This is a genomic window from Lentibacillus kapialis, assembly GCF_014646635.1.
In the GTDB taxonomy this organism is placed as follows: domain Bacteria; phylum Bacillota; class Bacilli; order Bacillales; family Amphibacillaceae; genus Lentibacillus; species Lentibacillus kapialis.
Genome location: NZ_BMNQ01000005.1, coordinates 1 through 57,671, shown reverse-complemented (window position 1 = coordinate 57,671; position 57,671 = coordinate 1). Strand labels below are relative to the sequence as shown.

General features: G+C 43.4%; 51 protein-coding genes. 32 read left to right on the top strand and 19 right to left on the bottom strand.

Translation table 11 applies throughout. The features are described 5' to 3' along the window. Positions 1-68: 68 nt before the first annotated feature. The 5 genes from IEW67_RS03775 (at position 69) to IEW67_RS03755 (ending at position 4,041) form a co-directional block, all read left to right on the top strand. Positions 69-1,058, top strand: coding sequence for a pyridoxal-phosphate dependent enzyme (locus IEW67_RS03775; RefSeq protein ID WP_188631725.1), 990 nt, complete (start codon positions 69-71; stop codon positions 1,056-1,058). Between the two features lie 41 nt (positions 1,059-1,099). Beyond that, positions 1,100-1,957 (top strand): D-amino-acid transaminase, encoded by an 858-nt coding sequence (gene dat / locus IEW67_RS03770; protein WP_188631724.1) that lies wholly within the window; start codon positions 1,100-1,102, stop codon positions 1,955-1,957. A gap of 71 nt (positions 1,958-2,028) precedes the next feature. Then, entirely contained in the window at positions 2,029-3,177 is a 1,149-nt protein-coding gene (gene alr / locus IEW67_RS03765) for an alanine racemase (protein WP_188631723.1), read from the top strand. A 37-nt stretch (positions 3,178-3,214) separates the two neighbouring features. Further along, positions 3,215-3,526 carry a hypothetical protein gene (locus IEW67_RS18095; protein ID WP_229671662.1) on the top strand — a complete coding sequence of 104 codons (312 nt, stop codon included), beginning with the start codon at positions 3,215-3,217 and terminating at the stop codon, positions 3,524-3,526. A gap of 185 nt (positions 3,527-3,711) precedes the next feature. After that, positions 3,712-4,041 (top strand): hypothetical protein, encoded by a 330-nt coding sequence (locus tag IEW67_RS03755; protein WP_188631722.1) that lies wholly within the window; start codon positions 3,712-3,714, stop codon positions 4,039-4,041. A gap of 55 nt (positions 4,042-4,096) precedes the next feature. Here the strand turns inward: IEW67_RS03755 and IEW67_RS03750 are convergent, their stop codons facing one another. Both IEW67_RS03750 and IEW67_RS03745 read right to left on the bottom strand, forming a co-directional pair. After that, complete coding sequence (locus IEW67_RS03750) at positions 4,097-4,597, bottom strand: plasmid pRiA4b ORF-3 family protein (protein WP_188631721.1); 501 nt, start codon at positions 4,595-4,597, stop codon at positions 4,097-4,099. 298 nt (positions 4,598-4,895) lie between these two features. Further along, positions 4,896-5,345 carry a hypothetical protein gene (locus IEW67_RS03745; protein ID WP_188631720.1) on the bottom strand — a complete coding sequence of 150 codons (450 nt, stop codon included), beginning with the start codon at positions 5,343-5,345 and terminating at the stop codon, positions 4,896-4,898. A gap of 295 nt (positions 5,346-5,640) precedes the next feature. Here IEW67_RS03745 and IEW67_RS03740 point away from each other — a divergent pair, with 295 nt between their 5' ends. After that, positions 5,641-6,471 carry an aldo/keto reductase gene (locus IEW67_RS03740; protein ID WP_188631719.1) on the top strand — a complete coding sequence of 277 codons (831 nt, stop codon included), beginning with the start codon at positions 5,641-5,643 and terminating at the stop codon, positions 6,469-6,471. 86 nt (positions 6,472-6,557) lie between these two features. Here IEW67_RS03740 and IEW67_RS03735 read toward each other — a convergent pair whose 3' ends face one another. The 10 genes from IEW67_RS03735 to rfbA all read right to left on the bottom strand — a co-directional run bounded on the left by IEW67_RS03735 (position 6,558) and on the right by rfbA (position 17,332). Continuing rightward, complete coding sequence (locus IEW67_RS03735) at positions 6,558-7,391, bottom strand: YitT family protein (protein ID WP_188631718.1); 834 nt, start codon at positions 7,389-7,391, stop codon at positions 6,558-6,560. 515 nt (positions 7,392-7,906) lie between these two features. Next, on the bottom strand, positions 7,907-8,737 hold the full coding sequence (locus IEW67_RS03730; protein WP_188631717.1) for a phosphosulfolactate synthase: 831 nt from the start codon (positions 8,735-8,737) through the stop codon (positions 7,907-7,909). Next, complete coding sequence (locus IEW67_RS03725; RefSeq protein WP_188631716.1) at positions 8,730-10,124, bottom strand: MmgE/PrpD family protein; 1,395 nt, start codon at positions 10,122-10,124, stop codon at positions 8,730-8,732. Before IEW67_RS03725 ends, IEW67_RS03730 begins: the two co-directional genes overlap by 8 nt. A gap of 523 nt (positions 10,125-10,647) precedes the next feature. After that, positions 10,648-12,327, bottom strand: a complete 1,680-nt coding sequence (locus IEW67_RS03720) for a DUF6044 family protein (RefSeq protein WP_188631715.1) — start codon at positions 12,325-12,327, stop codon at positions 10,648-10,650. Beyond that, positions 12,290-13,402 carry a dTDP-4-amino-4,6-dideoxygalactose transaminase gene (rffA, locus tag IEW67_RS03715; protein WP_188631714.1) on the bottom strand — a complete coding sequence of 371 codons (1,113 nt, stop codon included), beginning with the start codon at positions 13,400-13,402 and terminating at the stop codon, positions 12,290-12,292. Before rffA ends, IEW67_RS03720 begins: the two co-directional genes overlap by 38 nt. Before the next feature lie 14 nt (positions 13,403-13,416). Then, the gene (locus IEW67_RS03710) at positions 13,417-13,785 is read right to left on the bottom strand and encodes an EamA family transporter (protein ID WP_229671661.1); all 369 of its coding nucleotides are present in this window, start codon (positions 13,783-13,785) and stop codon (positions 13,417-13,419) included. Positions 13,786-13,791: 6 nt separating this feature from the next. After that, positions 13,792-14,457 (bottom strand): GNAT family N-acetyltransferase, encoded by a 666-nt coding sequence (locus tag IEW67_RS03705; RefSeq protein ID WP_188631713.1) that lies wholly within the window; start codon positions 14,455-14,457, stop codon positions 13,792-13,794. A 4-nt stretch (positions 14,458-14,461) separates the two neighbouring features. Beyond that, on the bottom strand, positions 14,462-15,412 hold the full coding sequence (locus IEW67_RS03700) for a glycosyltransferase family 2 protein (RefSeq protein WP_188631712.1): 951 nt from the start codon (positions 15,410-15,412) through the stop codon (positions 14,462-14,464). Continuing rightward, positions 15,391-16,407 carry a dTDP-glucose 4,6-dehydratase gene (gene rfbB, locus IEW67_RS03695; protein WP_188631711.1) on the bottom strand — a complete coding sequence of 339 codons (1,017 nt, stop codon included), beginning with the start codon at positions 16,405-16,407 and terminating at the stop codon, positions 15,391-15,393. The genes IEW67_RS03700 and rfbB overlap by 22 nt, the downstream gene beginning before the upstream one ends. Beyond that, positions 16,400-17,332 (bottom strand): glucose-1-phosphate thymidylyltransferase RfbA, encoded by a 933-nt coding sequence (rfbA, locus tag IEW67_RS03690; RefSeq protein ID WP_188631710.1) that lies wholly within the window; start codon positions 17,330-17,332, stop codon positions 16,400-16,402. The genes rfbB and rfbA overlap by 8 nt, the downstream gene beginning before the upstream one ends. 398 nt (positions 17,333-17,730) lie before the next feature. Between rfbA and rpiA the strand changes: the two genes are divergently transcribed. From rpiA to IEW67_RS03670, 4 genes are all read left to right on the top strand, one after another. Further along, the gene (rpiA, locus tag IEW67_RS03685) at positions 17,731-18,411 is read left to right on the top strand and encodes a ribose-5-phosphate isomerase RpiA (protein WP_188631709.1); all 681 of its coding nucleotides are present in this window, start codon (positions 17,731-17,733) and stop codon (positions 18,409-18,411) included. A gap of 94 nt (positions 18,412-18,505) precedes the next feature. Beyond that, positions 18,506-19,492, top strand: coding sequence for a Gfo/Idh/MocA family protein (locus IEW67_RS03680; RefSeq protein ID WP_188631708.1), 987 nt, complete (start codon positions 18,506-18,508; stop codon positions 19,490-19,492). A gap of 118 nt (positions 19,493-19,610) precedes the next feature. Continuing rightward, the gene (locus IEW67_RS03675; protein WP_188631707.1) at positions 19,611-20,762 is read left to right on the top strand and encodes a glycerate kinase; all 1,152 of its coding nucleotides are present in this window, start codon (positions 19,611-19,613) and stop codon (positions 20,760-20,762) included. 185 nt (positions 20,763-20,947) lie between these two features. After that, complete coding sequence (locus IEW67_RS03670) at positions 20,948-21,307, top strand: hypothetical protein (protein WP_188631706.1); 360 nt, start codon at positions 20,948-20,950, stop codon at positions 21,305-21,307. On the opposite strand, the gene IEW67_RS03665 is transcribed toward IEW67_RS03670, so the two are convergent. Then, positions 21,258-22,040 (bottom strand): HAD family hydrolase, encoded by a 783-nt coding sequence (locus tag IEW67_RS03665; protein WP_188631705.1) that lies wholly within the window; start codon positions 22,038-22,040, stop codon positions 21,258-21,260. The two genes, IEW67_RS03670 and IEW67_RS03665, sit on opposite strands and share 50 nt — an antisense overlap. A gap of 240 nt (positions 22,041-22,280) precedes the next feature. Between IEW67_RS03665 and IEW67_RS03660 the strand changes: the two genes are divergently transcribed. From IEW67_RS03660 to IEW67_RS03650, 3 genes are all read left to right on the top strand, one after another. After that, positions 22,281-22,478 carry an alpha/beta-type small acid-soluble spore protein gene (locus IEW67_RS03660; protein WP_188631704.1) on the top strand — a complete coding sequence of 66 codons (198 nt, stop codon included), beginning with the start codon at positions 22,281-22,283 and terminating at the stop codon, positions 22,476-22,478. A gap of 283 nt (positions 22,479-22,761) precedes the next feature. Then, entirely contained in the window at positions 22,762-24,312 is a 1,551-nt protein-coding gene (locus IEW67_RS03655) for a Na+/H+ antiporter NhaC family protein (protein WP_188631703.1), read from the top strand. A 203-nt stretch (positions 24,313-24,515) separates the two neighbouring features. Next, positions 24,516-24,791 carry a hypothetical protein gene (locus tag IEW67_RS03650; protein ID WP_188631702.1) on the top strand — a complete coding sequence of 92 codons (276 nt, stop codon included), beginning with the start codon at positions 24,516-24,518 and terminating at the stop codon, positions 24,789-24,791. Positions 24,792-25,262: 471 nt separating this feature from the next. Here the strand turns inward: IEW67_RS03650 and IEW67_RS03645 are convergent, their stop codons facing one another. After that, positions 25,263-26,099, bottom strand: a complete 837-nt coding sequence (locus IEW67_RS03645; protein WP_188631701.1) for a CvfB family protein — start codon at positions 26,097-26,099, stop codon at positions 25,263-25,265. Between the two features lie 648 nt (positions 26,100-26,747). Here IEW67_RS03645 and IEW67_RS03640 point away from each other — a divergent pair. Continuing rightward, a complete protein-coding gene (locus IEW67_RS03640) occupies positions 26,748-27,644 on the top strand; it encodes an AEC family transporter (protein WP_188631700.1) in 897 nt (298 codons plus the stop codon). 184 nt (positions 27,645-27,828) lie between these two features. Here the strand turns inward: IEW67_RS03640 and ytaF are convergent, their stop codons facing one another. Then, on the bottom strand, positions 27,829-28,458 hold the full coding sequence (gene ytaF / locus IEW67_RS03635) for a sporulation membrane protein YtaF (protein WP_229671659.1): 630 nt from the start codon (positions 28,456-28,458) through the stop codon (positions 27,829-27,831). Positions 28,459-28,619: 161 nt separating this feature from the next. Here ytaF and IEW67_RS03630 point away from each other — a divergent pair, with 161 nt between their 5' ends. The 3 genes from IEW67_RS03630 (at position 28,620) to IEW67_RS03620 (ending at position 33,110) form a co-directional block, all read left to right on the top strand. After that, positions 28,620-30,779 (top strand): DNA topoisomerase III, encoded by a 2,160-nt coding sequence (locus IEW67_RS03630; RefSeq protein WP_188631699.1) that lies wholly within the window; start codon positions 28,620-28,622, stop codon positions 30,777-30,779. Between the two features lie 437 nt (positions 30,780-31,216). After that, a complete protein-coding gene (locus IEW67_RS03625) occupies positions 31,217-32,692 on the top strand; it encodes a Na+/H+ antiporter NhaC family protein (RefSeq protein WP_188631698.1) in 1,476 nt (491 codons plus the stop codon). Positions 32,693-32,798: 106 nt separating this feature from the next. Then, complete coding sequence (locus IEW67_RS03620; RefSeq protein ID WP_188631697.1) at positions 32,799-33,110, top strand: CHY zinc finger protein; 312 nt, start codon at positions 32,799-32,801, stop codon at positions 33,108-33,110. A 172-nt stretch (positions 33,111-33,282) separates the two neighbouring features. Here IEW67_RS03620 and IEW67_RS03615 read toward each other — a convergent pair whose 3' ends face one another. From IEW67_RS03615 to IEW67_RS03605, 3 genes are all read right to left on the bottom strand, one after another. Beyond that, the gene (locus tag IEW67_RS03615) at positions 33,283-33,783 is read right to left on the bottom strand and encodes a hypothetical protein (protein ID WP_188631696.1); all 501 of its coding nucleotides are present in this window, start codon (positions 33,781-33,783) and stop codon (positions 33,283-33,285) included. A gap of 59 nt (positions 33,784-33,842) precedes the next feature. Further along, positions 33,843-33,986: a hypothetical protein gene (locus IEW67_RS03610; protein WP_188631695.1), complete on the bottom strand. Its 144-nt coding sequence runs from the start codon at positions 33,984-33,986 to the stop codon at positions 33,843-33,845. An 83-nt stretch (positions 33,987-34,069) separates the two neighbouring features. After that, positions 34,070-36,118 (bottom strand): thioredoxin domain-containing protein, encoded by a 2,049-nt coding sequence (locus IEW67_RS03605; protein ID WP_188631694.1) that lies wholly within the window; start codon positions 36,116-36,118, stop codon positions 34,070-34,072. 229 nt (positions 36,119-36,347) lie between these two features. On the opposite strand from IEW67_RS03605, the gene IEW67_RS03600 reads away from it, so the two are divergent. The 9 genes from IEW67_RS03600 to IEW67_RS03560 all read left to right on the top strand — a co-directional run bounded on the left by IEW67_RS03600 (position 36,348) and on the right by IEW67_RS03560 (position 47,126). Continuing rightward, positions 36,348-37,925, top strand: coding sequence for a plasmid pRiA4b ORF-3 family protein (locus tag IEW67_RS03600; RefSeq protein WP_188631693.1), 1,578 nt, complete (start codon positions 36,348-36,350; stop codon positions 37,923-37,925). Between the two features lie 164 nt (positions 37,926-38,089). Further along, positions 38,090-38,563: a flavodoxin domain-containing protein gene (locus IEW67_RS03595; protein ID WP_188631692.1), complete on the top strand. Its 474-nt coding sequence runs from the start codon at positions 38,090-38,092 to the stop codon at positions 38,561-38,563. Positions 38,564-38,807: 244 nt separating this feature from the next. Beyond that, complete coding sequence (locus IEW67_RS03590; RefSeq protein ID WP_188631691.1) at positions 38,808-39,773, top strand: N-acetylglucosamine kinase; 966 nt, start codon at positions 38,808-38,810, stop codon at positions 39,771-39,773. Positions 39,774-39,776: 3 nt separating this feature from the next. Then, positions 39,777-40,643, top strand: coding sequence for a MurR/RpiR family transcriptional regulator (locus tag IEW67_RS03585; RefSeq protein WP_505734230.1), 867 nt, complete (start codon positions 39,777-39,779; stop codon positions 40,641-40,643). A 378-nt stretch (positions 40,644-41,021) separates the two neighbouring features. Then, on the top strand, positions 41,022-41,933 hold the full coding sequence (gene murQ, locus IEW67_RS03580; protein WP_188631690.1) for an N-acetylmuramic acid 6-phosphate etherase: 912 nt from the start codon (positions 41,022-41,024) through the stop codon (positions 41,931-41,933). Positions 41,934-42,042: 109 nt separating this feature from the next. Beyond that, positions 42,043-43,359 (top strand): ABC transporter substrate-binding protein, encoded by a 1,317-nt coding sequence (locus IEW67_RS03575; protein WP_188631770.1) that lies wholly within the window; start codon positions 42,043-42,045, stop codon positions 43,357-43,359. A 408-nt stretch (positions 43,360-43,767) separates the two neighbouring features. Beyond that, complete coding sequence (locus IEW67_RS03570) at positions 43,768-44,661, top strand: carbohydrate ABC transporter permease (protein ID WP_188631689.1); 894 nt, start codon at positions 43,768-43,770, stop codon at positions 44,659-44,661. A gap of 18 nt (positions 44,662-44,679) precedes the next feature. Then, on the top strand, positions 44,680-45,522 hold the full coding sequence (locus tag IEW67_RS03565) for a carbohydrate ABC transporter permease (RefSeq protein ID WP_188631688.1): 843 nt from the start codon (positions 44,680-44,682) through the stop codon (positions 45,520-45,522). 662 nt (positions 45,523-46,184) lie between these two features. Further along, the gene (locus tag IEW67_RS03560; protein ID WP_229671657.1) at positions 46,185-47,126 is read left to right on the top strand and encodes a DMT family transporter; all 942 of its coding nucleotides are present in this window, start codon (positions 46,185-46,187) and stop codon (positions 47,124-47,126) included. 157 nt (positions 47,127-47,283) lie between these two features. Here IEW67_RS03560 and IEW67_RS03555 read toward each other — a convergent pair whose 3' ends face one another. Further along, positions 47,284-47,613, bottom strand: a complete 330-nt coding sequence (locus IEW67_RS03555; protein WP_229671656.1) for a YrhK family protein — start codon at positions 47,611-47,613, stop codon at positions 47,284-47,286. A 175-nt stretch (positions 47,614-47,788) separates the two neighbouring features. Between IEW67_RS03555 and IEW67_RS03550 the strand changes: the two genes are divergently transcribed. The 6 genes from IEW67_RS03550 to IEW67_RS18315 all read left to right on the top strand — a co-directional run bounded on the left by IEW67_RS03550 (position 47,789) and on the right by IEW67_RS18315 (position 57,254). Continuing rightward, positions 47,789-49,285 carry a TIGR02677 family protein gene (locus IEW67_RS03550; protein ID WP_188631687.1) on the top strand — a complete coding sequence of 499 codons (1,497 nt, stop codon included), beginning with the start codon at positions 47,789-47,791 and terminating at the stop codon, positions 49,283-49,285. Next, a complete protein-coding gene (locus IEW67_RS03545) occupies positions 49,285-50,448 on the top strand; it encodes a TIGR02678 family protein (protein ID WP_188631686.1) in 1,164 nt (387 codons plus the stop codon). The genes IEW67_RS03550 and IEW67_RS03545 overlap by 1 nt, the downstream gene beginning before the upstream one ends. Continuing rightward, on the top strand, positions 50,441-54,586 hold the full coding sequence (locus IEW67_RS03540; protein ID WP_188631685.1) for a TIGR02680 family protein: 4,146 nt from the start codon (positions 50,441-50,443) through the stop codon (positions 54,584-54,586). The genes IEW67_RS03545 and IEW67_RS03540 overlap by 8 nt, the downstream gene beginning before the upstream one ends. 17 nt (positions 54,587-54,603) lie before the next feature. Continuing rightward, entirely contained in the window at positions 54,604-55,866 is a 1,263-nt protein-coding gene (locus IEW67_RS03535) for a TIGR02679 family protein (protein ID WP_188631684.1), read from the top strand. A 137-nt stretch (positions 55,867-56,003) separates the two neighbouring features. After that, positions 56,004-56,783, top strand: coding sequence for an enoyl-ACP reductase FabI (fabI, locus tag IEW67_RS03530; RefSeq protein ID WP_188631683.1), 780 nt, complete (start codon positions 56,004-56,006; stop codon positions 56,781-56,783). A 381-nt stretch (positions 56,784-57,164) separates the two neighbouring features. Continuing rightward, positions 57,165-57,254 carry a putative holin-like toxin gene (locus IEW67_RS18315; RefSeq protein ID WP_308430705.1) on the top strand — a complete coding sequence of 30 codons (90 nt, stop codon included), beginning with the start codon at positions 57,165-57,167 and terminating at the stop codon, positions 57,252-57,254. Positions 57,255-57,671: the final 417 nt, after the last annotated feature.

The following is a 57,671-nucleotide window of genomic DNA, read 5'->3' as shown; positions in this document are numbered from 1 at the left end:
CGCATCCATAACATAATTTGAATAAAGAGTCCCTGATTATACTGCTCAGATCAATAGGAGGGGATAGCATGCGACAAAAACACGTTACTCAGCACGATGTCTGGACAGCAAAACAGCGCATTTCGACAATTGTATCCAAATCCCCGTTAATCTATTCTGACAAACTGTCGGCATATGCGGGGATTCCAATCCACTTAAAATTGGAGAACCTTAATGTCAGTCATTCATTTAAAATCAGAGGAGCGGCCAACAAGATACTCAGCCTGTCACCTGAAGAACAGGAACGGGGGGTGACAACATTTTCAACAGGTAATTTTGGCATGAGTGTTGCTTACATCGCTAAACAGCTTGGTTTGCAAGCTATCATTTGCATTTCACACCGGGTTCCAAAGGTGAAAGTGGATGCGTTAAAAAGTTCCGGTGCCCAAATAGAAATGTATGGTGAATCACAAGATGAAGCCGAGAAACGCAGTTACCAGCTGGAAAAAGAGCATGGTCTCACGGTAGTTCACCCATTTGATGATCCCCATATTATCGCAGGTCAGGGCACAATCGGGCTGGAATTGCTTGAAGATCTGCCGGATGTCAATACAGTCATCGCAGGTTTATCCGGCGGTGGTCTTCATTCAGGACTTGGTGCCGCTTTAAAATCTGCTGACCCGGCTATTCAGGTTCTTGGTGTCTCAACAGACAGAGGACCTGCCATGTATGAGAGCATTCAACAGGGGAAGCCGGTTACAGTAGAAGAACAGGATACACTGGCTGATAGTCTGCTCGGAGGGATCGGTTTAAACAACCGCTATACATTTGACATGGTGCAGCGATATGTGGATGATATACAACTGCTTGGTGATGATCACATTGCACAAGGGATGGCCTTTATGCTCGATACACATCGAATGATGATAGAAGGTGCGGCGGCTTCCGGCATTGGAGCTATTTTAAATAACCGCTTTCAGTTGGGTTCCCGGACAGTTATTGTCATTAGCGGAGGCAGTGTTGATACATCAACCATGCTGGATGTCATGGGAAAATATTACAATTATATCCCGAAATAGGCAAATCGGGTGAAATCCCACTAACTAAAGGAGGTTTTCATGTGAGTAAGATGCTATATAATGGTCAAATCATGGAACGTGATAACGTTATTGATATTGAAGATCGGGGTTATCAGTTCGGGGATGGCATTTATGAAGTTATGGGTGTCTACAACGGCAAGCCGCTGATGATGGATGAACACATGGAGCGGCTCGAAAGGAGTGCGCGCGAAATCAGGCTGACGTTGCCGGCTTCAACCAAGGTTTTAAAGAACAATCTTGAAAAGTTGGTGGAAGTAAATGAGTTGAAAGAAGGCATTATTTATATGCAGGTATCACGCGGCATTGCCTCCCGTGAACACGGATTTCCGGATTCCAAGACACCGGCGATAACGGTTGCCTATACACGCGAAGAAGAACGTGAGTCGGACGTTGAGGATCAAGGTGCCACTGCTATTCTGGCAGAAGATATCCGTTGGCTTCGGTGTGATATTAAGACGCTGAACCTGCTTCCCAATGTGATGGCTAAGCAGAAAGCAGTTGAGAACAATGCTGTTGAAGCCATTTTGCATCGCGGTGATACGGTAACGGAAGCAAGCGCATCGAACGTGTTTATAGTTAAAGATGGCGAATTGTATACGCACCCGGCTGACAATTATATTTTAAACGGCATCACCAGAAGGAAAATCATTCAAATATGTAATAATGAGCTGAATATAAACGTTCATGAACAAATGTATACAGTCGATGACTTGCTTCATGCGGACGAAGTGTTTATATCCGCTACAAAGTTGGATATTATTCCGATTTTAAAAATTGATGATCAGACAATCGGCCGTGGGAAGCCCGGTGAGATAACAAAACAAATCTTACAGCATTTTCGATCACTTTATGAGAAAGGTGTGAGGAACAAAGCATGATGGGAGGAGCTGGACTCCTACTTGCCAGTCCGGCGATATAGAGCATATTAATAAAAAAGGGGGGGTCTCTTTTGTCACATCCGCCAACCTTAACAGCTTATGGTCCAACTGTAGCTGAAGTGGATTTAAGTGCGTTTCAGGAAAACGTCAGGACATTAAAAAATATTGCAAAAAGCGGCATGTTTATGGCCGTAATCAAAACCAACGCTTACGGGCACGGTGTTGTCCCTGTTGGGGAAGCAGCTGTTCAGGCGGGGGCTGATCGTCTTGGTGTGACAATGGTTGAAGAAGGTGCACAACTTCGCTCGAATGGCATTGGTGTACCCATTCAGATCTTGAGTTCGATCATGACCTGGCAGGCAGCGGATGCTGTTCGATACGATTTGACCGCCTCGGTATCCTCACCGGAACTGGCCAATGCCCTGAGCAAGGAGGCTATGGTACAGAATAAAACTATTTCAGCCCATCTAAAAATCGATACCGGGCTTCATCGATTTGGGATTGAACCAAATCGGGCTTTAGAATTTTGCCGCTCATGTTACGATTTACCCGGCCTGGAATGGGAAGGGATTTACACCCACTTTTCCAGTGCTGACGAGGGCGAGTGGGAGACAACGGAGGATCAGTTCGCTTTGTTTATGGGCACTATAACAAGGCTGAAAAAGCACGGCTATCATTTTCCCATTCGGCATGCTGGGGGCTCAACGATTGCAATTGAGCGAAACGATATGCATCTTGATATGGTCAGACCCGGTATTGCCTTATTTGGCTATCCGCCCGAATATCGTCAGGATAATATGATTGCATTGAAACCGGTCATGTCCCTGAAATCCCGGATTCTGCATGTCCGTGAGCTACCACCGGGTACGCCTGTTGGGTATGGCGGGAGTTATGTAACAAAAGGCTATGAGAAAGTGGCCGTCATACCGATCGGACACGGTGATGGCTATCACCGGGCCCTTTCTAATAATGGTCAAATGCTTGTGCATGGCAAGCGTGTTGAGATTATTGGTGAAGTATCACTGGATCAAACATTGCTTGATGTTACCCATATCACAAATGTGGCTGACGGTGATGAAGTTGTTCTGTTGGGAGGGCAGGGATCTGACGTGATTTCAGCTCGTGAAATAGCCGCCTGGATGGACAGCATTGTTGATGAAGTGCTCGCAGGTCTGAAAGAAAGAGTTGAACGCATATACACGTCATTATATAGTAAATAATATCGGAAATTTAGTTCATGGAAATGGGGGAGGATATATGGACTTCCTATCTGTTATACCACCAATAGTTGCTGTTGCACTGGCTATAGTAACAAAACGCGTCCTCCTGTCGTTGTTTATCAGTATTTGGGTCGGGGGCTTGATTGTGACAAGCGGCAATCCGTTCGCTGCGGTCGGTGTGACCTTTACATGGATCAAAGATGTCATGATCGATCCCTGGAACGCCAGATTTCGGTATTTGTTCAATTCTTCTTGCTGCGTTATTTGGGCAACAGGCATGCGAGAAAATACCAGGATCCTGATAACAGGATGGCATAATTGGGTGTTTCAGTGGAAAATTATAGAATAAGATACAAAAACGAAAAAGTATATAGGTCATCATTGTTATTGTTAACATTTCTTTTTGGTTTTTCGTTTCTGCAGATATGACGGTTTAAAAATGAAATTTCACATGGGTTTAAACCAATTTTTGACTTTTGCGCTCGTCGGTAAAATGGGATAGACTTAAATAAAAACGATAAAGGAGGGACTTGGGTGGAGGAATTGATTAAAAGTCTTGATACACGAATGGGGAACTTGGAAAAATTGGTCGAGAGACAGGGTCAAACATTGGAAAGTCATGGTGAAATACTTAAACATCATGGAAAAATAATCGAACGTCAAGAGAACATGATGCAGCAGCTCATTGACATGGTCGGCAAAAATAATGAACAAATTCATGTGATGTCGGACAGGCTTGTTGGAATAGACCAAAGATTCGACGGACTTGAAAAGAAAGTGGATGACGTAGGCTATAGTATGAGGGCACTTAACAAGCGTGTTTTTCAGGTGGAAGGTGAAGTGGAGCGGTTTACAAATCAATAATGAATATTTCCTTTATTTGAAAAGCAGCCTGACCCTTCGTGAAGGAATGCAGGCTTTATTCATCATCAATAATAAAATTTTGCTCAGGACCATAGCCAACTGCTTCCGCAATATACGGTTCAATTAGGGTTGAAGCAGCTTCTTTCTGAATATCATCCACTGTGATGGTAAACTGCCACTCATCACCATAATCATACAGGTACAAAAAGCGTTGTCCCCGATGCAGCCCGACGGATCCAATTGTTGTTTCAGCAGCGTTTGCACCTTCTGAAATATCGTCCGGTGACGAAATACATGAATGGGACCATTTTATACCATCCATGAAGAACGAATAGAGGTGATCGTCATCAAAATCAAAAGATCTTAAAATAATATGATGCAAATCGTCCATGGTGTGTGTTGCAGACAGCACTACTTTCCGCCATGTTTGATGATTAAAGGCAACAGTAAAAAAATGTGTACCTTCCTGGAATTCATGTTCCGTTCTGGGCAATGACTTGTATAAATCTCTTTTTGGAAACAGAGATGTGAAGGCTTGGTAAAAGAGTTTTGGCATTTTTCCCGCCTTTTTTGATTGTTATCATCCTCGGGTAGCACAGTGCCCGGTATTGGGTTGACCTCCCCATACTCCTGCCGCAATGGAATATTCCAATTAAGCAGGTTTCTGGAATTTATCAAAATGGAAATCATATTTTTGCCGAAATCAGTTAATGTTATCGTTTTTGCGACATAACGGTTTTGGGTGTTATGTTGATTCTTCTTCTCAACATCTTCTTTCAGTTATCCAGAAACCGAACCATTCAAAATACAACAAAAAGTAATTCCAATCAGACATAAGGTTGGCAATCAACATTTCATGATGTAAATCGAGCGCGAATCCGTGTGTGATCCATTAATTTTTCCAGGACATCCGGCAAAATATGGTGTATGTTGATATTGTGCCGGTTTAAAAGCCTTGCCCAACTCACATCAACCCAGAATGTTTCCAGCAGGAAGAAATATTTCTCCGTATCCGTTAAATGCTTAAATGTGTTCCATCTTTCAGTAACCGTTAAATGCAACTTTTTACCTTTTCCGCTCTTCATCATCAATTTCCCGTTTAGAGCAATATGAAAGAAAAGATGGATATATGGATAGTATTGCTGTTGTGAATAGTAACTTGTTGCATTTTTCGCTTTTACCGACATTTGCTCATTAATAATTGGAAGATGTTTTCTGGAAATATATGCATTTTTAGCAGTCAGTTTCATGTTATGTTGTACTACATAATCCATAAATCGTTCAAAATCAGTTACGAAATGCAAAGGAAAATTTTTCCAATTTGTTTTGGTTGTTGTTTCATCAATCTTGATGTTTGCCGTTTCCTAATAGCTCGCTTCCTCCAGTAAGCTATCGAATGACAATTGCTCCATATGATTTTTATTACCTGGAGCCCGCAAATGAAACACATCCTTGGAACTCTAGTTGTATTATATAACAATCGAAGAATGAATACTAGAATTGATGCTGTCTATTTGGGGTTTTGGGTTTTTGTATCGTCATTTGATATTATTGTATAATAAAAGTATGAATCATGTATGAAGAAATGGAGGGAACGACATGATTGAACATCTTCAGGATACGGTAACGTTAAACAACGGTGTCAAAATGCCGGGCTTCGGACTGGGCGTTTACAAAGTGGAAGATGGCGATGTTACCGTTTCATCGGTAAAATCTGCTTTGAAAAACGGATATCGAAGCATTGATACCGCGTCGTTTTATGAAAATGAAAAAGGTGTCGGGCAAGGTATAAAGGAATCCGATGTCCCACGGGATGAGATCTTTGTGACATCAAAAGTATGGAATGATCAGCAAGGATATGAGGACACTCTCAAAGCGTTTGAGGCAAGCCTTGAAAAGCTTGGATTGGATTATCTCGACTTATACCTAATTCATTGGCCTGTTAAAGGAAAGTACAAAGAAACATGGAAGGCGATGGAAAAGTTGTATGCAGAAGGCAAAGTCCGTGCCATTGGTGTCAGCAATTTTCATGTGCAACACCTAAAGGATCTGATGCATGACAGCAACGTAAAGCCTGTTGTCAATCAGGTGGAGTATCATCCGAACCTGACACAGGAAGAATTAAGAGCATTTTGCGAGCAGGAAAATATCCAGCTTGAAGCGTGGTCTCCACTAAAAAGAGGACGACTGATAAATGATCCGGTGATTATGGAACTTGCTGAGAAATACGAAAAGACATCCGCACAAATCATATTGCGTTGGGATGTGCAGAATCATGTCGTTACTATCCCGAAATCTACGCATGAACATCGGATAAAAGAAAATGCGGATATTTTTGATTTTAAATTGACGGATGATGAAATGAAGCGGATCAGTGGTTTGAACGAAGATGACCGCACAGGTATGAATCCGGACGATTTTGATGCATAAATGGAACAAGGTGTCCAGACACCTTGTTCCATAGGGAGTAGAAACACCAGCCTGACATGTCTACTATGAGTAGCAACGTCAGGCAGCTATCTTCCTTTATACCCCTTCCGAAAAATTTCCTGAACGGGATGCACGGTAACGTATGCGTCCGGGTCAATGTCATCGATGATTCTTCGGAATGGAACAATTTCGTATCGACTTATGACAAGGTAGAGCACTTCCCGCTGCGACCTGGTATAGCCGCCTTGGCCTTCCAGAACTGTTATGCCGCGTGCCATTTTATTTGTAACAGCTTCAAGAACCTCATTAGGGTGGCTGGAAATAATAATGACTGCTGTTCGTTCATTTGCTCCCTCAACCACCATATCAATAATTTTTGCTCCGACATAAACCGAAACAAGGGTGTACATGGCGCGCTCTTGCCCGATAATAAATGCTGAACCGACAATAACGGCAATATCGATAACCAGCATGCCTTTTCCGATTGTCCATCCAAATACCTGATTCGCAAGACGCGCAAGAATGGCCGATCCGCCTGATGTTCCGCCGGCACGGAAAATCAGGCCAAGACCTATGCCAACTCCAAGCCCGGCGAACAAGGCTGCCAGCAGCATGTCGTCGTTGACTTCAGCTCCCCAATCAACGGTAACGTGCAAGAAAAGCGATGAAAAGATGATAGCGATAATCGTATAAACGGTCACACGCTTTTGAAAAAACCTATAGCCAAATGCAACCAGTGAGGTGTTCAGCACGAAGTTAACAACCCCGGGGGACCAATCGAACAAGTAATAGGTGACAATGGTTATCCCGATAACCCCACCTTCCGATAACCGGTTTGGGATGGCAAAATAATTGACTCCAATGGCAAATATGAATGATCCAATGATAATCATAAATATATCGCGAATCGTCTGATTCATAAACAATCCTCCTTCGCGGTTATCAATTCCGTATCATAATCAAAATAATACGCTGTCTATTATAACTGACGCCGACGGATTTGAGAATAGAAGAGAGGGTTATAAATAGAAGGAGGTCAAGCCAATCACTCCACCCCAAAGCAAATTTCGCGCGAGCTCCACCGAATTTCGCGCGAGGTCCACCGAATTTCGCGCGAGGTCCACTGAATTTCGCGCGAGCTCCACCGAATTTCGCGCGAGACCCACCAAATTTCGCGCGAGGCCCACTGAATTTCGCGCGAGGCCCACCGAATTTCGCGCGAGGCCCACCGAATTTCGCGCGAGCTCCACTGAATTTCGCGCGAGGTCCACCGAATTTCGCGCGAGCTCCACCAAATTTCGCGCGAGGTCCACTGAATTTCGCGCGAGGTCCACTGAATTTCGCATGACTCTCACAGGATTTCGCGTTGACCTCATTTTTGTAAAAAAACAACCGAGCGTGTGATTAGCCCGGTTGTTATGCATTCCCGAATTATTTATTCATTTTCATTAAACGTGATGACACGTCCCCAGAGATCTTTTGTGCCCCAAATGCCACGGCGCAGTACTTCCAGTTGAACGATCTGGCTGTGGTCGACAAACACGTTGACTTCAGGACCATAGTTTTTGATATACCATTCAAATACATCCGGGTCAGCTGCTTCAAACATAACATTTTCCGTGCCAAGTTCGCGGGCAAATTGAGTAGCAATTTCTGTCCGCCAATCATTGACGCTTTCAGTAATGCCTTCTGATTCAATCATCAGCATATAAGCCCCCGCTTCAAGACAGCGTTTGCCGACTTCGATGGCTTGTGATGGGTCCGTGATGCCTTCTGCTTCATTTTGTTCAACCGTATTTGTCCCGCCGGCTCCGAATTGGACACCGATTTCCGGTTTAGCAAGTAGACCTTTATTCTGTACCTTCTTAACAAGACGGACGATATCATCCGTCGGCATGGTAATGAACCCGGTTGAAATTTCGATGATATCAAAGCCGAGACGCTTGCACTCATCAAGGTAATGGTCGACGGCTTCAGGTCCCTGTGTCAGAACGGTTTCCATAAATCCGCCTGTTGATACTTTTACGTTATATTCATGAGCTAAATTCAACAGTTCACGCAGTTTGTCTTCCGGATACAGGGTGAATGATCCGCCGGAAAACTTGAGAATATCCACATAGTCGCCCATTGTTTCCATGATATCCCGCAAATAACGGGTCCCCATGACGTCATAGTATGGACCTCTGATTTCAGTAAGGCCTTTGTTGCGCGGTTTTTCCTGACGGCTGTTCATCCTGATTTTTTGGAAAGCTCTTTCGTTACGCATATGATTCATCCTCCCCAAATTTGATTTGACCAAGCAGTTCCGTTAACGCGCTAATGTTCACATTTTCCAGATTTTTAACCGTATCCGCGATCTTACTGGCAAGACTACTATCGATGCCCGGGGTCAGTCCATTATATTTCTCCATCAGAACATCCCAGCTCGCGGGCTGCGTTTTAAAGCCCTGGTAATCGCGCTTTTCAACATCAAATATCTGTCCGCCGTTTGTTTCAAGTTCAATCCGGCACGCCATTTCATCCGGGAAGCGGCTGCTGTAACTTTCATCAGGTTTAACAGTCACTTTTTGTAGCAGTTCCTGGATATCCTCACGCTTAATGCGATCAGGTTCATACTGCTCCGGCATAACTTGACCATCAAGATAGGCAGCGGCCAGCATATAAGGCAGTGAATGATCCGCTTCTTCTTTGTAACGGATCAGTTTTTTGCCGCCTTCTTCGCCACCACCGATAATGTTATAAGCAACATCAAATGTTGCAAGCCGAACCTCTTTAATATTTTCCGGCTTAATATTTTCACGGTCCCGAATTTCAAGCAGTCCCTCAATGGCTGATTGTGAATGGATTTCGGCATTGAAGCGTTTGATGATTGTATCAGTGACCTTTTCAAGATCTTCTTTTTCCCAGTCGATTGCAAAGTCGCCTGCGATCGAATCCATCAATCCTTTATTGCCTTCAAAAACTTCTCTTGGGCCGGTAATGCCGTACTTGGCAAGCATGCTTGCATGAACAGCTCCCATCGCTGTGTTCGGATACGCAAGCCCTTTCCAGTTAGACAATTCACCGGTTCTGGTCACCCGAAGCGAGTTATAACCTGTCCCGGCAATTGCAACAGCATTGGCAATTTCGCTGCTGCTGAGTCCCATGGCACGAGCCGCTCCAGCTGCTGCCCCGTATGCGCCCTGTACAGTATGATCAAACCCGTGTTTTCTCACAGGCGCCACATCTGACAGACGGCATTGTACCTGATAGGCAACTGCCAGTGCGAGTAAAAAGTCCCGTCCGGTTGTATCAGCATATTCAGCGGCTGCAAGCACCGGTGCGATGTTATCCGACGGGTGTCCCGTTTCCTCTTTTGCAAGATAGGAATCATTAAAGTCAAGATAGCGGACAGCCGCTCCATTGTAAAATGCGGCATAATCAGGTGTGGTCTTACCGCCACCAATGAGTGTTACAATTGACTCACCACCAAGATCTTTTGTCATCCGTCGAATATTTTTGACTGGCTCACCGTTGAGCGCACCGATTGCCGTTCCGATTGAATCAAGTATTCGGCCTTTCAGTGCTTCCTTTGCGTCATTGGACAGCTGATTCCAATCGGCTTTGTGCGCCCAATCGGCAAGTTGTTCGACCATCGTTCTTTCATTTGACATGTGAATCACCCCCAAAAATGTTGGAAGCCCCACCTTAACGGGCAATAAATTCTCTGCATGAAGATGATACTGAAAACCTGTAGAAAATGTCAGAGAACAACTGACACCGTAAAGGTTCGATCCTGTTCAACTAACTTCAGCAGGAAAGTGCACCTGTTGAATGACGTTTTAGTTTGTCAAACCTCAGTGGCCACAATGAGGAATCAGGGAGGAAGTTACCAACCTCCCTTCACTTATTATGATACGATACAAAGAGATAAAAATAAATAATTACAACTTATAAAAGTGATATCAAATACTTATAGTAAGTGATAAGTTAATGTTTTGGGTGATGAAGGTTAATGATGACTGGAAGACCTTTCGTATAACTTGATGGAATCGTGGATAAAAAAAGAAAATCCAAACCGATTCGAAACCCTTCAATTGGAAAATTTCAAATCATAGTTTGGATTTTGGTGAACAGCCTGGATTTTACCTTGATTCAATCCGATTATGCCAGCTCTATTTGGACTTCGAAATAAATTTATTTGTCTTGAATCCGGTACAAATAAATTTTATAAATTGACTCATCGTTTTCAAAACTCTGCTCAAACGCCAGCTGGTTTTCCTGATGATTTTCAATCGGCAATGCGGACAGCACATAGTCGCCGCCCATCTCACGGAGTACGTCCGTATTGATTTCCAAATTATCAATCACGTTATCACTGTCTTTCCTAAAGATATAATTCTCGCCGAGCTCAGCCACATACATGTACAAACGCCCGCCCCAGGTGTCAAAATAATTTTTCAAAGCTGTATTCTTGTCCAATTCCGGCGCGATAATCTTTCTGAAACGCTGCTTATACGTCAGCGGGAAACTGTTATTATACGTATCCAATGTATAAAACCCGTTGAATTGGGCAATGGTCGGGTGCATGGCAATGCTTACAACCCTGTAATCTGACTGATTCTTTCCAATGTAATCCTCGATTGACTCAAACAGCTCTTCGGAATAAAATTCTGCGTATGTCGGCATTCCAAGCCGGTCGTACTTCAATTCTTCATTCAGCCAAAACACATTCATACATTGCAGGATGATCAGAAGCGCAACAACTACTTTTCCGAATCGTACATGTCTCCAAAAGATCCATAATGCCAAGGCGAAACAGATATACCAGATCATGGGATCGAGAAAATGAATCCGGCTAAAATTGAACGTATTGGCGAGCATTACGTTATCTTTGACGACGCGCCAGCCTTCCCAGTACCAGAATGCATACCAGAGAGAAAGTGCTGCATTGAACAGCAACAGTCCAGCGAGCAGCATGGGGCGCAAGTGTTTGTATACGGCCACGACAAAAGCCAGCCCAACAACAGGCAGGATGATCTTTGTATGGAGAGCCATGTCATGTGTGTGCCCGGTAAGAAAGTTTTTGAAAAACAGGCTGATTGTTTCGACTAAAGTATTATGCCCTAGGTCAAGCGCATTACGGTGTGATGTAAAGTCTTCGTTTATAAACATGGAATAAATGATCATATAATTCTTGAATAAATAAATACTTGTCATACCGGCAATGGCTGTAAAAAACGCCTGGTTGCTGTGTCTGAAACGCACCCAGTCCGACAACCAAAAGAGACCCATCAGCCCAAGGAAAAACACAAACGTTAATATGAAGTTCGAGAAAAACGGAATCAGCATAAGTGTCAGCCAGTGATACCAGGGCGCTTGCCAGCCGTTCTCCCGGATGGACAGAAATAAGTAAAGTGCAAGCGGCAGACCGGCAATCGATAATAGCCCCGATGGCCAAAATGGAAGCATGGCAAAGGACAGGGCCACACCTGTAATGATCCATTTTGAACCGATTTGTCTTTGCAGCAGCAGATACATGCCGAAAAATCCGGCGAACCGCATGATGGTTTGTCCGATTGTATAAGCTGTCATCGGCTCAAACAGCGTATAGAACCACACCATGATGTCAAATGGTGTGGCAAGTGTACTGCGTGGGAGGCCGTTGATAATGTTAGGGAGTTCCGATATCGAAAAAAATTGCCCGCTCTCAGCCAGCAGTTTGTACCAAACGATATTTGAATCCATGTTATCATGCACACGAATATGCATGTCCTCACCCAGAATATAATAGGGAGACAGATAAGCTGCAATCACCAGACAGGCAATCAGAATATGTTTATAGTTTGAAAAAACGTTTGATATGACTGATGACATGATCCACATCCTCTTCTTTCATTCCAAAGTACAATGGGAGGCGGATGAGTCGTTTGCTTTCAGTGGTCGTATAAACATCACTCCCAACAAATTGGCCGAATGTTTGCCCGGCTTCTGAAGAATGGAGCGGAACGTAATGGGAAACGGCCATAATATTCTGTTCTCTCAAGTAATTCATCAATTCCGTACAATGATCTGTTTTGATGTAAAACAGATGACCATTGTGTGTGCAATTATCCGGGATATAAGGGATAGAAATAGCTTCTATGTCCTGAAGCTCTTCATAATATCTTTGCCATGTCCGGCGTCTGTCTGCCATGATTTGTCCGGCATGTTCTAACTGGACAGATAAATAGGCTGCATTCAACTCACTTAATAGATAGGAAGACCCGATATCCCGCCATGTATATTTGTCAACCATGCCTTTGACAAACTGTTGCCGGTTTGTGCCTTTCTCCTGCAGAATTTCAGCCCGCTCAATGGCGCTTCGGTGGTTGACAATCAAAGCGCCGCCTTCACCGCATATGACGTTTTTTGTGTCATGAAAGCTGAATGTGCTGAAATGGCCAATCGTTCCGAGTTTTCGTTCATGATATGTGCTTGTCAGCGCCTGAGCAGCATCTTCAATCACCCATAAATTATGGCGTTCGGCAATATCCATAATGGTATTCATATCACAGCTGACCCCGGCATAGTGAACGACTACAATAGCTTTTGTCTTTGCAGTTACAGCAGCTTCAATGGCTGCCGGTGATATGTTCATTGTTTCCGGCTCCACATCGACAAACCGAATGGCCGCCCCTCTTAATGCAAATGCATTCGCTGTTGAAACAAAGGTATAGGAAGGCATAATGATTTCATCCTCCGCTCCTGTTTCAATCAGAAGTGCTGTCATCTCCAACGCTGCTGTGCAGGACGGAGTCAGGATTGCCCGCTCACAACTGAGGTAATCTTCCAGCCAGGTCGTGCATTTTTGATCGAAAGGGCCATTGCCGGAAAGTTTTTGATTCATAATGGCTTTATGCATGGCGGCTTCTTCTTCTCCGATATAGCATGGTATATTAAAAGGAATCATTTAAAAAAAGCACCTCACAAAGATTGACTTGTTACTATAATTCCGGCAATAATTAATGCAAGACCTGCAATTTTATGTATCGTTACCGGATCGCCAAACAGAATGGCAGACAGCAGAAACACAAGTATAAATGAAAGGCTCATAAACGGATAAGCATAACTGATATTAAACTTAGTCATAGCCGCCATCCAGCATAAGGCTGCTAAAAAGGCAGAAGCGAACCCGGAAATGATCCACGGATTCAGTAAAAGCTGCAACAGGAAAAGAAATTTATCCCATAATGCATCCGGCAGAGCCCCCGCTTCATCAACCTGCCATTTTAAAACAAGCTGTCCAAAGACAGTGAAGATGATCGTTCCGAAAATATAGAGATACCCTATCATGATATCTCACCACCTGAGTTTATGATAGACATCTATTGTATTTTTCAAACGGAAACCAAGGTTATAAAACAGGTTTAGTGACGCGACATTGGCAGCCGATATGGATGTTCTCAGTTCATCATATCCGGCTTTGAGCTGTTCACGGCATGCCAGGCTGGTATAAGCCTTGGCAAGCCCTCTGCTGCGGTATTCTTCACGTATCCCGAGCAACAGGACTTTATCCTTGTCAAACCCGTAAAAACCGGCAGTATCGTTACCATATTTCAATGCAATAATCTTCTCGGCATCGAGTAAATCGTTTACCCAGTTCATGTACCGTTTATCAGCCATCGAATCAGGAATATTAAAGTCACGGTGAAATCGTCCGTGTACAAAAGCTTCTGCTGCAATTTCCAAAATGGCATCACGGTCATAGGTTTTTGAAATACTGATTCCACTTGCATCAAATATGGTCAAATTTTCCTTTTTGCAAATCGGCTCAATTAATGTATCGACATAATAAAAACCGTGCTGCAGAAACGGCTTGGGATTTTCAAGCGGGCTGACTTTCAATGTGTAATGCCCTTTGTTTTCATTTGTTTCCTGAAGCGCTTTTTCGGATGTATCTGTCAGTTCATATGTGTTGATATTAAAATTCCGTTTATCCCATGGCGTTTCGCGTAAATAGGTCACATAATCACCTCTCGTTGTCATTGGTTTCAGTCGTTTCACGAATCAGATAAAGGGGTCTGCTTTTGGTCTCATTAAAGATCTTGCCGATATACATACCAAGGATACCAAAGTTGAAAAATATCAGCCCACCGATAAAATAAATGGAAACCATCACACTTGTCCATCCTTGTACGGGCTGAGCCAGAAAGAAGTACCGTATAAACAAATAAAGACCATACAGCAATGATCCAAGGGCTAATATGAAACCAAACTGTATGGACAGTCTCAGTGGTTTATTGGATTGGGATATGATGGCATCTGTGGCCAGGGTGATCAGTTTTTTGAGATTGTATGTTGTTTTGCCATCCTGTCTGGCATTGTGTTCGACTGGAACGCTGGTCGTTTGGTAACCCATCCACTGGATGAACAGTGGAAAGAAACGGTTCTGTTCACGCATTTGCCTGAATGCAAGGACAACTTTTCGTTGACTGATGCTGAAATTGGCTATCGTATGATCGGATATTTTTCCGGTGAAATAATCGTAAACGCGGTAGAACAACTGGGATGTTTTGCGTTTGAGCCATTTATCCTGACGCTCGACCCGGTTTGCAAAAACGACTTCGTATCCTTCTTGTGCTTTCTCATATAACGTCGCGATTTCCTCCGGGCGATCCTGCAGATCACAATCCATGACAACAACCCAATCACCGGCTGCATAATCAAGCCCGGCTGTAATAGCATGATGCTGACCGAAGTTGCGGGCAAAGTCAATTCCTTTGATTCGGGAGTCTTGTTTGTGCAGTTCTTGAATGGTTTCCCACGCATTATCGGGGCTTGCATCATTAATCAGGATAATTTCTAAATCAGCTGGAATCGATTCGACTGTACTGATGATTCGGCTCGACAAAGTTTTCAAACAGTTCCTACAGCCATACACTGGAATCACTGTAGAAATCAGAGGGGTGCTTTTTCCCATTGGTCAACATACCATTCTACTGTTTTATTCAGTCCATTATTGAATACCGTCAAAGGTTTCCAGCCCAGTGTATTTCTGATTTTACTGTCATCGACCGCATATCGCCGGTCATGTCCTTTACGGTCTCCGATATATGTGATTAGTGATTTATGACTGTGCTGTTCAGGCTTTAAGTGATCAAGAATATCGCAAATTATTCTAGTCAGTTCATTATTTGTCCGTTCATTACCACCGCCGATATTATATTTTTCCAAAGCCTTGCCTTCATGGAAAATAAGATCGATTGCCCGGCAGTGGTCCTCAACATAAAGCCAATCCCGTACATTTTTTCCATCGCCATACAACGGAATCGGTTTGCCCTGCAAGGCATTGGAAATAATTGTTGGTATCAGTTTTTCTGGATGTTGCCGCGGTCCATAATTGTTCGAGCTGCTGGATGTGACAACATTCATTCCATATGTCTGACCAAAGCTTTTTACAAGCATGTCAGCACCGGCTTTTGACGCACTGTAGGGATTGCGCGGATCATAGGGTGTCTGTTCATTGAATTTTTCGTTTGTTTCCAAATCCAGTGCTCCGTAGACTTCATCGGTGGAAATTTGATGAAAACGTCTTGTCGATAGCTCACCCGTCTTTTCCCAAGTGTCACGCGCTGCCTGCAGTAGTACAATGGTTCCCAGCACATTTGATTCAATAAAAGCTTTAGCGTCATTGATAGAACGATCAACGTGCGATTCGGCGGCAAAATGGATGACGCCGTCGATATCGTATTCAGTGAAAATGTTATTTACCAACTGTTCATCAGCGATATCTCCTTTGATAAACTGATAGTTACCGGAGGAAGCGGTGTTTTCTTGAACATTTGCTTCTGAACCGGCATATGTCAGTTTATCAATATTAATAATCTGATAGTCAGGGTGTCGCTGCATCATATAGTGAATGAAATTGGATGCAATAAACCCTGCACCACCTGTCACAAGAAGGGATTTACTCATTCTGCACCAGCTCCAGTATTGGATTTTTGTCGATCATTTCCCAGTATTGCTCAGAATGTTTCCGGTTGGCAATCTCCATCAAGTATTGTCCATAGTCCGTCTTTTTCATTCGCTCACCTTTTTTATACAGCTCTTGTTTGCTTATATATCCCATGTAATAAGCAATTTCTTCAAGGCAGGCAATTTTGAATCCTTGCCGCTGCTGGGTTATTTTGACGAATTCGGATGCTTCAAACAAGGATTCATGTGTTCCGGCATCCATCCAGGCAAACCCTCTGCCCAGTAATTGGACTTCCAGTTGATTTCCTTTTAAATACTCTTTATTCAAGTCGGTGATTTCTGTTTCACCGCGTTCGGAATAGGGGAGTTGTTTGGCGATGCGGGTCGCACGGTTATCGTAAATATACAATCCTGCCGCTGCAAAATCTGATTTTGGGTCTTCCGGCTTTTCCTCAAGTGACAGCACCTTTTGATTCTCGTCAAATTCAACAACACCAAAGCGTTCGGGATCTTTGACACGGCTTCCGAAAATTGTGGCGTTTCGATGATTCTTTAGAGCATTCCTGAAGAGCGTTGTAAATCCCTGACCGTAAAATATATTATCACCAAGAATCAAGGTGACATCATCATAGCCGATAAAATCTTCTGCCAGGATAAAGGCTTCCGGAATCCCGTCCGGATTGACCTGTTCCATATATTGCAACCTGATGCCGAATGCGGACCCATCGCCGAGCATTTCCTTGAAACGCGGCATATCGTCCGGAGTACTGATGATCAGTATATCTTTGATACCACCAAGCATCAGGACAGATAACGGATAATAAATCATCGGTTTATCATAGACGTTGAGCAAATGCTTATTAACCCCGTTTGTGCTGGGAGCGAGCCGTGTACCATTTCCTCCTGCAAGTACAATCCCTTTCATGCTAATCACTCCTAAAAAAATATAGTAAACGGTTTTTGTTACTGTCCATAGGATACGCTCTCTCTATAATGGTATATTACCGTTTTTAAAGAAAATAATCTTACAATTTGATTTCGGATTGATTACAGCCAGATTGAAAACTGTTAAATTAAATGATAAATATAAATTCCTTTTTTTGTAAAGAGTCCTTAGTACCGTTTTGCAGGGTTTTTTGCTTAACAGCGAAATATTAGAGACGTAGAAGTCATCAGTTGCAGATCTCAGACCCTAATAAAGCAGGAATAAAAGAACAAATCATTGTGGGGATAGAGCATATCACGTGACGCAGACCGGTGAACATGATGGAATGGAAGTAACACTGCTACCGTTTAACTAATCGATGAAGGAGAGGAACAGGCATGACGAATCAGGATAATGCGAAGAAACTTGCAGGGGAAGCATCCCTGTCACACATTGAAAATGGCATGACAATCGGGCTGGGATCGGGTTCGACTGTTTACTGGATGATCCGGAAACTCGGTGAACACGTAAAAGCCGGTCTTGATGTGAAAGGGATTCCATCTTCAGGACAATCTGTGGCATGGGCAAACGAATATGGTGTGCCGATAACGGATTTCTCCAGGACACAGAGAGTTGATGTTGCAATTGATGGTGCCGATGAGGTTGACGGGCAGTGGAATCTGATAAAAGGTGGCGGCGGTGCCCTTGTGCGTGAAAAGATAATTGCGGTAACTGCCCGAAAGTTTGTCGTCATTGTTGATGAATCAAAGCTGGTTTCCCGGCTTGGAGATTTTATGCTCCCGGTTGAGATTTTACCGTTCGGCCGGGAAGTGACCGCCGGACGGATCGCTGAACTGGGGGGGTTGGCGAAACTGCGTCGAAATGATGATAATGGTGTTTTTATATCTGATAACGGTAACTATATCTTGGATTGCGACTTTGGTGGCATTCAGGAACCAAAGGCATTGCATCACCAATTGAAGCAGTTGACCGGTGTAGTTGAAAGCGGACTGTTCCCTGGCATGGCTGACGAAGTAATGGTTGGTTACTCTGATAGAGTGAGTGTGTTGCATGATTAGTGATCTGTTTTAATAGTGTCCATAAACGGCAACGTAGAATTGGATATGCTTACTTTCTGCGTGTTCAAAAAATAACCATTAGGGGGACTTAAAAATGAATTTTGGTACAGTCGGCACCGGATGGATTACGGATTCGTTTATAGAAGCATCAAAAGAATCGTCAGGCTTAACTCATGCCGCTGTTTATTCGAGAAAAGCAGATAAAGCCGGGGCGTTTGCGGATAAACATGCTGTCGAACTTATCTTCACAGATTTGAACGAAATGGCGGCCAGTGATGTCATGGAAGCTGTTTATATTGCGTCACCCAATTCGCTGCATTTTGACCATGTCGTCACTTTTCTCAATGAGAAAAAACATGTCATTTGTGAAAAACCGATATTTTCGAACTTACGTGAATGGAGGGAGGCTCATAAGGCAGCTGCTGATAATGGTGTTTTTCTGTTTGAAGCGATGCGCAATTTGCATTCACCGAATTTTAAAAGTCTGCAGGATGGGCTTAGGGAAATCGGCAATGTACGCAGCATGATTATACCGTATGTTCAGTATTCATCACGGTATGATAACTATTTAGCGGGTGAAGAGCCGAATATTTTTACGACCAAATTTTCGGGTGGGGCTCTTGTGGATCTTGGTGTGTACGCGCTGTCGCTTGCGGTTGGATTATTTGGCAAACCGGCCGGCGCTTCATATTTTCCAGTGCAGCTGGACAGTGGTGTGGATGGTAGCGGGACGCTCGTATTGACATATCCTGAATTCACCGGTACCATCCTTTGCTCAAAAATAGCTCAATCTTTCAACAGATGTGAAATTCACGGCGAAAAAGGGATGCTTGTGTTTGAAAATGCCGGCATCATGGCCAGGCCCCGAGTAGTTTACAACAATTCTTCAGAAGAAAAAATGCTGCAGTCGAATGACCATCCCAACAATATGGTTTTTGAAGTCAGGGAATTTTCCCGTATTATTGAATCCCGCGACATGGGAGCGTATGAGCAGCTAAAACGGATCAGTTTTGATGTGCTTGCTATTACGGAAAAAGTCCGGCATGACAATGCGATTATTTTTGACAGTGAACGTGATTGAATAAGGACCTTGTCAGAATCCTTTTTTGATTTGTTTGTTACGTCAGAATATTATTGAAACAAGTGATATGCTGGATTATATTGGAGTTAACTATCACATACTAAAAAAGGAGAACGTTATGAAAATCGTTGTTGCACCTGATTCGTTTAAAGGAAGTTTGACCGCCATTCAAGCTTCAGAAATTATGAAAAAAGCTGTTAATGCAATTGATAAAAATGCTCAAGTTATGTTGAAGCCTATGGCGGATGGCGGGGAAGGGACGCTGGAATCCATACTTGCTTCAGCTAAAGGGCAGCGCATCACGATAAGGTGTACGGGGCCGCTGGGGGAACATATTGAATCATCATATGCCATCATTGATACCAATACGGCGATTATCGAATGTGCCAGCATTGCGGGGCTCGTTCAGGTACCGGAAGATAAACGAAATCCGGCTTTAACCACCACTTTCGGAATCGGTGAAACCATACTGGATGCACTTGACCGGGGCTGCACAAAATTTGTGATTGGACTTGGCGGCAGTGCAACGAACGACGGGGGTCTCGGCATGCTTAAGGCATTGGGAATGAGAGCTTGGGATGCCAATGATCATGAGATCGGAATGTTCGGTAAAGACCTGATGGACGTAACGGGTGTCAGTTTTAAAGACATTGATTCCAGACTTGCTGAAGCAGATATAAAAGTTGCCTGTGATGTTGATAATCCGTTATCCGGCGAAAAGGGTGCAACTAATGTTTACGGTCCGCAAAAAGGATTGAAGACAGAAGAATTGGAACACTATGATTCTGCTTTAAATCGGTACGGGCAGGCAGTCGAGTCTGTGCTCAAAAAGCCATTCAAAAATATACCCGGTGCGGGTGCTGCCGGCGGTTTGGGTTTTGCCTTATTAGCCGTTGGCGGTCATCTTGTTTCCGGAGCACAATTTTTAGCGGATGCCATGAATGCTGAGGAAGCAATTCAAGAAGCAGATCTTGTTCTGACAGGGGAAGGCCAGAGTGATGAACAGACACTTTACGGTAAAGCACCAGGTTATGTGGCATCTCTTGCACAAAAACATCAAGTTCCAATTGTTTTGATTTCGGGCAGTCTTGATGGCGACTTGGATACGCTAAGAGAAAAATTTTCAGGATATTTTTCTATCGTTCACAAACCGATGTCACTTGAGGCGTGCATGGAACAGGCTGAAGATTTGCTTTATGAACAAGTTAAGCAAGTGATGCACCTAATAGGGCATTTGTTAAAAAAAGGTAGAGAAAATGGAAGGTTTTGAGCGTATCCTGTTAATTGTAATCGGAGTTTTATTTGTTATTCAGAGAGAGTCGCGCGAAATCATGCTGTCCTCGCGCGAAATCCGGGGAGAGTCGCGCGAAATCATGCCATCCTCGCGCGAAATCCGGAGAGAGTCGCGCGAAATCATGCCATCCTCGCGCGAAATCCGGAGAGGGTCGCGCGAACATGCCGTCCTCGCGCGAAATCCGGAGAGAGTCGCGCGAAATCATGCTGTCCTCGCGCGAAATCCGGAGAGAGTCGCGCGAAATCATGCTGTCCTCGCGCGAAATCCGGGGAGAGTCGCGCGAAATCATGCTGTCCTCGCGCGAAATCCGGGGAGAGTCGCGCGAAATCATGCCGTCCTCGCGCGATCGGACTAAGCAAAAGTTCGACCGGGAAAAGCGAGAGTCATCGGGCGGCAAAAAATGTGGTACGCCGCTGCACAAAGCACTCATGATAGAAAAAAAACCGGGTTGTAATTGGCCCGGTCTTTCCTTTATAACACGCCAATCTGCTTCAATCCATAAGCGATTCCGTCATCGGTAACAGTCGCTGTCCTGTGTTTGGCATAACGAAAAAGATCTTCATGGGAATTACCCATCGCAAATCCTTCACCGACAGCATCAAGCATTTCCTTGTCGTTCATACCGTCACCAAAGGCTATGGCCTGAGCTCGGGAGATATCGAGAAGGCTGAGAATCTGTTCAACCGAATGGCCTTTGTTGACATTTTTCCTCAGAATATCATAGGTGCCCTCCGTTCCATTGACATGAACGGGGGAGAGGCGAACATTGGATTCAATTTCATACAGCCGTATCTTTTCTGGCGAAGCATTCAGAATTGTCGCGCCTAGAATCTTGTCCGTGATTTCAGGAATGAATGCCTCATTCTTTTTCAGACCAAATATATCGATAAATTGTTTGATAACCGGCTGATCAAGGGTTGTGAAATAATTCCTGTCACGTGTGTACATAACCAGTTCGTGACCATTTTCTTCAGCAATATCAATAAATTGCTCCATATTCTTTAAGGGGATCGGTTCATTTACAATTGTTTTTCCCTGGTAGCTGGCAAAAGCTCCATTGTATGCAATAAATGAATCAACAACCAATTCTTTTGCCAGTTCCTCGATTTCATGAAGCGGCCGGCCTGTTGCTAAAAATACCTCGACCCCTTGCTTTTTGACTGAAGAGATCGCCTGTTTTGTCATGTCAGAGAATGTATGGTCCGGTTTTAAAATCGTTCCATCAATATCAAGAAATAAAATTTTGTATGCCATGTTGATCTCCTTGTCCATGTAATTATAAAAGCATTCTAGCATAGTGATGTGATTTTTGCGAAGAATGCTTTGCAGATGCTGTGTTAAAGTTTATCATTCCAACTAAAAAGTCACGTTCAACCATTGACAGGCATCGTACAATTGCAATTTTTAACAGGGGTAAACGGCTCGTCTTTGCTAAAAACTACACGTGAACAGATGAATCGCATCTGTTCGAATTCCCACAAGGAGTGATCAGTTGTGGCGGAAAACAAAAATGATTTGTTGGTGTCTGGAGCAGAGGATGCAATGGAAAACATGAAAAACGAAATTGCAAATGAATTTGGCGTCCAGCCCGGAGCGGATACAACTGCACGTGAAAATGGCTCTGTGGGAGGCGAAATGGTCAAGCGTATGATCAAAATAGCCGAATCCGACATGTCTCAAAGCAAAAAATAATTGTTCAGACATGCAATAGGAGAAAAGCCGTTTCAGAAAGCTGAAACGGCTTTTCTTTGACTTCGGATGAGTGGTATTGACTGCTGCAAACCTACATATTTGTTAACGAATTGTTCTTCATAAAGAGCTGATCAAGTCTTATTAAGAACCTTTGTGTCAATTTATGGTTTAGTGGAAATATAAGTGAAAATTAATTTTGTCTTCTATTTATGAAAATAATATGAGAAGATATAACATATATTTATGATAAGCAGTTCATTATTTATGAAGGGAGAAAAAAGAAATGGATTTTGGAGTTCTTTCGCTTTTGCCGCCGGTGATAGCGATTGTACTAGCCCTCGTCAGCCGAAATGTTATCCCTGCCTTATTTGCCGGGGTCTGGCTGGGAGCAACAATGATGTACGGCTGGAACCCATTCATGGGGCTGTACGCAAGTTTCAGCGACTTTATTATTCCAAGCGTTGGAGATCCATGGAATGCAACCGTTTTGATTTACTGCGGATTGTTTGGTGTATTGATTGCATTTTTGCAAAAGACAGGCGGAGCACAAGCTATTGCACAAGCCATTTCCAACAAGGTGAGAACGCCAAGGGGCGCTCAAGGTTCAACAATGATTTTTGGCATCATTATATTTTTTGAAGACTATTTTAATGCATTGACGGTTGGAAGTGTCATGCGTTCGGTAACAGATAAAATGCGTGTGTCCCGTGAAAAATTAGCTTATATTGTGGATTCCACGTCTGCTCCGATGTGTCTGCTAGGTCCTGTATCGACATGGGTCGTGTTTGTCATGGGATTGATTGGTGCACAGTATACCGAGATGGGGATTTCCGACTCGGAATACATGACCTATATATTTACGATTCCATTTAATTTTTATGCTATTTTAGCTATTATTCTTGTTGGAATTATTGTTTTCCTGAAGTGGGATTTCGGACCGATGGCGCAAGCGGAATATCGAGCGCGCACTTCAGGTAAAGTCATTCGGGATGATACTGAGCCGCCATCTGATGATCAAATGGCCGATGTTGAAATGCCCGAGGGTTATACACCTAAAATTCGTAGCATGATTGTGCCGATTATCGTACTGGTCGGGATGATTCCGCCGTTGTTCCTGTGGACCGGGGGCTACCCTGAAAAAGGTTTTGTGACGGCATTTGGAGAAGCTGATGGGGCAACGTCAATTTTAATTGCTGCATTTGTAGCTGGTATTGTAGCACTTGCGATGGGGATGCAGCAAAAGCTTTATTCATTTAAAGACTCCATGTCCATCATTGTCAGCGGGTTTCGCAGCATGATGATCGTTTACATCATTTTGACATTAGCGTGGTCAATCGGCAGTGTCACGACGGAACTTGGAACAGCAGAATATATCGTTCATTTTGCTGAGCAGACAACATCATCTTCCATTATTCCAATTCTGCTTTTTCTGATTGGTGCGATTGTTGCGTTTACGACAGGAACATCATATGGAACATTTTCAATTATGATTCCGATTGCGATGCCGCTTGCTGCTTCAATGGATATTTCAATGTATTTGGCCATTGCTGCTGTGTTCAGTGGCGGCATCTTTGGGGATCACTGTTCTCCTATATCTGATACAACAATATTGTCTTCGGCAGGGGCAGGAAGCGACCACATTGACCACGTGAATACCCAAATTCCATATGCAATCACCGCGGGTATCAGCGGCGTCGTAGCATTTCTTACCGTGGGTCTCACGGGATCACCTGTACTGGCTATCATTGTCGGGGCTGCCCTCCTGTTTATTTTGGCCTTTATCATGAATAAAGTGTGGGGAAAACACATACCAAATGATCAGGTGACAGTTTAGCGTTGTTGTGACAGAAGCGGTGAGAAAAGTATACTTGTACACGGGAACGGGCTGGCCGGCAGTCTGTTCTCTTTTTATGTCAAAGATAGGACTTCCGGGTTTAAATTCGGGTTCCATTGACACGTGGTCAGGATTAAATTGACTTTACTGGAACGTATAGATAAAATGTAATGTAGTAAAATAAAGTTTGTTGAGGTGAGACTATGTTTAATTTGGGCTTGGTTATCGGTATTTCGATCCTGGTGGCCATCATGATTGTAAATATCATCATTACGCTGGCATCTTCTGATGAAGGATTTGGCATTTATATTCCTGCTGCGGTTGCTTTTGTTGCCGGTATCATCATGGTGACAATGTCATCATTTGCGAAAATTGAAATGATTGGCCTCGGGTTTGGCGGCTGGGGCGGAGCTAGCCTTTTTGCGGCAGCAATTGGAGCTATTGCAACCTCCCTTGTTGAAACCTTTCGCCACGCTTAACGAAAAATTGGAACAGATATCTGCCTAAGTTAAAAAGGTGGATATTTTTTTGTAACGTCAGAAAGTATAAATGATGGATGACCTTATAAAAAAAAGCTTCGGCATTCGCTATAAGACGAGGCGAATGCCGAAAGTTGGGTTAGGTATAGTTGATTCCGTTTAGGTGGACCTTTTTTTCGTTATTTGCTTCTCTGATCGTGAGCCTGCGGGTACGGAAAAAAGGGAGTGTCAGAGCATGTTCCCGAGATAAGATTTAACTGTAAATAATGTAGCGGAAAATTGTATCCAGTGTATTATTAAGACGTATATGGACAGGAATACAAATATTTTCTCTGACGAAAATAGAAAAAATCGGGCTGCACTTTACTCGATATATTTCTGATTTTTAACAAAATGACAAATGATTGACAGTGGAAACGTCATCTTCGAGCATGTTTCCAGCCATTAATCAGTTATGGTGTTCTGCTGGGACTAAATCAAATAGGTCCTGCCATCACGTTGTTCAATTTTTTCCTCTTTCATCAATTTGCCAAGTGCGCGCTTAAAAGCAGCTTTGCTGATACCAAATGTTCCGCGAATATCTTCAGGATCACTTTTATCATCAAAATGGATAATGCCGCCATTTTGATTCAGGAGTTCAAGAATATCGTCTGCATCTTCCGTCATGCTTTGCTGCTTGAGAGGTCTGAGGGACACATTCACTGTTCCGTCTTCTTTTACGGCGATCACGCGTCCTTTCACCCATTCTCCGAGGCGTGGTTCCTGTTTCCGCTCTGTATGATGAATAAATCCACGATAGCCGTCTTCCGAAATCATAGCGGCTCCTTCTCTGTCGGTATGGTATATGCGACCGCTGATTGGCTGGTTAACCAATTCCTCAGATCCCATTTCCCAATGTGCTGAGAAAAAACGTTCGGTAGCGGGTTCTGCGAGAAGCCGTCCCTCTTTGTCTGTCGTCAGTTTGACAAACAGCTTATCACCTTTTTCCGGCCAAACACTTTCAAATAGCGGAAGATCATCATGTGAAACGAGAATTCCCTTTTCGATGCCAATATCAACAAAAACCCCCAGCCCTGAAATAATCGCAATCACTTCAGTCCAGTCGAACTCATCCACTTGAACAGAGGGGTGTTTCTTTGTAGCGAGAGTATTGCCCTTTTGATCGTTATAGAGAAAAACATCAATTTTTTGGCCCGGTGCCAATTCTGATTCAACTGTTTGAGAAGGCAGGAATACACCGCTTTGCAGGATGTATCCCGCTTCAATCTTTTGAATCACTGCCATTGTCTGAATCGCTCCTAGTTTCATGCAATATGCCTTCTTTCCTGCTAAATATTGGAAAGGGGTACCCTTATGATTAAGAGTACCCCTGTAATTTGAAAAGTAACATATAAGTTTTCATTTTTTATATTTGTCCCGAATAGATTCGGGTGGAACTGTCTTTGTTATAGATATTCCTTACCGCGGTCTGTGTTCCACTGGTGTTTTCTTAGAAAAACTCGGCATTCGCCTCGACTTATAGCGAGTGCTGAAATTTTTTTATAAGGTCATCCAGAATTTATACTTTTGACGTTATAAACTTAAGCAACGTCAGCCCTTCCTGCTCTGACGTCCTTGCGACCCCGAAGCCGCGCCAGTGAGAATAAGCATCTTCAAAAACGAACTAGCAGAATGCCAGAAATGACGACTTATTTTTACTTTCAGCTATCTAATCCTCCCATAAAATCTATGGAATGTCAAATCATAGGCTGACACCTGAAAAGAAGTGGAAGTATGAACAGGTTCACTTATGCAGTTTCGGCAAACCCCACAACAGAATCAATGTTTTTAAAACTGGCAAGCATGCCATACGAATGGTAGACTGGTAAAAGATTTGCTTGAAAGTGTTGTACAAAACACGGTGAAAATGGTGCACTGTGTTTTGTTGATGATTTGTTTATAAATGGGGATATTGTCATGCATATATTTCTACAGGTTATTTTGCCGATTATGGTCGTGTTTGGAGCAGGGTTTGTATTGCAGCGGATTCGAGCCCTTGACGTAAAATCACTTGCTGCGGCATCGATTTACATATTTATGCCTGCTTTGGTGTTCACAAATTTATATGAAGCCCATTTTAATCAGGGATATACGGTTATTGTCGTTTATGCGATCTTCCTATTGTTTTCGATGATCTTTTTTGTGAAATTGCTCGCGCGACTATTTAAGTGGCGGGCGTCAGTTGAAAGCGGCGCGATTCTGGCAACTGCGTTTATGAATGGCGGCAACTACGGAGTACCGGTAATCCTGTTCAGTATCGGGGAAGAAGCTATGCCATATGCCATTTTTTTGATGGTGCTTCAGACGATGATCATGAACGTATTCGGGGTGTATTATGCTTCGCGCAGTACGAGTGGCTTTTGGCGGGCGTGCAAGACAGTTTTGAAAATGCCGGCAACATATGCAGCTATTCTTGGTATTGGGTTTCAGGCTTTGCCAATCAGCATTCCCGAATCAGTTTATTCGACCTTGACCATGTTAAGCAATGCAGCTATTCCACTGATGATGGTGATATTAGGGATGCAGTTGGCATCGATTACGTCTTTGTCATTTAACTGGCAGGTCATTCTATCAACAGCGACAACCCGAATGATACTTTCACCACTGCTCATATTTTTATTTATATGGATTGTGCCGGCTGACCCGGTTATCAAGTCGATTCTCTTGATTGTAGCTGCCATGCCGAGTGCTGCGACGACAACCATGTACGCGATTGAGTTTGATGCCGAACCTGATCTTGTTTCCAGTATCACACTTGTTACAACACTAATCAGCGTTGTAACGGTTACAGTGTTGCTAAACGTCATAACATAGCAACTACTATGTTTTTCAATCAGTCTTTCAGGGAAAGTTAGTTTTTAAACGGTAATACCTGAAAGGGTGAGAACGATGATTCGGACAATTTTAATGGTGATTGGTGCGATTGTTGTCATCGGTTGGATTATTTCGGTGTTATAGTACCATACCACTGTCATTTAGTATGGCCGGGATCAACCGGTTACATCATATTCAAGATACCCAGTAGCATGAGTGAAAATGGAGGTAGCAGCGTCAATGGCTGCATCCATTTTTTTTGTGACAAAAGGTGCCCCGTTTTTACGCCGCACAATACAAATAGTCCACTCATCAAGGCGATAGAAGCTGCTGTTATTATGGGTGAATACCCAAGCATTGCAGCACCCAGACCTGCACCAAATGCATCAATTGCCAGTGCAAAACCCAAAAGCACAGCCTCTGACAGTGAAATGCTCCCGGATTGGTCTAAATCTGCCTGATGCGGTTCTTTCATCACGAATTTGAAATTATCCCATGTTTCGTCATCTGAAATGGAGTTAGAGGGTGTTTCCTGTTTTGAACGGATTATATTATACAAACAGTACAAGCCGATGCACAGCAGAATAATACCCCCGATGTTATCGGTGAGTCCCGGTGTGATAAGTGACTTCATCATATTGCCGATTGTCATTGAAATATAGACTATGAAACCGGAACAGAGCATAATGATCCCCAAGGCTGGAAGTGAAACATGGACACGCCGCAGTCCATATGATATGCCAACGCCAAACCCATCAATACTGACGCCGATAATCAAAAAAATCAGTCCGGTATAATAGAGCATCACTATCATTTTCCTTTCCGCTTTTGCCCCGTATATATTGGGTAGTCATGACGTATCATTTTATCTAGGTTATTGTATGGAATTCGGCGGGAGGTGTGAAAACGGCGTAATGCTGCAAATTGTGTTACAGTGACAATATAGAGAAGACTTGAGAAGAGAGGATTTATGAAATGAGTAAAACAGTCGTATTAGCCGAAAAACCTTCTGTCGGACGGGATATCGCCCGTGTATTGAATTGCACGAAAAAAGGCAACGGGTTTATAGAAGGATCAAAATATATTGTAACGTGGGCGCTGGGACATTTGGTAACGCTCGCTGACCCTGAAATGTATGAAGAAAAATGGAAAACATGGCGTTTGGACGATTTGCCGATGCTGCCAAGCCAGCTGAAATTGGTTGTCATCAAAAAATCCGGCAAACAATTCAACGCGGTTAAAACACAATTGAATCGCAAAGATGCAGGTGATATTGTCATCGCAACCGATGCGGGGAGAGAAGGGGAACTTGTGGCTCGCTGGATTATTGAAAAGGCGCGCGTCAACAAGCCTGTAAAGCGTTTATGGATTTCATCGGTCACTGACAAGGCGATCCGCGAGGGGTTTAAAAATCTGAAACCAGGAAAACAATATGAAAATCTTTACGATTCGGCTGTCGCACGTTCGGAAGCGGACTGGTATGTAGGTCTGAATGCCACTCGCGCACTTACGACGAGATTCAATGCACAGCTGTCGACCGGGCGTGTGCAGACACCGACATTAGCGATGGTGCGGACAAGAGAAAAAGAAATTAATGAATTCCAGCCGCAGCCTTTTTATGGTATTGAAGCCAAGACAAGTACCGGAATGACGCTCACATGGCGGGACGGCAAAAACAATAACCGAATGTTTTCCAAGGAAAAAGCAGAAAAACTGCTCAATCACCTGAAAAATAAACCGGCGCAAATCACAAACATCGATAAATCGTATAAGAAGAAACATGCTCCGCAATTGTATGATCTCACTGAGCTGCAGCGCGATGCGAATCGAATGTTCGGGTTTTCAGGTAAGCAAACCCTGTCTTTGATGCAAAAACTGTATGAACAGCATAAAGTTCTCACGTATCCGAGAACTGATTCACGAGTGCTTTCATCGGATATAGTCCCGACATTGAAAGATCGAGTGAAAGCTGTTAATGTCGATCAATATGCACATGTTGCGGGCAAGTTGTTGAAAAAGGAATGGAAATTACCGAAGTCGGTCGTTGATAATGCAAACGTATCCGATCACCATGCAATTATCCCAACAGAAGAAACTGTCATACCAGCAGATCTGAATGACAAAGAACGAAAGGTTTATGATCTTGTCGTAAAACGTTTCCTGGCAGTTTTGTCAGACCCATATGAGTATGAACAACTGACAATCGAGGCTTCCATTGATGGCGAGCGCTTTACAGCCAGAGGGAAAAATATCAAAAAACAAGGTTGGAAAGAAGTTTACGGCGATCATGGAACTGACAATGATCAGCAATTGCCTGACGTGCAAAAGGGCGCGGAACTGTCCGATATCACAATAAACCTGACGAATGGTGAAACCAAGCCACCTGAACGTTTTACAGAAGGCGCTCTGCTCCAGGCAATGGAAAATCCAGTACAATATATGAGTCAGGATGAAAAGCATCTTGCCAAGACCATCAGTAAAACAGGAGGTATCGGTACTGTTGCCACCCGGGCTGATATCATCGAAAAGTTATTCAACAGCCAACTCATGGAACTGCGTGGCAAACATATTTTCACAACATCCAAAGGCCGCCAGCTGCTTGACCTTGTCCCGGAAGAGCTGCGATCCCCGGCTCTTACTGCTGAATGGGAAACCAAGCTCAGCCAGATTGCTCAAGGGAATTTGAATAAAAAACATTTTATAAATGAGATTAAAGGCTACACAAAAGAAGTCGTTTACCAAATCAAGACAAGTGACGATAATTTTAAACATGATAACTTGACCGGAAGCAAATGCCCAAATTGCGGAAAACTCATGATGGAAATTGATAATAAGAAAGGTAAAATGCTCGTTTGTCAGGATCGCTCATGCGGTGGAAAAAAGAACATTTTTAAACGGACAAATGCCAGATGCCCGAATTGTCACAAACGGATGGTACTGCGGGGTGAGGGCGATGGCAAAACATTCACGTGTCAGTGCGGATTCTCTGAAAAACTGTCAACGTTCAATCAGCGCAAAGAAAAGGAGAAAAGTGAGAAAGTATCCAAGAAAGATGTTAATAAATACTTGAAAAATCAGGATGACGGGTTTAAAAATAATGCACTGGCAGATGCTTTATCCAAGTTAAAAGAATAAATTTGCCGAAATCGGTGATAAACAATCAGCGCTGGTCGTAATCACGGTGAACATGGAGCCGCAATTAATCCCGGGAAAGCAAAATGAATAGTGTGATAGAAAGAAAGTCGCTTACGTTAGGGAGCGACTTTTTCCTTATTTCCAACATTCTTCCAAGATAGAATAAGTACAAGTGGCAGGCAAACTGAAACATGGGCGGGAAAATGGAAACATGTTCCCGAGAGCCGAAACATGGGCGCGAGATCGGAAACATGTTCCCGAGCGTCAAATTCAAAAGAGCAATTATCACTCATTGCACATGAATCACCATATTAGGATCTACAAAGCTTTGAGTATAGAGGAAGATTTTTTATTCATAACTTTAAAAACTTATGATAAGCTGTAATGAGAAGATAAACATCCGCCATCATTGGGATGAATTAGGGGGAGGGAGCAAAGTGTCAAATAACGAGGAGTTAGACAAAGCAACCGGGAATAAGACTGTCCAGAAATTGGAGTTCTGGCTGGGGCCGTTCGGTGCGGCAGTTCCTTTGCTGTTTTTTGTTGTTTGGGCCATCACAATCAGTGTCATGCAGCTATCTTCTGAGGTTGCATTGGTACTTGGAGCCGTTATTGGTCTGACATTGGGATTAATGTTATGTAAAAGCAAATGGGAAGATTATGCACAAGGGCTGTTTGATGGATTGGCCCAGCCCGTCGGTGTCATTGCGATGGTAGCATGGTTTTACGCCGGTATGTTCGCACAGGTTCTTCAGGTTGGCGGGCTCGTTGAAGGGCTTGTTTGGATTGGTTCGATAACAGGCGTTGAAGGCGGTATGTTTGTTGCCCTAACGTTTTTGTTGGCAGCAATTTTTTCAACTGCTGTTGGTACAGGTTACGGTACAACCGTTGCATTTTGTACCCTCATGTATCCTGCAGGTATTGCTGTTGGAGCGGATCCGACTTTTATGTTTGCGGCTATTTTAGCTGGAGCAGTATTTGGTGATAATCTGGCACCGGTTTCCGATACCACAATCGTATCAGCAACAACTCAGGATGCCGATGTGCCTGGTGTTGTACGGAGTCGTTTCAAATATTCTATCGTTGCTGCTGTGCCGGCGATGATTTTATTTGCGATTTTCGGCGGAGGTGGTAATTCTGCAGCCGGTCAAACTTCCGCCAGTTCCGTGATTGAATCTGTCAATGCGAGCGGGCTGATCATGCTTGTGCCTTTTGCAATCGTTCTTATTCTTGCTTTAACCGGTCAGCATCTGCTGACATCATTGACATGGGGTATTGTATCGGCCATACCACTGATTCTTTTATTGGATTTGGGATCGTTTGCTGATATTTTAAGCTTCAATCCGGACTCTGATGCTGTCGTAGAAGGAGCTTTAGTTTCAGGTTTAACAGGTTATTTTAATATGGCGATTTTAATTCTGTTGATAGTAGGGGCAGCCCATTTGATGAGACTCGGTGGAACAATGGCAGCCATCACGAAAAGTTTGGTTAAATGGATCAAAAACTCCGTTCGCAAAGCTGAAGTATCCATGTGGGCGATTGTTGCATTGCTGAATAGTTCCATTACCATCAACACAGCAGCTGAAATTGCAGCGGCGCCATTTGTAAAAGAAATCGGATCTAAATACAAGATCCACCGTTATCGGATGGCAAATATGCTTGATGCAGTGACATCGGCTTTAGGTTATATTTTCCCGTGGGGAGCACCGGTGTTACTAGGCTGGTCAACCATTCAAACGATGAAAGAGGAATCATATAATTGGCTTCCGATTGTTGAACCGAATGCTGTTTTCCCATTCGTGTTTCAGGGCTGGTTCCTGTTTATTATCATGCTGGTTGCAGCGTTGACCGGTTGGGGGTTGCGCTATGAAGGGAAGAATGGTGAAGAACTGAAAGAAAAACCAGATGATTAATTGTTTTGCATGAATCGAAAGGGTGAAGTGGTCAATGTCCGCTTTATCCTTTGTTTGCCATTTCCTCATTATGATAAAGTGTTTTATAGAGGTGCGGGAGGTTTCTATGAGGATAAAAGGAGCAATCGACGACGAAACGCGATGTGAACACTTCCATACAGAAAATGATAGAGTAGCGATCAAATTTTATTGCTGTGGTGGTTATTTCCCGTGTTTTCGATGTCATCAGCGCTATGGATGCGGGGATTCTGGCGTTTGGCCAAAAGAAAAGTTTGATCAGAAAGCCATTCTGTGCGGCAGTTGCCACACAGAACTCACGATAAACGAATATCTTGGGAGCAGTTACCGCTGCCCCGCTTGTCAGGCAGCTTTTAATCCGGACTGTGCGCTGCATTACCATCTGTATTTCAAACGATAGCGCTTTGCGTGAGGGTGATAGATAGGATGTTTGATATCGAACGGATAAGACTTTTGTAAACAGGTGACCGGGTATGATAGATAAAAAACCCTTGTACATGTTCGATTAGAAGACACGGACGAGGGTTTTCCTTAGGATTCAGTATAATTTTGTGAATGGAGTCGCTGAGGTGCTAATTTGAAAATTGATGTTTTAATTGGGCAATGTCACGTTCGTTTTGGACGGCTTTATTCCAGATGTGATCTTGATCCGCACGCAGGATTTTGAATTCGTCCATGATTTCACGATGGCGTCTGTCGCCTTCTGTTTTTATCGTGGAGATTTCTTCTTTCATGGCAGTTTGTTCTTGTCTCATCAGTGCTTGGTCTTCTTTCATGGCAGTTTGTTCTTGTCTCATCAGTGCTTGTTCTTTTTTCATGGCAGTTTGTTCTTGTCTCATCAGTGCTTGGTCTTCTTTCATGGCGGTTTGTTCTTGCTTCATCAGTGCTTGTTCTTTTTTCATGGCAGTTTGTTCTTGCTTCATCAGTGCTTGGTCCGCTTTCATGGCGGTCTGTTCAGATTCCATTCCCTTCATTTTTTCTTTCATTTCAGTCTGCTCTGTATGCACGGTGCCAACCATTGAAATTAACTGAGAAAGCATATTTTCGATACGCTCCAATCGTTGTTCGGTCATCTTTTTCACCTCCTCTTTCTATTCCAGTATACCCTTTCTTTTGAAAGAATGCTATGGGATCAATTTTTTTCTTCTTCGGCGCTTTCTGCAATTTTTCCTGTGATCCAGCGTTCAGCGGTGGATTCATCCACTTCATAAATTTTCCCTGCACGGAAAAGGTCGCCGTGGTACATGGTCTGTACATTCATTTTGACTTTCTGCATGAGAGTAGCTCCTTCCAAATGATGATTGTAGCAATAGTTTAACATATTCGTGTGTGTGTTCTGCACACTGACGTTTTACAACGTTAGCGTTTTTGCCGTATGAATTCCCAGGCTTTTTCTTTATCTTCTGTTGGCTGATGGCACGCGAAGTTTTCGCAAACGTAAATCGTCAGCGCTTCACCCAGCCGCTTATACTCGGATGCAAAAGGAGCGGTTTCAGCCAATTCATCAGCGTTGTTGCTCGCTAAAAGTGTCACATCGGGCAAAAAGGCTTGTTGAAGTTCAGTAGTAAACGAATCCGATGGTCCAAGCACCACGACTTCTTTTGTCGTATTCTCCGTCAAAAGCAGACTTTGAATGAAATGGATGCCTGCAGCAGGAACGTCGCTGATATCCTTGTAAAAGGTGTAGTACAATTCCTCGAGTGCATCGAGATAGGCGGTTTCGCCGGTCAGATATCCCAGTTTGGCAAGCATAACAGCTGCAACACCATTACCGGATGGAAGGGCACCGTCATAGACCATTTTTTCCCGTGACAGCAATTGTTCGCTATCATAGCCATTGAAGAAAAACCCGCCTTGTTCGCTATCCCGGAATAACGCCAGCATGTCATTGGCAAGTGCGTGTGCTTGCTTTAAATAATTGAGCGAAAATGTCGCTTCATATAGTTCAGCATAAGCCCACAGCAGAAAAGCGTAATCATCCAAGTAGCCGTTATATTTCACTTCTCCGTCACGGTAACGGGCCAAAACCCGTTTATCCTGAATAAGGTTCTGTTGGATAAATGTCATGTTGTTCTCAGCAGTATCAATGTAGTCCGGCTCGTCAAAAACTTTTCCGGCCTTAGCCAGTGCAGCTATCATCATGGCATTCCATGAGGTCAGAATTTTATCATCCACGTGAGGATAAACACGTTTCTCGCGTGACAAGAGCAATTGCTCCCGAGCTGCATCCATTTCCTGTTTAAGCTCTGATAAGCTCATATGATGGGTTTGCGCGATTGTCTCCATATTTGTAGTAAGCAGATTTGGAATGTTTTTGCCTTCAAAATTTCCGTTCGGTGTTATGTTGTAAACAGATGCATATAATTCTCCCCGCTTTTTGCCGAGGATGTTTAATATCTCATCGTATCCCCAAACATAATATTTCCCTTCAGTACCTTCTGAGTCAGCATCAATCGCTGAATAAAACCCTCCTTCAGCACGTTGCATCTCTCTTTTGACAAATGTGATAATCTGTTTGCTGATCGTTTGGTATAATGGTTTTTTGGTGATTTGGTAGCATTCGGTATATGCCATGAGCAGCAACGCATTATCATAAAGCATTTTTTCGAAATGGGGAACTAGCCATTTCTCATCGGTGGAATAGCGTGCAAATCCGTATCCGACATGGTCATATATGCCGCCCTTTGCCATGGCCTGCAATGTGTCTTCTGCCATTTTCAGTGCAGCAGTCTCGCCTGTGAAATGGTAATACTTCAGCAGGTAGAGAACATTTTGGGGTGTGGGGAATTTGGGTGCTGAACCGAATCCCCCATACTGGGAATCAAACCGCTTTTTGAGCTCATAAAAAGCTTTGTGCGTCATCTCTTCGGAAAGGCGGCTCTCACTTTTGGTTGTGACGGTTTCTTTGAGTGCATCGGTCACACTCTTGGTCACTTTTGCGATATGGTCCGGTTCTTCGTTATATTTTTCGAGAAGCTGAGTGAGAACATCCATAAAGCCGGGCATACCGTATTTGCTAACACGGGGGAAATAGGTTCCGGCATAAAACGGCACTTTATCTGGTGTCATAAAGATGGAGAGCGGCCATCCTCCCTGTCCGGTCATCATCTGACAAACTTTCATATAAACGGAATCAATGTCCGGCCGCTCTTCACGATCAACTTTAATGGCCACGTAATGGTCATTCAGATACGATGCCACTTCCTCGTCTTCAAATGATTCGTGTGCGAGGACATGACACCAATGACAAGTGGAGTACCCGATGGAAAGGAATATAGGTTTATTTTCAGCCTTTGCTTTTTCAAACGCTTCATCACCCCATGCATACCAGTTAACAGGATTGTAAGCATGCTGCTGAAGATAGGGTGATTTTTCGTGAATTAAATGATTCGGTCTTTTTGAAGTCATACGAAAACACCGCCTTCCTTTTTAGTCTATATCCATTTTATCCAATATCATATGACATTAACAAACATATACTCTCAACTTTCAGACATCAAAATAAGCAGCAAAATAAAATCTATCAGCAAATGCCATGTCATAAAAAGCTCACGTTACGTTTATATATCAACTATCATTTTTACTAATGTTGCATCTCTATAAGTATGCTACACTATTTAAAAAGTGGGGTGATGGAATGATTTATGAATTCAAAGTGTCGTTAAAACATGTCGGTGTCCCGGTATGGCGCAAAATTCAGATTGACGGTCATGCAACATTCTATGATTTGCACCGGGTGCTGCAGGTTGCTTTTGAGTGGTTCGACTATCACTTGCATAGTTTTTTTGTGAACCGGACGAATGGCGAACGAGTCGAGCAGATGGAAATTACGAGTGAAGACACCGGTGATGATGCCTTTGTCGATCTACTTGGCGACCGGATTACCCGTCAGGAAAAAGATGAAGTTGTAGGTGATTGGTTAAAGGAGCCATATGATAAGGTGATGTATGTGTACGATTTCGGTGATGACTGGCATCATGAAATTGTTTTCAACAAAAAATTGAAGCCTGAAAAAGGAGTGAGCTATCCGCGTTGTATAAGTGCGAAAAATCTGCCTCCTGAGGAAGACTCAAGGGAAGAAGTGCTGACGGGTGGAATCGATCTTACGGCTACAGACAGCAAACGTCTGGTTCAAGATGTGAACGATAATATACGCTTTTATCTGAAGGATTTACTGACTGCATATGAGCAGCCATCTGCCGAAAAGGATAGTTGGCATGATGTTTTTGTGAAGGCAAAAGAATTTCAGAAGCTTAAACCATGGGAAATCATGTTTGATGAGCATATTTTTGCTGTGAAAGACCCGAAGACAAATGAATGGCTTTATTGTTCTGTACTTGGCGGTGCCGGTGAAATGTTTGGTTTGGCAGTATATGTCGGAGATAAGGGCTATCGTTCGTTAGTGGATACCTTAACGTCGAAAAAACCTGATTTTGATTTTGTGATCAATCAGCGCAGTTTGCTGTTGAGTTATGAAGATCGGGAAGATTTGGAAAAGAGTGATTATCAGCTCATCAAATCATATGATGTTAAATTTCGCGGACGGAAAAGCTGGCCGTCGTTAAGAAGCTACAAACCTGGGCTTTATCCATGGTTTATGGATGATGACGAAGCGAGGTTGATGCTACTGGCACTTGAGCAGACAATCGATGTTTATCATGAAATCAAGAACGGACTGGCATTACCTGACATGCTGTTTGATGAACACGTGATGATGAAAGTCCCAAGTGAGCAAAATGGTGAATTGATATTTGATAACCAGGTGCTTGAACTTGGCCATGTTGAGGAAGAAGAACCGGATGAAGTGCCGCTGGCAGTTTCAGAGGTGGATTTGAAACGGTTAGAAAAACTGAACAACTCACTTCCGTACACGGTTGAATTTTCCATGGATTATATGGATATGCCTGTTCAAAATAATCAGAACGAACGGCCTCTGTTCCCGCTTTTGGTACTGGGGGTTGACCGGACCAAAGGAATGGCCATTTACTATAATTTACTGACGGAGGTCTCAGACCGTGTTGTTCTTCAAACTGAATTCGTTAAAATGATTGAATCATTGCAAGGCATTCCTGAGAGCATTAAGGTAGATGAACGAACAGAACATGTACTGGCACCGCTTATAAAAGAGGTGAAACTGAATGTGGAAGTGGAAACTGAATTACCATTAATCCGCCACGTGATGGAAATGATGCAAGACGATATGATGCCTTTTTGAGCAGGTAGCAGAATCGATTCGTGAATAATGCTGTGAAACCGGATTTTAAACCGCTCCTATTTCTGTCATGAACAGCATCTTTAGTTTCTGCTCGATAATTGAAAAAACATTGTCGACATTCTTGAAATAGCGATGAAGACTTCTTGAATTTGAGGGATATTTTAATGGCTAAGGTTTTACTGCTTTATGCGAGCATGACCGGCAATACAGAATTAATAGCCGAGATAGTCAGAGAAACGGTTGAAAGGTATGGTTATGAAGTTGTAACCAAAACGTTTGAAATGGATCCGATTGACGTGGATGAGCTTTGCCGCTACGATGGTCTGCTTGTAGGTACTTACTCTGAGGATGACGGAGCATTGCCATTTGAAGTGGAAGACTTTTATGAGGATCTGAATGATGTGGATATAACAGGTATGGCCGCTGGTGTATTCGGTTCGGGCGATTCTTTTTATGCGACGTTTGGCGGTGCGGCCAATGCACTGGGAGATCGCTTGGAGAAAAAACATGCCAGACTGGTCCCGGAACGATTGATTATAGATTTGGAACCGGATAATGACGATGCCATCAGATGTCAGAAATTTGCCGAGACGTTTTGTCGAATGATGGAAGCCCGGGTAAAGAGTGATGATGCGTGACGGTAATTTACACCGAAAATAGTGAAGGCTTACTGCTTTAGCAGCAAGCCTTTATTTATTTATAACGTCAGAAAATATAAATGATGGATGACCTTATAAGAAAAAGCTTCGGCATTCACTATAAGGCGAGGCGAATGCCGAGTCACCTTATTCCATTTTTTGAAATAACGTAGGTCTAAAAAAACTTGTTTAAATATTGTGCTTTTTGTAAGATGAACAAAAGGACAGGAAGGATGGGGAGAATATGGACTATGTTGCCGGGATTGATGGCGGGGGCACAAAGACTGTTGCTGTAATGACAGATTTGAATGGAAAGGTGGTTGCAAAAGCGTCGATGGGTCCTGTTAATCCAAATGTCGTTAATAAAGAGGAACTGTATCAGACCTTATCCGACCTGATGCAGGATTTGAAAAAACAAAATAACGCTGCATTTGAACAAATCACCGGTTTATTCGCAGGGATATCAGGAGCGGGGAATAACAAGGCAGTTCAAATGTTAACGGATATTCTTGACGGGCTTGTGCCTGATAAAACATCTGTCAAGGTTGAGCCTGATACAATTAACGCCCTATATTCCGGAACGTACGGTGAACCGGGAATAGTACAGATATCCGGGACAGGATCGATAACATTTGGCATTAGGGCTGATGGCAAACGTGATCGTGCCGGAGGATGGGGCTATTTATTCGGCGACGAGGGGAGCGGCTATGATATTGGCAGGTCAGGCATAATAGCAGCTTTAAAAGCATATGATGGACGCGGCAAAAATACAGTGTTGCTTGATATGGTCCGTGTTCATTTTCGTACTCGCAACCTATATGACCTTATTCAACAAATTTATGCTTCAAAATCCCCGAAGAGTGCGATATCACCGGCAGCTAAGCTGGTATTTAACGCGTATAAGCAGCGTGATGCAGCAGCTCGGGCGATCATTGGAAACACCGTGAAAGAATTGAGGTGCAGTATTCGGACGTTAAAGGCCAAACTTTATCAGCCTGAAGAAGAAATCAAAGCCGTTTTATGCGGCGGTGTATTCGAGGATGAAGAAGTGCTGCCTGATTTGTTGAAAAGAGAATTTCAGGATGATCATCAATTAACCATCGTTACCCCTGCAATGCCCCCTGCCGGCGGCGCTATTATCGGTGCTCTTTTAGCGAGAAATATCAAACCGGACGAATATATAATTCGAAATATTAAGTCAACTTACTAGGAGATGATAGGATTGTCACAAGTTAAGGGTGGCTTGACTATGTTAAAGGAAATGGTTCACACGCTTCCGCCTTCAGAGAAGAAGCTGGCCGAATATATTCTGGAAAACCCGGAAGAGTCGATCATGCTGACGTCTTTATTGCTGGGTAAGGAGAGCGGTACATCAAGCGCAACGGTCATACGGCTGTGTAAATCAATCGGACTGAAAGGTTTCCAGGAATTAAAAATCCGTGTAGCAGGTGATTTGCAGGAGCAGAGTGGGCAGGGCTATCGGGATATTGAACCAAATGATAGAACCGAAAATTTAATCGAGAAGATGACGTCAAATACGATCCAGACAATTAAAGAAACTGTGGATATGATGCGCGCATCTGATCTTGAGGGTGCCGCTGATGCATTATTCCAAGCGAAGTCAATTGTCATCATCGGTTTTGGTGCTTCCTATATTGCTGCTAAAGACGCGGAACAGAAGTTTACACGTATTGATAAATTTGTACAAGCTTTTTCGGATGTGCATATGGGCGCAACAGCTATTGCCAATAAAGGACCTGACGATGTCGTTGTTGGCATTTCTTTTTCGGGCGAAACAAAACAAGTGATTGATTTGTTGGAGCTGGCGAAAAAGAAGGGCGTGAAAACCATCAGTATTACAAAAACCGGAAAGTCACCGGTCAGTCATATGACGGATATCCAATTGCATACTTCCGCAGCAAAGGAAGCAACATTCAGAAGCGGTGCGACGTCATCAAGGATGGCACAGCTTCACGTGATCGATATCCTTCTGATGATACTGGCTTCTAATGAATACGAAGAGGTAATTAAACATCTTGATGAAACAAGGGAAGCAATAGGATCTCTAAAGCAAAAATAATCTAAAAGTCTGTCTTGACTGAAATAATATTACGTAAAATTGAAAATAATATTGACAAAATATTACGGAATGCCTATACTGAAAACTAATCCGAAGTTTAGTAATTTTTTGATAACGTCAAGCATTATTTTATAGATGACCTTATAATGCGTGTTCAAAAAGGAGGATAAAAAGGACCAAGAAGTTCGAGACGGCGCAGTTCCGAGAAGCGGAGAAACAAGCCAACGAAGAAATTCGAAGTGTCAGTTTCACCGGACTTTTTGAACAACCTCTTATAAGAAAAACGTCGGCACTGACTATAATACGGGGTGAATGCCGCGTTTTCTAAAAATTATATGAAAACGCTTTATCATTATTGACAGGGAGAATCATAGATATATGAAATTAGCAAAATTAACGACTGAACAACGAAATGCAGCCAGCATGGCATTGGATCAAATGTCAGCGATGGAGATTTTAAAGGTTATTAATAATGAGGATAAAAAAGTTGCAACGGCCGTTGAAAAAGTGTTGCCTCAGGTAAATGATGCGATTGAACGTATATATTCGGCATTAAAACAGGGAGGCCGTTTATTTTATGCCGGTGCAGGGACGAGCGGCAGGCTTGGAGTGGTAGATGCATCGGAGTGTCCGCCAACGTTCATGACATCACTCGATACCGTGCAAACCGTTATGGCAGGCGGAAATGATGCTTTTTTCAAAGCAGTTGAGGGGTCTGAGGATGAGGAATCCATGGGTGCCGATGATATCAAAGCAAAGGATATTACAGACAAAGATGTTGTGGTAGGTATCACGGCCAGCGGCAGAACACCGTATCCCATTGGCGCTTTAAAGTACGCCCGGAATATCGGTGCTTATACTGTTTCATTATCGTGCAATAACCATTCATTAATCAGCCGGTTTGCCGATACCGAAATAGAAGTGATTGTCGGTCCGGAAGTGCTGACAGGCTCAACCCGTATGAAAGCGGCGACTGCGCATAAAATGATATTGAACATGATCAGTACAACGACGATGATCAAACTTGGAAAAGTCTATGAAAATTTGATGGTAGATGTTCATGCCAGTAATTACAAATTAAAGGAGCGGGCACGCACGATTATTATGGAAATTACTGGTTGTGACTATAAAGAAGCTGATCACACACTCAACTTAACGAATAACCAGGTAAAACCCGCTATTGTGATGATTAAAGGAGGTGTTACATATCAGGAAGCGGAAGCTGCAATTGAAAAGAGCAACGGTTATGTCCGTGATGCGATTGCTTTCGTTCTACATTCCAATGCCTGAAACATCACGAATCGTTACATGAACGATTCATGAGTTTCATATATTTTAATAAAAAAGGGGGAAGGTTATCTTGAAGCGATTATTGAAAAATCCGTTCGTGCTTTTATTGATGGCTGCTTTATTAATGATTGCCGTCGCATGTTCGGACGACAGTGCTTCTGAGGAGTCATCGGATGATGGCGGTGACAATTCGAAGGAAGCAGCCGCTGATAGCGAAGGTTTAAGCGGAACATTGGAGATACAGTATTTTGTCGGGGGTTATGGTGACTCATGGTGGAAGGAAGTCATCGGGGATTTTCAGGAAGAGCATCCTGATCTGGAAATTAAAGAGCATGCCGGCCCGAATATTAATGAAGAGATGAGGTCGCGCTGGGTTTCCGGAGATCCGCCTGATGTCGTTTATATCGATGGTGCGGGATCAAGTGAAACACAAATGGTTGAAGATGGGCAGCTGATGGATCTGACCGATTGGGTAAAGGATATCGAGGTTGATGGAAAACCGCTGATGGATAGTTTTATCGTACCGCCTTCAGATTTTGACGGCAGTATCTATAGTCTTCCGCTCGTATTTGATACGTGGGGCACATGGTACGACAAAGCATGGTTTGAAGAAAACAGCTGGGAAGTGCCATCAGATTTCGAAAGTTTTATGAGTTCAATGGAACAGATTAAGAAAGATGAAGGTATGTCACCATTTGTGACAACTGGCCAGTATCCTTATTACTTTTTGCGCGGCATGCTTTATCCGGCATTTGGAGCAGCGGGCGGTGATGAACTGTTGAACGATGTTATCACAGGTGCTGAAGGCGCATGGACCAGTGACGCTGTGCTTGAAGTGATGAAAAAAGTTGAGAAAATGCAGCAGCAGGGTTATATAGATGAAGGGTTTGCAGCCATTAACCATACACAATCCCAAATGAATTTTCTGCTTCATGATAATGCGTATATCCCCGTTGGGTTCTGGCTTCCAAACGAAATGGAAGGTGACAAACCTGAAGATTTAGAGTATGGCTTCATTCCATCACCGATGAATGATTCCGGTGAACCAATGGCGGTTGTACCGGATTTGCGTCCATTGGCGATTGCTGAACAGGCAGAAAATCCCGAGGCAGCTAAAGCATTTGTTGAATTTGTTTTCACAAAGGAATATGCCAAATTGTTCTCTGAACACACGGGTGCGATTATGAATTTGCAAGGTGTTGATCTTGCATCAAATGATAACGTGCCACAGTACTTGATTGATGCGAACAAAATGATTAATGACCCGGAAAAAGTTCAAATCTACCATAAACCTCATCCGATGAGTGCGGATTTGGAAACACCGATCAGTGATTCACTCGTTTCGTTGATGCTGGGGAATATTACAGCCGAAGAGTTTGTAAAAGAAGCAGAAAATGCGGCTAAGGAGTACCGAAACAGTCAATGAATCAGTCAAAAAAGTAGAGGTGTATGAAATGCAACAGCTGTTAATCTGCTGTTGCATTCCATACCCTTATTTTCATAACATCAGAAAGAATAACTTATGATTGACCTTATAAAAAAAGCTTCGGCATTCGCTATAAGACGAGGCGAATGCCGAGTTTTTCTAAAGGAAAAAACCGAACTAACTAGAGCGTATACACCGCTCCGGAAATATAATTCGCGCACCTTAGGGCGGATGTTGAGCCTCCTCGTGTTGACGCATTGCGGGGTCTCACCGAGGCCTTTCCTCCCTCAGGAGTCTACGTATATTTCCTCCGCTAAAACGAAGTATCGTTCGTCTTTAGTATTGTATATCTTAATTCTGTCCAGGGGCTCCTAGGCCTTAGTTTTTCTAAGAAGAAAGGGTGATAGGATGGTACAATCGAAAAAGCAAAAATACCTGTTTCTCGCTTTTTGCCTGGTTCCGACCTTTATCATGTTCAGCATTTTTACCCTTTACCCATTATTCAGCGGATTGTATTATTCCTTTTTTGAGATGTCGGGCTCGTCACAGGCAAAGGAATTTGTGGGATTTGATAACTACATACAACTATTTAATGACGACATCGTACCGTCAACCATCTGGCATGATTACTTTCTTGTTATAACCAAGGTCATCGGTATTATGATCATGGCAATGTTCATTGCTGTGGCCTTGACACAGCTGAAAATCAAAGAAGCACCGTTTTACCGGATCATCTTTTTCTTCCCGAATATTATGTCCGTCGTTGTCATTGGTATCCTGTGGGCATTCATTTACAATCCGGATCTGGGTCTGGTTAATTCTGGTCTCGAATTTATCGGACTTGAAGAATGGACAAGAGCCTGGCTGGGGAATGAAAATTGGGCACTGAGCAGTCTTGTCTTGCCGTCAATCTGGGCAGGTATTGGCCTGTTTATGCTGCTGTTAATGGGGGGGATTGCCAATATCTCCAAAAGTTATTATGAGGCGGCACGGATTGATGGAGCAAATGAATGGCAGCAATTCTGGAAAGTAACCTTACCGCTTGTATGGCCGCAAATTAAAATTTCCATTCTATATATCGTTATTACAACGTTAAATGGATCCTTTATCATTGTTCAAGTCATGACCGGAGGCGGTCCGAATAATGCAACACACGTTATGGGGTCGTACCTGTATCAGCAGGCATTCAAGCAGTATAACTTCGGGTACGGTGCAACAATAGGTGTCATGATTCTGATGATTTCATTAATTACGGTGTTAATCCTGCAACTGCTACTTAGAAGAGATAAGGTGGAATATTGATGAAAGAGGTGACCCTGTGTGAAACGGAGTATAGGTGAAATCATATCAAGAACTGGAATTCGAATACCGTTAATATTATGGTCTATTGCTGTGCTTTATCCGATTATCTGGATGTTTATCGGCTCATTTAAATCAAATGCCGAGATTTATGCCAATCCCTGGGGGTTGCCGGAAACATGGAACTTCCAAAACTTTGTGACAGCGTGGACCGAATATAATATCGATACAAGTGTGTTTAACAGTTTGATTGTCACTGTCGTGGGCGCTTTACTGACATTGGTGTTGGCTATACCGACTGCTTATGCACTCGAACGGATCCGCTTTAAAGGAAGTAATTTTTTATTCACATTATATATTTCAGCGATGATGATACCGATGGTGCTTGGCTGGATTCCATTGTTTTTTCTGTTGGCACAGTTTAATTTGTTGGATAATATTTTCGGGCTTGCGATTGTGTATGCAATCAGTCAGTTGCCGTTTTCAATATTTGTGCTCACCAGTTTTATCAGTACGATACCAAAATCGCTTGAGGAATCCGCGGCTATGGACGGCATGACGCCATATGGTGTACTATGGAAAATCATCACACCGCTCTCCATGTCCGGGATTATCACCGTGACGATCATGAACGCGATTCAATTTTGGAACGAATATTTTATGGCGTTGATTTTCCTGCAAAGCGAGGAGAATTATACATTAGCACTGGCAATTGATTTTATCAGCAGTGAAGCGCAGTATACAAATGCATGGGGGACATTGTTTGCCAGTCTCGTTTTTGCGATTGTTCCGGTCATTATTTTGTATTCTGTTTTCCAACAGCGTATTGCAAAAGGTATGACAGAAGGGGCTATCAAAGGATAGTATGGCTGATAAATGGGGTGCTCCGCAACAGTGCAGAGCACCCCATTTTATGTAACGTCAGAAAGTAAAAATTATCGACATGCTTATAAAATAAAAAAGTCCTGTTCACCAAAATCTATGGCTGACCAATCAGATGTCATTTTGACTGGTTCGTTTTGACTTTAGCAGTCGCTTCGGAAAAACACTTGGGTGCTCGTCGTGTTGCAAGCATTTACAGTGAAGAAACATTTATAAAAAAGCTTCGACATTCGCTATACAAGAGGCGAATGCCGAGCTTTTCTAATCAAAAAAACGGTGTCCCGACCAAAGCGGGGCACCCAAAGGTTATGAAAGAGGGGGTATCTTTCAACTTATATTCATCATAAACTAATAAAGTTAACATGTCTATCCAACTTCATGATTAAAAATATTGCCCAAGTCTGTCAAGTGATGTCGAATGACCTGGTTGAAAAGTAGGAGATTGCGCCAAAGGTTGTCATGATTGCCGAAAGTTACTATACTAATAGGGGTTGTTCAAAAAGTCCGGTACAAGAATACTTCGAATGTCTTCGTTGGCTTGTTTCTACGCTGCTCGAGCCTGCGCCGCCTTGAACTTCTCGATCCTTGTTATCCTCCTTTTTGAATTCGCACTAATAGTATTATGTCATAAAAAGAGGTTTTTGATGATGGTTAATATGATAATGAAAAACAAATGGGTCATATGGGGGTTGATTCTGCTCATCACAGTCATTTGGGGCTATGCATGGGTGTTTATGAAAGCTTCATTGAATTTCATGGGTCCGTTCGCTTTCTCGGCATTCCGGTTTGGAACAGGCGCCATTACATTGTTGCTGGCTGTATGGCTCTTAAAGGCGGGTAGACCGCCCCGCAGTATGTGGAAACATTTAATCATCGTCGGGCTTCTTCAAACCACGGTTGTGTTTACGTTTGTCATGTATGGTATGCAGTTTGTCGATGCCGGCAAGTCTTCTGTCCTACTTTATTCAATGCCGCTGTGGAGCAGTTTATTTGCCGTGAAAATCCTGGGCGAAAAAATTACATCGGGAAAAGTATTCGGTCTTGCTGTTGGTATGTTAGGTCTTATGACGATACTGGGATGGGATATAGTTTTTGAACAGGATGCCGGAGTCATTTTCGGTGAAGTGCTGATTATTGTTGCAGCGGTTGCATGGGCCGGATCCAACGTATATTACCGGTTAAAACTTAAAGGTATGACACAGCTCCAAGTTTCCGCCTATCAGATGCTATTCGGAACAATTGGTATCGTTATTGCCACGCTGTTTGCCGAATGGGGTGAGCCTGTTAAACTTACGGGCGAGAGCCTTTATTACATACTGTTCACGGGTGTATTGGCCTCTGCCTTATGTTTTACCGTTTGGTTTATTCTTTTGAGTATCATTGATATGGTAACTGCTACTCTATCAACATTGCTTGTCCCGGTATTTGGTCTGTTTTTTGGCTGGTGGATGCTGGATGAGGATTTGACGAACAGCATTTTGATCGGATCGGCCATGATTATAGCCGGAATCGCAATTGCCCAAGTCTTTGGTAAAGAGAAAGTACAGGAGGATGTTGTGCAAGCTGAATCTGCATTCAAGCACTGAAAATCATAAAAGATTCATCATCTTATAGACAGGAATTGCCCCGGTCTTATGTACCTCAAAGCGTTTTAAAACCTGACTATGTACAGTTATTTGTATAGGCTATTGCACTAAGCACTTGAGTGCAATAGCCTAACTAAACGACTTTTGTCCAAGGCTCCTAGGAGTTGACTTTTTCTAAATGGACCTTTTGGCCAATCCGAATGAATGGGCGAACAAGCAGTTCAATACTGCCTATAAGAAACAACCATGTTCCGGCTTCCGTGGTAACAGTCCAAAAGAAAAAAATACTGCCAACAATAAACCAAATAGCGATGAGTATATCATTCAAATTATAGAAGAATTCGTACCGTTTTTTGATCACAATCTCATGCTCTCCGAAATGAAGATCAATCTCGGGATTTGTATTCTGATTCAACTTGCTATTAGTAGCCATTAATGCATCACCCCACCTCTTCAATTCCCGATTCTCTAATCTATATAACGTCATGCAGAAGCCTCTCCCTTCCTGAGAAGGCATAGAGCACTCCACTTAATGTCGATGGATGAAATGAAGGGATACGTTGAAGTATGAGCATTTACTCGAATTACCGCAACAGAATGTATAGACAGATAAGAACGACGGACGTACAATATAAGAAAGTCGAAAAATGCGAGTGATAAAGATGCAGACACAACCTTTTAAAAAAGTGCAGGAAGCTTCCTATCTGACTGCGGACAAAGCATGGAGTTACCGGGCGATCCTGCGTTATTTTTATATACAGCACGAGCGGATGCGTGAATTTCTTTTTCCCGAAGAAATTTTGACACATCTGAAAGATATGGACGGTTTTCAGGATTATACGGAAGATCAGCTGCATCAGGATCTTGATCAACTTGTGAAGTGGAATAACCTGATTGCCCGGCAAGAGATGAGCAGAGCCAGTACGATTGAAGAATTCAAGAAAAAGCGCTACCGCTATCAATCAACACCATATACGATTGAATTCGAACGGATGCTCCAGGAAATGGAGAAAGGCGGCAACGTTTTCGGCGGATCGCTTGAGCGAAAAGAATTTGAACGGCTTTATCAGGAATTACTGAAAATCGAGGACATGATAAATAAGGATAGTTTGCCTTCTGCTGATGAATGTTCACAGCTTTGGAATGATATTTTCGCCTATTTTCGTTCAATCAATCAAAACACGTCCGATTACATGGCACACATTAACAGTGAAGAGGCTGAAGAACGGATGCAGACAGAAGCGTTTCTTGCCTATAAGGATCAGTTTACGACCTATTTACGCGATTTTATTATTGGTCTTCAGCAGACAGCTTTGAAAATTCAAGAGCTTCTTCAGTCAATCAGCCTTTATCAACTACAGCCGCTGATTAATCAGGTCATTATTCATCAGCAGCAGATTCCGCGGTTTGAGGATATCGGTTTAGATGGCAAGGAGTTAATCACCGATCAAGAAGAAAAATGGCGCAGTTTATGTGATTGGTTCCTTGGCAATGCACACGGTGAAAGTAATTTGGAAATGCTGCAAACAAGGACGAATGAACAGATTCGGCGTATTACCCGAGTTGTCCAGCGGTTAGGCGAACGTCATCATTATTTCCGAAGCCGTAAAAAAGATTATCTGCATTTGGCGGAGTGGTTTGATTCAATGGAGGACGTCAAAGAAGCTCATGAGTTGTCGTCGGTTGTATTTGGACTTTTCCATACAAGACACCTGTTCAGTGATCACGTACCGACAGATGATATCTATACCGATATTTGGAATGAGGCACCGATGGAACATGAAACAAAGCCACGCATCCGGAATTACCGCGAAAAAACCAAACCCGGTGCCATCATCAGTCAGCAAAAGCGAAAGGATGAAGCACGCGCTGAGCATTTGCGCGAAAAGCAGCGTGAACAAGAAGCGTTAAAGCAGTATATGAATGGGGATAAGATCGAGCTGGAAAATTTATCGTCTGTTGAGCCATTTGCCAGAAAAATGTTCCTAAGCTGGATTGGCAAGGCAATGGCCCAGAAAGAACGGACCTTTAAAACGGAATATGGCCGCCGGATAAAAGTCATCATAGAACCAGGCAAGCGAATTGTATTACACGCGCAGGACGGTGATATCGAAATGCCGCATGTAACATTTCAATTTCTGGATGAGGTGAAGCGTTAATGGAAGCCAAACAATTTGATGAAAAAGCAGAGCGGGCGCTTGCACTGCTTCTAGAAAAATTTTGGGTGTTGCGTCTTGAAGAGCCGGAACTGTACCAAATGATACGCGAACGCGAAAAAGTTTTAAAACGATACGTTGATGACAAGCTTGGTTTTGAACTGATTGTCCACCAGCATTTCATCAAGCTGGAAAAAATTCCGGTTGAACCAAAAAGCTGGATGGGGATTCATGATTTTCAGGAACCTCGGGATTATGCGATGTTTTGCTGTGCGTTGGCTTTTACAGAAAATCGGTCGGTCGAGGAGCAATTTTTATTATCAGATATTTGTGAAGACATCAAAGATCTGTACCCGGGTGATTTCCCGCTTGACTGGACAAACTATCATCATAGGCGGTCACTCGTGCGTGTCATTAAAGTGCTGGAGAAGCTTTCAATTCTCAAATCAGTTGAGGGTGAGATTGACCGGTTTGCGATGGATTCTGAACAGGAAGTATTGTATGAAACAACGGTTTATGCGCGTTATTTCATGCGTTCTTATCCCAAGGATTTATTTGAGTACAGCACAGCCGCGGAAATTCTGGCAAGTGAATGGGAGCGCCATGAAGCAGACGAGCGGCGTAAGCGGGTCTACCGCAAATTACTCATTTCACCGGTTGTGCATCGCGAAGGCGACGATGATCCCGACTTTGCCTATATCCGTAATTTCCGCAACCGGTTACGGGAAGATATTGAAGAACACACACAATTCCGGCTGGAAGTATTCAAAAATGCTGCTGTATTGGTGGCGGAGGAACGGAAACAGGAATTGACACTTTTTCCGGATCAAAAAGCGCTTATGGACGTGGCCCTTCATGTGGCAGGTTATTTACGCAGTCAGAATATACATCAGGCGGATGAACTCGGGAAGATTCATGTATCACGCATTGCCTTTGAAGACATTGTCGCTGACGTACGGGGTATTTATGGCAAAGGCTGGAGCAAATATTATCGGGAGTCTACTATCCGTGCTGTTACGAATGAGCTGATAGATTTACTGAGGGACTGGGAAATGCTTGAGATTGAACCTGTGACAAATGCACTTATTATTAAGCCGTTGTTCGGACGGGCAATCGGGCACTATCCGAAAAACTTTTCGACAAGTGAGGATGAGAGACATGAATAAACATCATAAATGGCAAATGAATCGGGCAGGCCTGTTGAATTTCTGGTATTATGACGATGAAATTTTTGATTTCGCGGATGGAAAGCTGTTGCTCCGAGGTTCAAACGGCTCCGGGAAATCTGTCACAATGCAAAGTATATTGCCGGTTTTGCTTGACGGAAAAAAGTCACCGGATCGGCTTGATCCATTTGGGTCAAGAGCACGAAAAATGGAAGATTACTTGCTGGGGGAAAAAGATGTGGTCGACCGGGATGAGCGGACCGGCTATTTATTCCTCGAGTACAAGTGTGAAGATACGAATCAGTATATCACAACAGGTATCGGTCTTCAGGCGCGCCGGCATAAAAACATGAACTTCTGGGGATTTGTCATAACGGATAACCGCCGTGTCGGGAAGGACTTTGCCTTGTATGAAATGGCCTATAATGGTGGTGAGAAACAGCGTATCCCACTGTCGCGTGTTCAGCTGGAAAACCGGATCGACAGCGGCGGACAGGTTGTGCGCACGCAAGGCGAATACATGAAACTGGTAAACAAGTATATTTTCGGGTTTGCCAATATGGAAGCTTATGATGATCTGATTAAATTACTAATTCAGCTGCGCAGCCCGAAGTTATCAAAGGAATTTCGGCCGACAGCCATTTATGACATACTCGAAGCATCCCTGCCGCCGCTGACCGACGAAGATTTGCGCCACCTTTCCGATACGATTGAACATATGGATCAGACGAAACAGCAAATCGAACAACTGGAGCGCGAACAGACGGCATTGGAAAAATTGCTGAAGCGGTATGATACGTATAATCAATACAAGTTGGCGGACAAAGCAAACCAATTTGTCGAGTCAAAAAAACGCTTCAACAAAGAAGAGAAGGCGTTTTCCGAAAAACGTGACAGGAAACAAGATCTGGAAGCAAGCATTACGGAATTGAATGAGCGCAAACATGAACTCAATCAGACATCAGCTGTACTTGAACAAAAACGGAATCGCCTGCAAAACCATAAAGTATGGAATCTGGAGACGGAAAAACAAAATGAAGAAAAAACATTGCAGGAAATCAGGAATGATCATGCCAACAAGGACAAAATGTTAACAGCGAAAAAACAGCAGGAACTTCGTGCAAAAGAAAGGCTGGATGAGTTCGAAGCGAATCTCGCAGAAGGTGCTCGGGAAATTGATGACAAGATCAACGACATGGACCAGGATGCAGGTGATGTTTCCTTCCTGCAGCATAGTCTGAATAAGGAAGACTTCCGCCGCAATCAACATACAGATCATGATTTCACCGTATGGAAAAAGGAAGCTGAAGCACATTATCAGGCGCTTGAATCCATTACAGATAAGCTCCGTGAGTTTGAACGAAAGAAAGACCAAATAGCTGAACTTGATCAAAAGATGGCTACGGCTAAACTGGAAAAGGATAGGCTGAAGCAAGAAGAACAAGATTGGTTCGATATTTTTGAAAAAGATAAACAGGATAAATTGTCAGAAATTCACGCATGGGTAGAGCGATGCGCTTATTTACCGATCAGTGCTGAAGTATTGCAGCAGACATCACGAGATCTGTACCGTTTGTATGAGCCGATTTCATATGAAAATATTCGTAGCCCGTTTGTCGAGGCCGGGAATGACCATCAGCTGGAAGTCAACAAACAGATTGCCCAAGACGACAGCCGGATAACACAACTTGACGACCATATTCGGACAAAACAGCTGGAATTGGATGAATTAAAAACCAAACGTGATCCGGAGCCGCCAAACCAGAAAGAAGAGACGCGCGATGCTCGCCGGACATTATCTGAATCAGGGCACCGGTTTACGCCGTTTTATGAGGCGGTGGAGTTTCAAAAGGATGTGCCGGATGATGTTCGCTGTAACATTGAAGCGGCATTGATTGATGCGGGTTTTCTGGATGCCCTGATCACTAACGCGGAGATACCAATTAAGCATGACCGTATTTTGCAGGCAAATCCGAATATGATGGCTCATACACTTGCTGATTATCTGCAACCGGATATGGACGACGAAACGTCTGTAAGCAAAGAAAAGGTCGATGCTGTGCTGCAGAGTATTTTAGTTGACCATGATTCTGCGGATAGTGCTTCGATCAATGGTGATGGTACGTATCGCCTTGGCCTGATACATGGGCATGCTACTCCCGTTGAAAGGGTGCGGTTCATAGGCCGCAATGCCAGGAAACGTTACAGGCAGGAGCAGATTGAGAATTTGTCGGTTGAAATTGACATGCTGGAAGACGAAAAACGAACGGTAGAACAGAACATCGAATCATTACGTTCCGATATTCAAAAAACCAAAGATGCAATCGCTGAATTCCCGTCTGATGATGACTTGTCGGAAAGTTTTTCCCAAATTAAAGAAAAACGTTTTGACATGAGTCAGTATGAGAAAAAACTCCAGGAAATGGACGGACAAATGAACACGTTGTATCAGTCATACCGTGATAATAAGAGTGAACTTGATGCGGAAACCCGCGAACTTGATCTGGCGTTTTCGTATGAAGCGTATCAGGAAGCGAAACGCATAATGAGGCAGTATGAGAAAGATTTGCATAGCTTAATCAACCAGCATACAACATACCGTCATACGATGTTGCAGCTTGAACAGGTTAAGACACGGCTGGAAGAGCTGACAGTGGAAGTCGATGATTTGCAAGGTGAATTAAACGTGCTTGCCGACAGGAAAACCCGGAAAGAACAGAATATCGCCGAGATAGAAAGACAGCTCGCGTCGGCAGGTGTTGACGATATACGCAAGCAAATTCGTGAGGTCCAGGAGGCGATCAGTACCACTGACCAGGAGCTCGATCAAATCAAAACGGATTTGCCGAAGAAGGAAGCGAATAAAGAGGTGCTGAACAATGAAATGCGGACAGCTTCAACAAAACTCGAATTTTGGACAAACATGATTGAAGCCTGGAAGACATCTTTTTGTAATGAGATAAATCTTGGTTTTGTTGAAATACCGGATCGGGAAATGGATCTAGAGAAAAAAGCAGAAACAATTGCCAAGCAATATAAAGACTTTTTGAAGGAAAAGGATGCGTCAACCATTGAAAGCCAGCTTACGAGTGTTTATTTTGAGCAGCAGTCAAATTTGATGGAATACCGTATGACCGATACCGAAATGCCTGCTTCCGAATCCGATTGGATGCATGGCGACTGGAGCGAAGAACAGCGTATTCAGATTAACAATTGGAAGCGAAAAGCAGATCGGCGTCTTATACAGCTTGATTTTCAGGGCAAACGTGTCAGTCCGTATTACATGAACGAAACAGTTGAAAGGGATCGCACGCAACAGCAGTCACTGCTCGATGACCAGGACCGCCAGTTATATGAAGAGATCTTGTTTGATTCAGTCGGCAAAAAACTCAGGAGCCGGATTAATCGTGCGCAGAATTGGACCGAAAAAATGGATAAACTGATGGCCAAAAGTGATTCCTCATCAGGTCTAACGTTTTCAATTAAATGGAAGCCCCGGACTGCCGAGACGGAAGCTGAAATGGACACAAAAGAACTGGTGGATTTGCTGCAGCGTGATGCCCGCTTGCTGAAGGAAGAGGATATCAATCAGGTCATTGATCATTTCCGCTCCAAAATCGAGCGCGCCAAGGAATTGGTTGAAGTCAATGGTGAGGGAAATACACTGCTGCAGGTGCTGAAGGACGTCCTTGATTACAGGAATTGGTTCTCATTCATACTTTCTTTTCAGCGGGAAGGCGAACCGAAACGGGAATTGACGAACCACGCCTTTTACAAGTTCAGCGGCGGTGAAAAGGCCATGGCAATGTATATCCCGCTTTTTACTGCCTGTTATTCGCGGTATCAGGAAGCTGATGATATGGCACCATATATCATTTCGCTTGATGAAGCTTTTGCCGGTGTTGATGAAAACAACATTCGCGAAATGTTTGAGATTGTTGAGCAACTTGGGTTTGATTACATCATGAACTCGCAAGTGCTCTGGGGTGATTATGATACGATCTCATCACTTGCTATCGCGGAGCTCATCCGACCCAAAAATGAAGGCTTTGTCAGCGTCATCCGCTATTATTGGGACGGCCATTCACGTCACCTTGCTCTTGGTGAAGCGGAAAGTGCTGCGGCAAGTCAGTCGTAAAACGGAGTGGATTTGCTATGGATAAAACATTAAATGAGGCTGTCATGTTTTTTAAAAGTGAGCAGGCCTACCAGAAGTTATTTGTGCAGTTTAAAACGAAATATGAATCCCTCGGCCGTATCGGAGGAACTGTCTCTGTACAACGGTTTTCGGATGAGGAATTAGAAGTGATTGGCGGCTTCTTTGGTGTACCGGCTTCACGATTGACGGAAAAGGGCTCAATTTCGATTACCGCATTTGAGCGCCAGCTTGCTGATACCCGGTTTGGTGGCATCGGATTGAAGTCATTGCTGGATGCGTATTTTGGTAAAGTGATCATTTCCAAAAAGCAGCGGCGACGAGAGAAGGAAGACGCGTTACAACGTTATGTTGAGGAGTTACGGGCAGATTATCTTGCATTGCAATTCTGGTTTGATTATCTGTTGCGAAATCGGGGCGAGGCGCGCTGGATATGGACGCTTGTTGACATGGCACACGATGATTTTGCTTCTATGATTGCAAATCTGGATAATGCATACAGGAACCTGCCGGATTCTCCGGAGCGGCTGCCGATGTTCAGTCAACGGATTACCGGAGATCCGCATACGTTTGATTTACATGCAGATCAGGGTAAACTGTGGCTTCATTTATTGGCTGTCGGGGCCGGTGTCACATTTCCTTCAACAACTGAAGATACGATTGAATTATTGCAAAGCTATCAGATTTACCGGGATGATTTGCTTAATTTCGTTACCTGTGCCGGACTTTATGCCGAAACGGATGTTGGCAAGCATCCTGTGTGGTATTCTGCAGTTGTGGAAAATACCGTTCAAATCGTTCCAATACGTGAATTGATTAAACTGACAAGCGTCTACCCATCACAGGGTTCTGATGTGTGGATTGTAGAAAATTCAGGTGTTTGTGGCACGTTGTTGGATTATAAACCGGATGCGCCGATTGTCTGCACGAATGGCCAGTTTACATTGGCTGCACTGATGCTGCTTGATAAACTTGTCGAGTCAGGATGTCTCCTTCATTATGCCGGTGACTTTGACCCTGAAGGCCTTGGGATGGCACAAAGGCTCTTGAACAGATTCCCGGAAGATCATATCACATTATGGCATATGGACACTGCCGGTTATACAGACAGCAAGCCGGTGAAAGAGTTGTCCGTGGAACGCCTCGAAAAGCTTAACCGAATAGAACATGCGGATTTGTTGGAAGTCGCCGATGCTATGCGCGAAAAAGGGAAAGCTGGTTATCAGGAATCGCTGGTAGGGCGGATGATAGAAGACATTTAAAAAGCAGAAAATTGGTGAATGGTTTGCTTCATAGTATAGTATTTTAATTAACTTAGAAGAACCCAACCTTTAACTCCTGATCATAATTGTGCTACATTATAATTATAAAACATATCCCTTAAATCGGAGGTACATATATGAATGCACTCTTAAAAGATAAAAATATTGTTGTGATGGGGGTGGCAAATAACCGCAGCATTGCCTGGGGGATTACACAATCTCTTCATAATGCCGGTGCGAACCTGATTTTTACTTATCGCCAGGAACGTTCGAAACAAAAATTGGAAAAGCTTCTAAGTAAACATGAGATTGAACCAAAATTGGTTGTCGCCTGTGACGTGGAAGATGATGACAGCATTGTACAGGCGTTTCAGGAAGTCGGTGAACAGGCTGGCACGATCCACGGACTTGTCCATTCTGTTGCATTTGCAAACACCGATGAATTGAAAGGTGACTATGCCGATACATCCCGGGAAGGGTATTTGATGGCCCAAAATATCAGCTCCTATTCACTGGCTGCGGTGACGCGGGAAGCACGTAAGTATATGACTGAAGGCGGTGGCATCGTTACCCAGACTTATATCGGGTCTGAACGTGTTGTTCCGAATTATAATGTGATGGGAGTTGCCAAGGCTGCTCTTGAAGCGAGCGTGCGTTACCTTGCCGAAGATGTCGGCAAAGATGGCATTCGTGTTAATGCAGTGTCAGCCGGGCCCATTAGGACCTTATCCGCCAAGGGAGTCGCAGGATTTAACGATAAAATGTCGGTTGTGGAAGAAAAAGCACCCTTGCGTCGTCAGGTTGATCAGGATCAGGTTGGCGATGCAACACTGTTTTTGCTTAGTGAATTGGCGCGGGGTGTTACCGGAGAAGTGCTTCATGTTGATTCCGGATTCCATATTGTAACCGGTGCATAACCCAAGCATTGTTGATCAGCGGGCGGGCATTCGCATGATGAATGCCCGCTCTCTCATTTCCTGAACGCGGTCACAAGGCGTTCGTGTTTTTGCAAATTTTATCCCGCAAATGAATTACAAGCCCCTTATCTTTCTGCATATATTAAAGCATGCCAGTATACAATTCACTCCTGTTTTATACTTGCCGGCGGCCGTATCCGCAGAAAATCCATTTACTGAAAATGATTCTAAATACCCAACAAAAACAGCAAATGAAACACATGTATCAAACATTTGTTCGTATATTCAGATGATTTTGTGCTATACTACCAAACAAGGGCTGTTTCTCAGAGGAAACCGGCTGACACGTCTTTGCAGTTAAAGGGGGTGAGGTTTCTGGGTATGTTTGAAGTTTTTATGGTACTGATTGGCTTCGGTACCTTACTCATTGGATTGCTGGCGTTAGTCGTGGATATCATCAACAAAAAATAGACCCCTCTAAACCCTGCAACGGACTAACAGAGAGGTCTATCCGTGAAAAGCCAAACCTCTGAAGGAATAGCTTAATGGACCACAGTGCCTGCTGTGGTCTTATTACTATATGCAAAACGCTTCCTACATTATACCCAGAAATAATAGTTATGAAAAGAGAAAAGGTTCAAGGTTGTTGTGCTTCATAGCCATTTTTTATAACGTCAGAAAGTATAAATGATGGATGACCTTATAAGAAGCTTCGGCATTCGCTATAAGACGAGGCGAATGCCGAGTTTTTCTAAAAAGATAAGAAAGTATATAATTTTTAGCCCTATTGATACTTCGTCGAATATTGCCACGTCCGGCTCTAGCACTAATGCTGTAGCGTGACTCCTCGATAAGTCAATAGCGATTCGCTTGCGCTCCTAAAGTGTT

What these genes read in the sequence shown, in the direction of transcription:
- IEW67_RS03775 (WP_188631725.1), top strand. Translation starts at nt 69, where the DNA reads ATGCGACAAAAACACGTTACTCAGCACGATGTCTGGACAGCAAAACAG.
- IEW67_RS18095 (WP_229671662.1), top strand. Translation starts at nt 3,215, where the DNA reads ATGGACTTCCTATCTGTTATACCACCAATAGTTGCTGTTGCACTGGCT.
- IEW67_RS03750 (WP_188631721.1), bottom strand. Translation starts at nt 4,597, where the DNA reads ATGCCAAAACTCTTTTACCAAGCCTTCACATCTCTGTTTCCAAAAAGA.
- IEW67_RS03740 (WP_188631719.1), top strand. Translation starts at nt 5,641, where the DNA reads ATGATTGAACATCTTCAGGATACGGTAACGTTAAACAACGGTGTCAAA.
- IEW67_RS03735 (WP_188631718.1), bottom strand. Translation starts at nt 7,391, where the DNA reads ATGAATCAGACGATTCGCGATATATTTATGATTATCATTGGATCATTC.
- IEW67_RS03730 (WP_188631717.1), bottom strand. Translation starts at nt 8,737, where the DNA reads ATGCGTAACGAAAGAGCTTTCCAAAAAATCAGGATGAACAGCCGTCAG.
- IEW67_RS03725 (WP_188631716.1), bottom strand. Translation starts at nt 10,124, where the DNA reads ATGTCAAATGAAAGAACGATGGTCGAACAACTTGCCGATTGGGCGCAC.
- IEW67_RS03720 (WP_188631715.1), bottom strand. Translation starts at nt 12,327, where the DNA reads ATGTCATCAGTCATATCAAACGTTTTTTCAAACTATAAACATATTCTG.
- rffA (WP_188631714.1), bottom strand. Translation starts at nt 13,402, where the DNA reads ATGATTCCTTTTAATATACCATGCTATATCGGAGAAGAAGAAGCCGCC.
- IEW67_RS03710 (WP_229671661.1), bottom strand. Translation starts at nt 13,785, where the DNA reads ATGATAGGGTATCTCTATATTTTCGGAACGATCATCTTCACTGTCTTT.
- IEW67_RS03700 (WP_188631712.1), bottom strand. Translation starts at nt 15,412, where the DNA reads ATGGGAAAAAGCACCCCTCTGATTTCTACAGTGATTCCAGTGTATGGC.
- rfbB (WP_188631711.1), bottom strand. Translation starts at nt 16,407, where the DNA reads ATGAGTAAATCCCTTCTTGTGACAGGTGGTGCAGGGTTTATTGCATCC.
- rfbA (WP_188631710.1), bottom strand. Translation starts at nt 17,332, where the DNA reads ATGAAAGGGATTGTACTTGCAGGAGGAAATGGTACACGGCTCGCTCCC.
- rpiA (WP_188631709.1), top strand. Translation starts at nt 17,731, where the DNA reads ATGACGAATCAGGATAATGCGAAGAAACTTGCAGGGGAAGCATCCCTG.
- IEW67_RS03680 (WP_188631708.1), top strand. Translation starts at nt 18,506, where the DNA reads ATGAATTTTGGTACAGTCGGCACCGGATGGATTACGGATTCGTTTATA.
- IEW67_RS03675 (WP_188631707.1), top strand. Translation starts at nt 19,611, where the DNA reads ATGAAAATCGTTGTTGCACCTGATTCGTTTAAAGGAAGTTTGACCGCC.
- IEW67_RS03670 (WP_188631706.1), top strand. Translation starts at nt 20,948, where the DNA reads ATGCCGTCCTCGCGCGAAATCCGGAGAGAGTCGCGCGAAATCATGCTG.
- IEW67_RS03665 (WP_188631705.1), bottom strand. Translation starts at nt 22,040, where the DNA reads ATGGCATACAAAATTTTATTTCTTGATATTGATGGAACGATTTTAAAA.
- IEW67_RS03655 (WP_188631703.1), top strand. Translation starts at nt 22,762, where the DNA reads ATGGATTTTGGAGTTCTTTCGCTTTTGCCGCCGGTGATAGCGATTGTA.
- IEW67_RS03650 (WP_188631702.1), top strand. Translation starts at nt 24,516, where the DNA reads ATGTTTAATTTGGGCTTGGTTATCGGTATTTCGATCCTGGTGGCCATC.
- IEW67_RS03645 (WP_188631701.1), bottom strand. Translation starts at nt 26,099, where the DNA reads ATGAAACTAGGAGCGATTCAGACAATGGCAGTGATTCAAAAGATTGAA.
- IEW67_RS03640 (WP_188631700.1), top strand. Translation starts at nt 26,748, where the DNA reads ATGCATATATTTCTACAGGTTATTTTGCCGATTATGGTCGTGTTTGGA.
- ytaF (WP_229671659.1), bottom strand. Translation starts at nt 28,458, where the DNA reads ATGATAGTGATGCTCTATTATACCGGACTGATTTTTTTGATTATCGGC.
- IEW67_RS03630 (WP_188631699.1), top strand. Translation starts at nt 28,620, where the DNA reads ATGAGTAAAACAGTCGTATTAGCCGAAAAACCTTCTGTCGGACGGGAT.
- IEW67_RS03620 (WP_188631697.1), top strand. Translation starts at nt 32,799, where the DNA reads ATGAGGATAAAAGGAGCAATCGACGACGAAACGCGATGTGAACACTTC.
- IEW67_RS03615 (WP_188631696.1), bottom strand. Translation starts at nt 33,783, where the DNA reads ATGACCGAACAACGATTGGAGCGTATCGAAAATATGCTTTCTCAGTTA.
- IEW67_RS03610 (WP_188631695.1), bottom strand. Translation starts at nt 33,986, where the DNA reads ATGCAGAAAGTCAAAATGAATGTACAGACCATGTACCACGGCGACCTT.
- IEW67_RS03605 (WP_188631694.1), bottom strand. Translation starts at nt 36,118, where the DNA reads ATGACTTCAAAAAGACCGAATCATTTAATTCACGAAAAATCACCCTAT.
- IEW67_RS03600 (WP_188631693.1), top strand. Translation starts at nt 36,348, where the DNA reads ATGATTTATGAATTCAAAGTGTCGTTAAAACATGTCGGTGTCCCGGTA.
- IEW67_RS03595 (WP_188631692.1), top strand. Translation starts at nt 38,090, where the DNA reads ATGGCTAAGGTTTTACTGCTTTATGCGAGCATGACCGGCAATACAGAA.
- IEW67_RS03590 (WP_188631691.1), top strand. Translation starts at nt 38,808, where the DNA reads ATGGACTATGTTGCCGGGATTGATGGCGGGGGCACAAAGACTGTTGCT.
- IEW67_RS03585 (WP_505734230.1), top strand. Translation starts at nt 39,777, where the DNA reads ATGATAGGATTGTCACAAGTTAAGGGTGGCTTGACTATGTTAAAGGAA.
- murQ (WP_188631690.1), top strand. Translation starts at nt 41,022, where the DNA reads ATGAAATTAGCAAAATTAACGACTGAACAACGAAATGCAGCCAGCATG.
- IEW67_RS03575 (WP_188631770.1), top strand. Translation starts at nt 42,043, where the DNA reads ATGGCTGCTTTATTAATGATTGCCGTCGCATGTTCGGACGACAGTGCT.
- IEW67_RS03570 (WP_188631689.1), top strand. Translation starts at nt 43,768, where the DNA reads ATGGTACAATCGAAAAAGCAAAAATACCTGTTTCTCGCTTTTTGCCTG.
- IEW67_RS03560 (WP_229671657.1), top strand. Translation starts at nt 46,185, where the DNA reads ATGATGGTTAATATGATAATGAAAAACAAATGGGTCATATGGGGGTTG.
- IEW67_RS03555 (WP_229671656.1), bottom strand. Translation starts at nt 47,613, where the DNA reads ATGACGTTATATAGATTAGAGAATCGGGAATTGAAGAGGTGGGGTGAT.
- IEW67_RS03550 (WP_188631687.1), top strand. Translation starts at nt 47,789, where the DNA reads ATGCAGACACAACCTTTTAAAAAAGTGCAGGAAGCTTCCTATCTGACT.
- IEW67_RS03545 (WP_188631686.1), top strand. Translation starts at nt 49,285, where the DNA reads ATGGAAGCCAAACAATTTGATGAAAAAGCAGAGCGGGCGCTTGCACTG.
- IEW67_RS03540 (WP_188631685.1), top strand. Translation starts at nt 50,441, where the DNA reads ATGAATAAACATCATAAATGGCAAATGAATCGGGCAGGCCTGTTGAAT.
- IEW67_RS03535 (WP_188631684.1), top strand. Translation starts at nt 54,604, where the DNA reads ATGGATAAAACATTAAATGAGGCTGTCATGTTTTTTAAAAGTGAGCAG.
- fabI (WP_188631683.1), top strand. Translation starts at nt 56,004, where the DNA reads ATGAATGCACTCTTAAAAGATAAAAATATTGTTGTGATGGGGGTGGCA.
- IEW67_RS18315 (WP_308430705.1), top strand. Translation starts at nt 57,165, where the DNA reads ATGTTTGAAGTTTTTATGGTACTGATTGGCTTCGGTACCTTACTCATT.